The sequence below is a fragment of the Micromonospora sp. DT201 genome (genome assembly GCF_049841575.1).
Lineage (GTDB): Bacteria > Actinomycetota > Actinomycetes > Mycobacteriales > Micromonosporaceae > Micromonospora.
Genome location: NZ_JBNCKP010000035.1, coordinates 1 through 50,060 on the forward strand (window position 1 = coordinate 1; position 50,060 = coordinate 50,060).

A 50,060-nucleotide genomic window follows, 5' to 3' on the forward strand; every position below is an offset into this window, starting at 1 on the left:
ACGAAAAACCCTCGACTGGCATAATCCGGCCGAAGTACTCCACAAACACCTGGTTGCAACCGCCGCTTGAAACCGCCCCGACCGGATAGCCCAATGTCGCCGATCCGGAGTCGATCATCGTTACTGTCCCGACAGGTGGGAGGCGCTGACCGAATGCTGGCTGGTCGGCGCGCTCAGACGGTGAGCAGCACCTTCGTACAGTCGTCTTGCTTCTTCTGGAAGATCTTGTAGCCCTTCGGGGCGTCACGCAGCGGCATTCGGTGGCTGACGACGAAGCTGGGGTCGATCTCGCCGCGCTGGATCCGTTCCAGCAGCGGCCGGGTGTAGCGCTGGACGTGACACTGCCCGGTCCGCATGATCAGCGACCGGTTCATGAAGGCACCCATCGGGAACTTGTCGACGAAACCGCCGTACGCGCCGACGACCGAGATCACCCCTCCCGAACGGCAGGCGAGGATCGCCTGGCGCAGCGCGAACGGCCGTTCCGTCTCGACCCGGGCGGCCTGTTTGGCCCGGTCGTACGCGTACATGGCGGCGTTGCCGTGGTGGCCCTCCAGGCCGACCGCGTCGATGCACGCGTCGGGCCCCCGCCCGGCGGTCATCTCGTTGAGCGTGTCCAGCACGTCAGCCTGGTCATAGTTGATCGTCTCCGCACCGAGGTGCTCCTCGGCCAGCCGCAGCCGGTACGGGAACCGGTCGATGACGATCACCCGCTCCGCGCCGAGCAGCCGGGCGCTGGCCGCGGCGAACAGCCCGACCGGACCGGCGCCCCAGACGGCGATCACCTGCCCGGGTTTGATGTCGCACATCTCGGCGCCCATGTAGCCAGTCGGGAACACATCAGCGAGCATGACCGCCTGGTCGTCGCGGACCTCGTCGGGCACCTTGACCGGGCCGACGTCGGCGAACGGCACCCGGGCGTACTCGGCCTGACCACCCGCGTACCCGCCGAGCAGGTGGGAGTAGCCGTAGATGCCGGCCGGCGAATGGCCCATGATCTTCTCGGCGATGCCGGCGTTGGGGTTGGAGTTCTCGCAGACCGAGTAGAGGCCGCGCTGGCAGGACGAGCAGTGCCCGCAGGCGATCGGGAAGGGCACCACCACCCGGTCACCGGGCTTGAGGTTGCGCACCTGCGGGCCCACCTCCACCACCTCACCCATGAACTCGTGGCCGAGGATGTCGCCCTTGCGCATCGCGGGGATGTAGCCGTGGTAGAGGTGCAGGTCGGAGCCGCAGATCGCGGTCGTGCTGATCCGGACGATCGCGTCCCGCGCGTTCATGATCTTCGGGTCGGGTACGTCGATCACCTTGACGCTGTCGGTGCCCATCCAGGCGGTGGCCTTCATTCTCGGTCCCTTTCGGAAAGCGCGGGCGGTCAGCGTCGGGACGCCGGCAGCGGCTGGGCGGGACGCTGCATGGCCTGTTGACGTACCGAGATGCCGTTCGGGCTGCCCTCGGACCGGACCACCTCACCGGTCTCCAGCACCTGCTTGAAGCGGCGCAGGTCGTCACGGACCTGCTGCTCGGGTTCCTCGCCGAAGAGCTTCGCCACCGCCCGGCCGAGCGCGCCGGCCGGCGGCGCGTACCGCAGCTCCACCCGGACCTCGGTGCCCCGGTCGCCGGGGGCTGGCACGAACCGGACGCGCCCGGCGTTGGGCACCCGGGTCCCCGGCAGCGACCGCCAGGTGATCGCCTTGTTCGGCTGATCGTCGATGATCTCGGCGTCCCACTCGACGCGGTGCCCGGCCGGGGCGCGGGCGATCCAGTGCGAGCGGCGCAGGTCATCGGCGCGTACCGACTCCAGGTGCGCCATGAACCGGGGCAGGTTCTCCACGTCCCGCCAGAACCGGTACGCCTCGGCGGGTGACCTGTTCACGGTCACCCCGACGTCCATCCGGATCATCCGCGCCCGGGCCCGTTGGGCCCGCCCGATCCGGACGGCGGCGAGCACGTCGATGGCGGTGAACCCGGCGATCGCGGCGGTGGTCAGTGTCAGCCGGTGGCGCCGTTCCCCGCCGTGGTTTGCGAAGGCCCGGCCGAGCAGGGTCAGGTCCATGGCGTCGCCGGCCACCCGGCTCCACGCCCAGCCGGCCGGGCGACGGCCGCTGAACAGGCCGGCTGCGCTGCCCAACTCCCGTACGCCGAGGGCCGGGATCACCATGCGCGCGGCTGCGGAGTCATCCACCCCGGTCAGTCGGGCGAGGGGTCCGGGCGCGACCAGGGCGCCGATGCCCAAAGCCAGGCTCAGCAGGCCCAGCGTGCTCGGCAGGGTCGCCGGCACCGGCCCGTCCAACTCCGGCAGGAGCACACTGTCGACATGGTCCATGTCCGGTCCCTTCGGGTGGGCGTGACCGGCGGCGAAGCAGCGCGGCCGCCACCGTGACGCTATGCGGTACGCCCACCCCATGCGCCCGGTTCGCTGCGAAAGGTCCGATGCGCTTATCGCGCCCAACGGATCACGGTGACCAGGCCGACGACGGCCAACGCCACCGCAGTCAGCCCGACCACCGCCGCCACCAGGCAGCCGAGCCCGTCGCGCCACGAGCTGGGCTCCCCGGGGCGGGGGCCGCCCTCGGTCCAGGCGACCGGGGCGGGGCCTTCCCGCTCGGCCTGCTCGACCAGCCGGCGGAGCCGCGCGCCCGCCAGTGGCCCGAGCCGGTCGCTGGGGTCGACGGTCACCTTCAGCACGAGCAGGCGCTGCCAGGCGCCCGGGTAGGACCGCTCGAACGCGGCGGCTTCCTCCGCGCTGGCTTCCTCGCTGAGAAATCCCCACCGCCCGGCCTCGGCCACGTTGCACACCTGCCGGTACAACGCGGCACGCCGGGTCCGCAGCCCCAGGTCATCGGGGTACGCAGCGTTCAGGCTCGCCAACCGCTGCATCGCGGGGTGGACATGCCCACGCCGCAGGTCGGCCTCTACCTTCGCCAGCACGTGCTCCTTCGCCACGGTGAGCATTCTGCGCGGTACGCGCGCCGCCCCGACAGCGGAATATTGCCGGTCGCCCGCCCCGTTCAGGGGGGAGGGTCTGCACGTAGCTGGAGGATGTAGGTCGCCGTGAGCGCAACGGCACGGTCGTCGTCGTCCGACAGGTCGACCAGGGCACGCGCGGCTCTGCTTCCCGGGATGTCCGCCAGCGCCTGTGCCAGCCGTCGGCGGACGGACGATTCGACCGGGCCGTGGACGAGGGTGTCGACGAGCCTTGTCGCGATCTGATCCGCCAACGCGGGATCACCCGCCAACGCACTCAACGCATCCGCTGCATCGACATCATTCGCCCCCTCGACGACCATCTCGACAAGCGTCGGGACCGCGTCGGCCACTCCGCGTGACCCGAGCGTCAGGGCCGCGTACCTGCGGACCACGAAGTCGGGGTTCGCGAGGGCGTCCTGCAACAGAGCGGTCGAGCTCGCGTGCGGGATCTCGGCGATGGCCTTGACGGCACGTTCCCGCACCTCGGCCTCTGGTGAGCCGAGGCCCTCCCCCAGCAGCGCCACGCCGCCGTCGCCCGCTTGCGCCAGAGCCCAGCGAAGGGCCCCGGCGACGTTCGGGTCGGTCTCGCTCAGCGCCGCCTCGACCAACGCCTCCACCGGCACCGGGCCCTCTTCGACCGAGGACAGGGCCGCCAGCTGGCGTCTTCCCGCGCTCTCCGATCCCAATGCCTGTAGGAGTGCGACGATCTGGAGGACGTCCTCCCAGTCGGCGGGTTCCGCCGCACCGATCCGACGGAGTCGCGTGAGCAACTCCATCTCGCTCGCAATCCGTCTTCGCGTCTGGCTGATGAGGTCATCGACGAGCCCCGAGGGTGTGAAGCCGGGATCATCGAGCGCGCGCCGGACATCACGCAGCGACAGCCCCAGTGACCGCAAGCTCTCGACCTGGAAGATCAGCCGGATGTCCTCGCTGGAATACTCTCGATAGCCGGCACCGCTGCGACCACTTGGCCGCACCAGGCCGAGCGAGTCGTAATGCCGGAGCATGCGGGCACTGACCCCGGACCGTCGTGCCACCTCACCGATCAACACTGCCCATCACCCCTGCACACCGGTCCTGCCGAGCGCCACGACGCGTTTCGCCTCCTCGATCGCGAACTCGAAGCCGGCGTCCGGGTCACCCAGCAGCCGTTCCGTGGCGATCGCGTGCGCGCGCACGTGCGGGTCGAGATCCGTCATCGCGGCGCGCAGGGTCGGCATGATCACCTCGCCGAGCGCGATCAGCGCCCGGCTGAGGCTCAGCTGCGTCTCACGACTGCCGCGCCCGAACTGTGTCGACAACACTCCGGCCAGGGTGGGCTCCGCACCTTCGGGCACGAGCACGACTGCCGCTCGCCATGCGCTGCGCGCCACCTCGTCGTCGGGGTCGGTCAGAAGCGCCCTTGTCATCGCCGGCCACGCCTGCCGGTCCCCGATCTTGGACAGCGTATGCAACGCCTGGCTTCGTGCCTGCGTACGCTCCGAACGGAGTTCGTCGATGAGCTGTGGGACCGTCATAGACGATGGATGACGGGTGAGAGCCCAGGTGAGCATTTCGCGCACATAGAATTCCGGCTCGATCGCGCATCGCTCGATGAGCTTGTCGATGAACAGTGGGTCAGGGGTCGTGCCGACTGCCAGCGCTGCGCGCAGCCGCACCGACGAGTCAACGTTCTCCAGCCCTTGGACAGCCTGCGTCGTGTTCGTGCCGTTTCTCGGCTCGGTCATCGGAACCACCTCATCGCCCCACTGAAGACCTTGTCACTGTGTCAAGGTCAAGCGGGCCGCACCCCGAGTTGGCACGGAATCCCAGCCCGGATCGTTAGTCCCGTAGTGCCCGAATCGTGGCACCTGCGCGCACGGGAGTCCGATATGCCGCGACGCTTCACCGTACTGCTGGCCCTGTTGCTGTTGGCCCTGCTCGCCGCGTGTGCGGCCGCGCCCACCGGGCCGACCGCGCCGACCGGGCCGACCGGGCCGACCGGGCCGACCGAACCACAGCCGCCGTCCACGTCGACGACACCGGCACCGCAGCAGTCGTACTGGCCGGGACAAGATGCGCTGATGAGCGCCGCGGAAAAGGCCGAGAGTGTCGCCACTGCCCACTGGCCGCGGGCGTACGCCGGGGTGAGCCTCGACGTACCCGGCGACACGCTGCTGGTGCACCGCGTACCGACGCCCGGCTTCGAGGACGCGATCCGGTCAGTGACGCCGGGCGTGAAGCTGCGATTCGTCGACGCCCTGCACTCCGCGCGGACCCTCGACGCATGGATCGCACGGGTCCGCGCGGACGTCGCCTACTGGCAGAGCCGTGGTGTCACCGTGCACGGCTCCTCCGTGGAGATCGGCACGTGCGTCGCCCTCGAAGTGGCCGAGCCACAGCGCGACAAGGCGCGGCTGACCGCCTCCTACCCAGGCATTCCCCTGTGCATACGGCAAGGTTGGCCCGCCGAGCTGCTGACCGGCCGCTAGCGACTGAACCGCCCGCCCGCGTCGGTTCAGCGGCCATGGACAGGGTGATGTGGGCGTACCAGGCTCGCCAGTCGCGGACCTGGTATTCGTCGAGGCCGGCTTCGTTCTTGGCCTGCTGGAAGCACTCCTCGATCGCCCACCGCGCCCCGGCGATGCGGGCCAGGTCGACCAGGCGTCCGACCACAACTGGCGGCCGATCCCCGACGGGCACAGCCTCCAGGTCACCCGCACCGACAAGGTGGTCGCCATCCAGGACATGTCCTCGGCCAACGGCGCGCAGCTCACCCAGTGGCCTCCGACCGGGACCGCCCACCACCGGTGGCGCTTCATCGACTCGGGCGGCGGCCACTTCCGCAACCAGCGGACCCCACCGACAAGGTGGTCGACGTCAGTGACGTCTCCACCGCCGACGGCGCCCGGGTGACCAAGTGGGACTGGTTCGGCGCAGCGAACCAGCAGTGGCGGCAGTGCTGTCCACGTCGCTGGTGACCTCGCCCGTTGTCGGCTCGGCGAGGCCACTATCCGACACACACTGTGCGCACGCGTCGCGACGCCCTACAACGGACCTATGCCAGACAGTCAGACCGTCGATGCCTTCAAGTTCGTCGCTGTACGTCCGCCGCAATTGGTCGGGCAACGTGAGGCGGCCCTCGGCTTGATCACCGACCAGCGCAGAGCCCCCGGCGGCGGGTCGCTCGCCGGCGACGATGATGGCGAGTCCACGCGGCACCCGGACCTGCGGCTGGCCGGGCTGGCCGAAGCGGCCCGCGCGCTGGCCGACCGCTTCGGCGCGCAGCCCGGCGGCGACCCGCTGGGCGACGCGGACGCGGAGCTGCCTGACGTGCTCGCCTTGGCCGACCGCGACGCCGCCGAGCTGGCCGGGACGGCTTGGGACGCGCTGTACCGGGCGTATCGTCAGGGCCCGGCGGCCGGACCCGACCTGGAGACGCCGACGGCGGCGCTGCGGGCACTGCACTTCGCCGCGCTGTGGCGCGCCGACGCGGCAACCACCGCCGCCGACGCGGTGACCGCGCTGGGCGCCACCCCGGTTGTGCCCGCGGAGCTCGCGGTCGTCGAGGCACCCGAGACCACACGCTGGCGCGGCTCCGCCTCGGTGGCAGGGCACGCCGAGGTGTCCGACGAGCCGGTCCGGGCGCTTCTGCGGGAGGTCGCGGCGACCCGCACACTGCTGGACGCCGTACGGTCGAACGCCGCGCCGATCCGCGAGCGGGTGCTGTCGGAGGAGCCGACTCAGCACGGCGACGTGTTCCGCAACCGGATCACGCTGGGACGCGTGGCGAGCATGGCCCGGATATTCGATGGCAACCTGCCCGACGAAGCGCGGAGCGTCTCGGCCCGTCTACGGATCGGTGAGGCCACCGCGGTGCCGACGGCGACCGCGATCGCTCAAACGCACCTGACCACGCTGCTGCGGAGGGTGGACGCTCTGCGTGACGACCCGGCGCTGCGGCGAGAGTTCCGGGCGCTGTCGGGCACGCTCGATCTGCACGACGTGGGCACCATCGCGCCGGGCCTGGACCTCCTTGGGATCTTCGATGCCGACCCCGACCCGGGCACCAGCCCCGACGTGGATGTCAGCGGCCGGATCCGGCCACTGGGCGTCGGCGACCTGAAGGTGGTCAAGCAGACCCTGCTCGGGTACGCCCCGGGAGAAGTTGCACACATAGAGAACGTGCTCAAGGGCGAGCACCGCGAGCGGGTACACCGCGTGCTGGACCGGGTCGAGACCACTTACTTCGAGTCGTCGGAGGAGGTGAACGAGACCGAGCGTGACCAGCAGTCCACCGACCGGTTCGAGCTGAAGAAGGAGGCGGACCAGACCGTCAAGGAGGACATGAGCGTGCAGGCCGGAGTGACGGTGACCGCCGCCTTCGGGCCGGTCGTCACCACCGCGCACGGCGACTTCGCCTACGCGACATCCAAGCAGGAGTCGAACAGAAGCAGCTCGAATTTCGCCCGCGATGTGGTCGACCGCTCCGTCACAAAGATTCAGAAGAAGGTGAAGACCGAGCGCACCACCAAGACCTTCCACGAGGTCGAGGAGACCAATACCCACGGCATCGACAACGCCCAGGGCGCCGCGCACATCACCGGCGTCTACCGCTGGGTGGACAAGCGCTACCGGGCACAGGTCTACAACTACGGCCGGCGGCTGATGCTGGAGTTCATCGTGCCGCAGCCGGCGGCCTATTGGCTCGCCTCGCAGCTGCGGCCGAAGACCGTGGTGGGCGCTGAGCCGCCGATACCGCTCGTCAACGCTATGGACCAGCCGCTGACCGCCGCTGACCTCGACGAGTCGAACTACCAGACGCTCGCCGGCCGCTACAACGCCCAGGGAATCACCACGCCGCCGCTGGAATGGACGTACGCGGCGACGTCGTTCGAGCAGAGTGGCATCGACAACGGCAAGACCGTATCGAAGATGCTCAAGGACCTGGTCGTGCCTGACGGTTACACCATGATCTACTACACCGCCAATGTGTCGCTGATCTACGTGGTCGGCGGGCCACGGTTCTCGATCCAAATCGGTGATGACGCCGCCGAACTCGTCGTCAGCACCGCGGTCAAGCAGGGCGGAGTGCACACTCTGGGGTGGGCGCAGTCCTCGGAGACCTTCGACAACCCGACAGGGCCCATGGCGGTCAGCTGCATCGGGTACGACATCAACGCGTATTCGGTCAACGTCGGCATCAACTGCTACCGGAACCACGCGCACCTGCAGGACTGGCAGAACAAAACCTTCGAGAAGATCAGCACAGCCTACCTGGCCATGAAGACGGCGTACGACCAGAAGGTGGCCCAGGCCGGCGCGCAGGAGGGGGCCGTGGTGATCCAGGGCCGGAACCCGGCCACCAATCGGGAGATCGAGCGCACCGAGCTAAAGAAGCTGTGTGTCACCATGATGACCGGCAGTCACTTCGGCGACTACGACGCGATGACGGACCCGGCGGACGCCCCGGCGAAGCTGCCCGAGGTCGACGTGTACGAGGCGATGGCAGAGGGCCCGGTCATCCAGTTCTTCGAACAGGCCTTCGACTGGCCGCAGATGACCTACCTGTTCTATCCGTACTTCTGGGGCCGCAAGACTAAGTGGACAGAGGCCAGCAACCGCTCCGACATCGACCCGTTGTTCGCCCAGTTCAAGCAGGCAGGCGCGGCCAGGGTGGTGGTCCCGGTGTCGCCCGCATACAACCTGGCGGTCGCGTACTTCCTGGCTCGCAGGAGCCCTCGGCTGGCCGACCGGGTCTGGCTCGGCGGCGAGCCGCCAACCATCGACGACCCGCTGTACAAGTCGGTCGCCGACGAGGTGCGGGCGCAGACCGACGACCTGGCCGGCGCGTTGCCCGAGGGCAGCCCGTGGGAGTTCACCGTGCCGACCACACTGGTGTGGTTGCAGGAAGGCCCCGAACTCCCCGTCTACCCCGCCTGACTCGGTGGCCATCGACCTGGGCCCCTACCGGCGAATGCTGACCTCGGCTCGTGTCGAGTTCGAGGCCGGCATGACCGGCGGCAGGGCGAGTGCCTTCGAGCTGGCCGTGCTGCGCGGCGGGGTCGCCATCATGGCCGAGGATCTCGCTCGGCGGCCTGACTCCCTTGCCGCATACGAGCATCGCAAGGAGGGCGGTCTCTCCGGCCCAGAGCTGTGGAAGGTCAACGCACGGCGGCAGGCGGCAGCCCCGCTGCGCCGCCGTGAGCTGGCCCCGGAGGCCTTCGCCGCCAAGAACAACGAATACCTGGCGCTGATGCGGATGCTGCGCGAATGCGCCACCATGCCCACGCACCTGGTCGTCGATCGCACCCGCAAGCGCGTACTGCTGGTACAGGAACGCGACCGGGCGTCGGCGGTGCCAGAATCTCCGGTGCCTCGCGAGCCTTCTGTTCCCGACGCCCTCGACGCCATTGCGGCGACCCTGGCCGCGTGGGTGATGGCACACCAGGGCGACGACGACTTTCTCACCCTGCCCGCGGCCGAAGGTATGAGCCGGATGCTGGCACAGCGCCAGGACCTGCTGGTCACGCTGCGGATAGCCCAGCGGCAGCCCAGCGACACCACTTCCTTCCCGCTGCCCGTCGAACACCGTCCGGCGGTGCTGGAGGTCGTCGAGTTCGGCATCGCCCTCATCCCGGTCGTCGGCACCGCGGTTGCGATCTTCGAGGCGACCTTCGGGTACGACATCTTCGGCTACGAGCTGACCGAGGTCGACCGGTGCATCATCGCCGCGGGCGTGCTGCTGCCGTTCGCCTCCCGGTTCGTCAAGGGCGGTCGGGCGCTCTACACCGCGGCGCGGATGGAGCGGCTGTACGGGCGCAGCGGCACACGGTGGAGCCTCGCCCTGGCTGCGGGTGAGAAGGTCAGCGAGGACGTCACTGGGCGCCTCGCCATCTCCGAGGCCCGGACCCTGAGCGTGGCGGGAAAGAAGGTCGATTCGGTGCTGGCGGCGAGGGCCGTCACCGCGCTGGAGAGGATGGGCGTCAAGCGGGGCAGCCCGCGGGGCATGTCCATCGCCACGTACGTCGCCGACTCGCTGAAGAAGCTCGTCAGCGGCACGGCATTGCTCAGCGAGCTGGACCATCTGGCGCTGATGCGGGTCGTTGAGAAGGGCCCGAACATTAACCTGATGAAGGGGCAGCTGCTGGAGGAGTTCCTGGAGGCGCGGATCGCGGCGTGGCTGCGTGATCCCGCCGGGGCGCGCGCCCTGGGCATCCACATCCCCGCGCCCCAGACGCTGGAGTTCATCCCGGGCCACATGATCCGCGATGCGTCGGGACGCCAGCTCACCGACGGCATCCTGGCCCACCGGCAGAACGGTGAGTTGATCATCGTCGCCATCTTCGAGGCCAAGGCAGGCAAGCACGCCGCCCGGGAGTTGAAGATCGCCTCCGGCGGCATCAGTTCCCTGTCCCAGGCTGAGCGCGCCGAACTGCGCGCGTACGCCCGTGACGTGCTGCGCGCCCGCAACAACCGGGCCCGGCTGCGCGGCGAAAAGTTTCCCACCAGGGCAGACGAGGTCGACGCGGCCCTGGACAGCATCGAGCGTGAGGTCGTGCTGAGCGAGCAGGGCGGGCAGGTCCGCCGCGACATCGAGCGGCTGGCGGCCAATGAGGACGGTAAGGCGGCAGTGATCCAGGTCGGTGAGGAGTTCCTGCCGGTGCGGGTCTCCCCGAAGGACACAAAGGTCCTCGGTGTACTTCCCAGGGATGTGCCGGTGGGGAACATGCAGGAGCAGCTCACGGGACTGGGCTACAACTTCGAGGTGCTCGGAATGAATGTGACGCAGAAGGAGCTAATCGACCTGTCCAACAGCCTGCGCATCCACGTGCCGCCGGAGCACCTGCTGGGCCCGGCTCCCCTGCTCCCCCGCGGCGTGCCCGGCCAGGCCGTCCCGGTGCCCGCCACCGGCCGGCCGAAGTAGCAGCCCCGCGCATGTCCGGTGCGGTGCGGCTCGCCGCGACGGCCGAGGACATCTACGGGCGGATCCAGCGTGTGGGGACGGGTGGAGGACATCACCGACGAGGAGTTCGACCGTGTCCTGCGGGGCAACTTCCTCGGGCAGGTGTACGGGGCCCGCGCGGTCCTGCCGGCGCTGCGCCGCTGCCGCGGCGGCCTCATCGGCGGCTCGGCCGTCGGTTCTCCTCAGCCGACGCCTCTGCCTCGCGCTCACCGACGCCTTGCTGTCATCCGCCGCCTGGCTGGCCACCTGCGCAGCGGCCAAGCAGACATTGGCACCGACAACGTCGACTCGCCGGTCGACGAGCCCGGGCAGGTCCACGACAGCCGCCCCGGCGGTGTGCTGCGGCACAGCCTCTTCACCCAGCTGATCGGCCACCGCCCTCTCCCGGGAGAACACACGGACGTGGTGCGGCATCTCATCGCCCACGGCGCGCTTTGGCAGAACCCGCCACCAGGACGACCCCTTGTGACGGCGGCGGTGCCCTATACGAGCGCCGTCCTCGGCTGGCGGCCCTCACCACGCTGCAGGTGCTGCTGAAGGCGGGGGCAACCCGACACCCAGACGAGGAGGAGCTCCTGATTGCAGCTAGCCCTGCGGGCAGCGGCACTCCAACCCCCAGTGCATCATCGGCAGCAGATCCATGAGCAGCGACATGCCGAAGGGTACGAGACATGCCGAAGAGCAAGGGCCGTAAACGTCGGGACGGCTCAGCGGTGGCGTTCCGGGGAGCCGCGAACATGACGACGGCACCGCACCAGATGCGGCCTCATGAAGCGGAAGAGGATGACGACTACCTGTTCAGCTCCGGCGGAACCGCTCACACTCGGTCTGCTCAGCCAGCGGTCAGCATTGGCCGTGACACCTACCGGACCCACCTTGAGAACACGGTGGTGCACTTGACGAATCAAGTTAGAGCTAAGGCGGGCGTGCCCCCACTGAAGCTCAATGAACTGCTTCGCCAGGCAGCGCGCAGCCACAGTACCGACATGGCGCGGCGCGGCTTCTTCTCCCACATCGACCCAGATGGCGGTACGCCCTTCGACCGGATGCGGTCACACGGGTACGCCCAGCCCGGCGCAGAGAATGTCGCCATGGGTCAAAGTCGGCCGCACGAGGTGATTCACGCCTGGCTGAACAGCCCTGGGCATCGGGCAAACATACTCAATCCCGAGTTCTCCGTTATCGGCGTCGGCTTACACCTGGACGGCGGCCCGTGGTGGACGCAGAACTTCGGCTACGCGTGAGAAGCCCCAGACCAGGTCTTTGTCGATCACTCGTGGCGACGGGCGTAGCGGACCGTGCGGCGCGGTCGGGTATCTCAGGCCAGCGTGAGGTGGTAGATCGCTACGACGCCGAGGAAGACGATTGCGGCGAGGGAGACGGCGGTGTGGTGTAGGCGTCCGGGTAGGGTCCACCAACCCTGACGCCATGCCGCCACCGTCCCCACGATTGCGGCTGCGGCGGTGACCATCGCCGCGGTCGACATCGCCAGGACCGTGATCACCAGCGGCGACCTGCCGAGGATGATGGTCTCCAGTAGCCGGTTGCTGTCGGAGAACAGAACGGCGAGGCCGGCGGTGAACGCCGTAGCGAGGGCGGCGGTAACCCAGGCCGCGAGCCGTGCGGTGATGCTCCACCGGGTGCCGGCCGATGGGCTGCGGCGGCGGAGCCTGCGGACAAGCGCGGCGATCGGATAGTAGAACAGCGTGAGGAGCAGTACCGCCAGCGCGCCGACCAGGAGCAGTTGGTGCAGGGTGGGTGACTGCCACCAGGCCAGTCGTTGGTAGGCGATGGTCGGGTTTGTGGTATCGAAAAGCGCGGTGATCTGCCCGTCGTCGTCGACGCGGAAGCCCAGTTGGTCCTGGCCGCCGCGTTCCTGGAACAACCGTGGCCCGATCGGCGTCCAGTGCTGGGTGGCCTTGTCCGGGTTGGCCGAGAGCGGTCCTCGGGTGATGAGGGTGTTGTCGGGGCCGGCCTCGACGGACACCGAGGACATCAGCGCCGCTGCCTTGGTGAGATCCTCCGCGGTACGGGTCACCCGGTAGTCGCCCTCGTACTGGTCGAGGTTGCCGGCCGCTGCCGGGTTCTGGCCGGCGGCACCCGCCGCATTGGCGCTGCCCGGGAAGAACGTGTCCACGAACTCCTCGACGATCTCCTTGTTGGCCCAGGAGGCGGAGCCGTCCACGCCGTCACCGTTGAAGACGACGAAGATGCCGATGCCCTTTTCGGGCAGCAGTGCCGCGTTGCTGTGGAAGCCTGGGACATCGCCGTCCTTGTCGAGGATGTGTTGCCCGTCGCGGGGGTGTTCCTGCCAGCCGAAGGCCATGCCGGGGAGCCGCGGGTCGTGGCTGAACTGTCGCGTCTGCATCTGGCGGAGTGCGGCCGGATCGAGCAGGTGTGGCTTGGTCGAAGTGGTGCTCGTACGGAGTTGGTCGCTGAGGAAGCGGCCCATGTCGGTGGCGGTGGAGACCACACCGCTGCCGGTTGGCACCAGCGGCCCGTACTGGCCCTGCACTCGTACCTGCTTGTCGTCCTGCGGCCGGTAGCCGCGAGCGAGTGTGGCGTTGACGGCGGCGGCGGGTGGTTGGCTGGCGGTGGAGCCGGTCATACCCAGCGGTTGCAGGATGTGCGTGGCCACGTACTTGTCGAATGGCTCCCCCGAGACGACCTGCACCAGGTAGCCGGCGAGGGTGAAGCCGTAGTTGTCGTACGAGGCGAGGGTGCCGGGGCCGCGGACCCGTTCGGGCTGATGCTCCGCCAGGTATTCGGCCAGCAGTTGCGCGTCGGCCGGGTCGCGGACGGCCGCCCCCACGATCTCGTCGACGAACCCTGAGGTGTGGGTGAGCAGGTGCGCAAGGGTCACCGGCTGGCCGGGGTAGGTGTCACGAATCTTGAAGACGGTGAGGTAGTGGTTCACATCCGTATTCAGGTCGAGCTTGCCCTGCTGCACCAGTTGCATGACGGCGGTCGTCGTCCACAGCTTCGCGTTCGAGCCAATGAAAAAGCCGGTCCTGTCCGGCGACACCGGTACGCGGGCGTCCACGTCGGCCAGGCCGTATCCCTGGGCGAACAGTGGGTGCTGGCCGTCGACGACGACGACAGCAGCACCGGGAATCCGATACTTCGCCAACTGCGCCGGCACCAGGTCGTCAAAGAACGCCTGATAGTCCGTGGGCCGTGCTGCCTGAGCTGCGCCCGGCAGTGCCGTGACGGCGACCAGGGCCACCAGTGACGCCAGCAGCGTACGCGTCGTGCGAGTGAACACTTCGTACTCCTTGCTCAGGTCTTCCCTGCCGAGCGCCGGCCGACGATCGAACGTTAGGGCGGGCCAGAGTGCCCTTCGAGCCGGTCCACCCCCGGCCCTGCTGTCGGGTTAGCCCTACCGGCCGCGTGCTCCGCCGGTGAGTCCGGGCTTCGCTGGCTAGGGTGCAGGAATGGCCGATCGGCACCAGGTGATGAGCTTCCGCGTCCGGGCCCAGCAGCTTGACCGGGATCAGGGCAGGCTCGCCGACACCGCCATCCTGGACATCGGGGTGCAGAACACCGGACCGGACGGTGCCCGCTGGGCGCTTTCCTTACGCGGGGTCGACGTGACCGCGTTGCCCGACAAGGATCTGGTCCTGCTGTGGACCGTGCGAGGCGCCCCGCACCTGTACCGCCGTGCCGACATCGGGAAGGTGGTCGCCGCGGTCGAGCCCTTCTCCGATGCCGACGCGGGCAAGCGCATCTACGACGCCTCCAAGCCGTTGAAGGCCGCAGGCATCGACAACATCGCCGCCCTCGACGAGGTGGCCGCTCACCTGCGGGCCATCGTCACCAAGCCAACGGTCAAAGGAGACGTCTCCGGCCGCCTGGCCACAGTGCTGCCCGAGCCGTATCTGCGGTTCTGCCGGGCGTGCAACGCCACTCACATCTACGAGATGCCGTTCCGGTTGGCCGCCGTGCGAGCCGGACTGGAGCTGCAGCTCGACACCTCGCCTCCGGTCTTGCAGCGCAGCACCGGGTTCACGAGGGCAGCCGCTCCGGGCGACAGATTCGATCTCATCCGCGCGTACCTTCGCCTGCTCGGCCCGGCCACTCCAAAACAGGTGGCTGGCTATCTCGACGCCCCGCTGAAGGACGTGAAGGCGCACTGGCCCGACGATGTGATCGAGGTGACTGTCGGCGGCGAGGTGCGCGCGCTGTTGGCCGCCGACGAGCAGGCGCTGGAATCGGCCGACGCCAAGGTGACCCGCCTCCTCGGCCCGTACGACCTGTTCCTCCAGGCCAAGGACCGGGCAACCCTGCTGCCTGACGCCGCCCACGCGAAGGAGTTGTGGCCGGTGCTGGGTCGCCCCGGCGCCGTCCTGGTCGACGGTGAGCTGGTCGGCACCTGGCGCCCCCGCAAGTCCGGTAAGACGTTCACGGTCGCCGTTCAGCCCTGGCACAAGTTGCCGGTTGCCACGCGCAAAGCCATCACCGCACAAGCCGAACGCCTCGCCGCGTACCGCGCCGTCTCCCTCACCAGCGTCGACTTCGCCAACTAGTGGGTGACCAAACGGCAAACACACGATCACAGTACGGGTCAACGACCGGCATCGACTGGTAGGAATTAGGCAACCCCCTAACCCCCGGGAGATCTTCGTGGCACGTGCCCAACTGTCCCGCCGTTCACTGCTGGCCGCCGGTAGCGCCGCCGCCGTCGCACTTGGTGCGACCGTGGCAAGCCCGTCCGCCGCCGCTGCCAAGCCGACCGACGACACGGTCGGTACGCCGGCCGAGGCGCTGCGCCGGCTGCAAGCCGGCAACCGGCGGTTCACCTCCGGCCACGGCCGACACCCGCACCAGGGTCTGGACGACCTGCACCGGCTCGCCGCCGGCCAGCACCCGTTCGCTGTCACCGTCGGCTGCGCGGATTCCCGGGTCGCCCCAGAGGTGCTCTTCGACCAGGGTCTCGGGGATCTGTTCGACAACCGGGTGGCCGGCAACATCGTCGACGACCTGCTACTGGGCAGCGTCGAGTTCTCCGTCGAGGAGTTCGGCAGCCTGCTGATCGTCGTCCTCGGCCACGAACGCTGTGGTGCGATCACCGCCACCATCGACGCCATCCACAGCGGCGGCACCGTGCCGGGCCACATCGGCACCATCGTGGACAGCCTGCGCCCGGTGGTCGAGCCGGTGCTGAGCCAACCCGGTGACCCGGTGGAGAACGCGGTGCGCGCCAACATCGCCGCGCAGGTGCGGGCGCTCAGCGCGCGCAGCACGATCATCGCGGAGAAGGTGCACCAGGGCGCGTTGCGCGTCGTGGGCGCCCGCTACGACCTGGACAACGGGCGAGTTTCGCTGGTGGCCTGACGGTGCCCACAGGATCCGGCAGCGGTCCTGTCAGCGCGGCAGACGGGTGCGGCGGTAGTAGGACCACCCCGCCAGTGGCAGCGCGATCGGTCCGCGCAGCCACGGCACCCACCGGGGGAAGATCACTCCCCAGTCACTGATGAGTCCAAGCGCCAATACTCCACCGAGCGCGGCGAGGACGCACAGGAGGCCCAGATAGAACGCGCCGGCCGGCATACCCAACGCGGCCAACTCTCCGGCGAACGTCGACTTACCCACCCCATCGACCCCATCAACGGCCACCCGTACGCACTGCGGCGCGGGGAACGTCAGAACCATGTCTGCGACATCGTCAAGCAATTGCCCCCGCACGACGCCCACGCCCGTTCCTCCACCCATGACCGGAAGCTCAACACGCCCCACGGATCGAGGAAGCCATTTTGGCAAACGCCTCGCATCTTGACCCACACCTGCCCGATGAGCGGGAAGCTATAAGTCAGCTTTTACCATGCGTCCCCAGACGGGCGGGATGACGTGGACCTAGACGATCGCAAAGAGGCGGTCGGCGGGGTCCACGACGACGGCCAGCAACGCGCCGGGTACGAGGGCCGGGTCGACCGCGCGGATCGTGTCTGCCTCGAACGTGGCGAATCCGGGCCCGCTGATGCGCAGGCGGAGTTCCAGGCCAGGGTCCTCTCCGCCCAGGTGGTTCGCCACCGCGAGAATCTCCGCCGTCGCGGCGACGCCAGCGGCGGTCAACCGGCGCGCGTCACGGCGCGAACGGGCAACCAGCCGCCAACCGAAGACGCCGAACCCGACACCAACGATCGTCGCCAGTACGCCACCGGCGAGGAGACCCCAGAAGTCCTCGGGTGATCGCGGTGTGTCCAGCGTGACCGCGGTGGCCAGCAGGACCGGTCCGGGCAGGAAGATCGCCAGGAACATGAGTCGGCTGAGCAGCGCGCCGATCGGACCGATGCGCGCTTCGGCTTCCCGAGGGGCACTCGTCACTCCCGAACCGTAGTGCAGCGGCCCGGCGCGTCACTTCACCGTCCAGCCGATGGCGAGAGCCCGTCGCGGCGCCCATTGCGCTCTGGATTTCGTCGTCGCCGAGGTCGCCTCGTACGTGGTCAGATCCGACCCGAGCTACGACTGAATGGGGCACAATTGCCGCGCCACGATCCTTGACGGTGCGGGTCGGCGGCACACGAGGAGGAACGACGATGGCGGTCTCTGTCCGACGTCTGGCGACCGTGGTGGCGGCGGCGTCGAGCTTGGTGTGGTTGGCGGGGTGCAGCACCGGCGACGCAGCCGAGGCCCAGAAGACAACCGAGGCTCAGACGACGCCGGGCCCGGAGGTGACGGTCGCTCCGTCGCCGGCCGCTGATCAGGAGTTCCAGCGGCTGGAGCAGATGTTCCATGCGCGGCTGGGGATCTACGCCGTCGACACGGGCACTGGCCGCACGGTGGAGTACCGGACCGACGAGCGGTTCGCGTACGCCTCGACGTGGAAGGCGTTGGGCGCTGCCGAGGTGCTGGACGAGACCACGGACGCCGAGCTGGATCGTGTGGTCCGGTACTCGGCGCAGGACCTGGTGGCACGCTCACCGATCACCGAGAAGCACGTCGCGAAAGGCATGAGCCTGCGCGCCATCGCCGACGCCGCCGTGCGCTACAGCGACAACACGGCCGGCAACCTGCTGCTGCGTCACCTCGGCGGACCGGCGGGCTTCGAGACGAAGCTGCGCGAGATCGGCGACACGGTCACCGACGCCGCCCGCTTCGAGACCGCGCTCAACGAGGCGACGCCCGGCGACAGGCGGGACACCAGCACCGCGCGGGCTCTGGCGGGCGACCTCCGGGCGTACACCGTGGGGGACGCCCTGGATCCCGTGGACCGCGACCTTCTGCGCGGCTGGTTGAAGGGCAACACCACCGGCGCGACACTGGTCCGCGCCGGGGTGCCCGCCGGCTGGGTCGTCGGGGACAAGACCGGAACCGGAGGGTACGGCACCCGCAACGACATCGCCGTGATCTGGCCACCCGACCGCGCCCCGATCGTCGTCGCCGTGCTGACCAGCCGCGACAAGAAGGACGCCACCCCGGACGACGCCCTCATCGCCCAGGCCACCAAGGTGGTCGTCGCTCAGCTGTAACCCCTCGCAACCCCGAGTAACCGCACAAACGCTCCCCGCCCCACCCCCGCCGGCAGATCGGGCAGGGTCGATATTCGATCGGCCGCTGGTGTCCATTACGGCAAGATGGCTGCGTGGATGCTCAGCTACTCGCGGCGGTGCAGGTCGGCGATTCGCAGTTAGTCGAGAAGCTGTTGGGGCCGGTCCCGGCGGATGCGCTCGCGGGTGACGAGGGCAGCAGGCTGCTCCGTGCGGCGGCCTTCGCTGGCAACGCGGATGTCGTCGCCAGCTTGCTCGACGCCGGAGCTGATCCGGCGCGGCCGTGGGAAGACGGCCCCGATCCGGTGTCCTGGGCGGCCGACTTCGTAGCGTGCGCGAGGTCCTGCAAGAGTTGGCGTACAGCGGATCGTCATGGCGCAAGCAGGTGCCGCAGCATGCGAAGCGCGGTGCGCTGGAGATCGCCCGAGCGTGGCTGAACCTCGACCCGGAGGTCGAACTGCGTCGTCGGCTCGGCGCACATCAGGACGAGCCGGCCGTCGTCGAGCGGTTGCACATCTCGACCAGGGACAAGCGGCCATGCCCAGTGCAAGCGACCAGGATCCGCGTGAACCTCTCCGACGGGCGGCAGGCCGAGACGCAGATCGCCCACCGGGCGATCGTCACCGATCTCGAAGATCAGTTCGACATACCTGTCCCCCGGGACGAATTGTTGGCACGTGCCCTTTTCTACGCCGACCCGGAGTCGTGCGACTGGAGCCAAGCCCAGGTCGTCTTGGCCGATGGCCCGACCTCGAAGCACTGCATAGCCGTCGACGTGGCGTTGGGCTTGGCCGGGTCAGGCTTGGCTGCCGGGGGTGACGAGGCCGGTTTCGTAGCCGAAGACTACGGCTTGGACGCGGTCGCGGAGGCCCAGTTTTTGCAGGATTCGGCTCACGTGCGTCTTGGTGGTCTGCTCGGCGATGAACAGCGAGGCGGCGATTTCGGCGTTCGACATGCCGAGTGCCATCATGCGCAGCACTTCTCGCTCGCGGTCGGTGAGCCCGTTGAGCGCTGTGGCGCCGGCCGGCTGCCGTGGCCTCGCGTTGACGAAGTTTTCGATGAGTCGGCGGGTGATGGTGGGTGCCAGTAACGCCTCGCCGCCGGCGACTACGCGAACGGCCCGCAGCAGGTCCTCGGGCTCGTTGTCCTTGAGGAGGAAGCCGCTGGCACCGGCCCGTAGGGCGGCATAGATGTAGTCGTCCAGGTCGAACGTTGTCAGCATGAGCACCCGCGGCGTGTGCCCTTCGGTGCGTTCCGGCCCGAGCAGGGCCTTCGTTGCGGCCAGTCCGTCCAGCACCGGCATGCGGACGTCCATCAGGACGACATCGGGGCGAAGGCTGCGGCACCGTTCGATGCCGAGCCGGCCGTTCTCTGCCTCGCCGACGACCGTGATGTCGTCCTGCGACTCCAGGATCGCGCGGATGCCCACCCGGATCATCGATTGGTCGTCCACGATCAGGGTGTGGATCACTCGTGGCCTCCGATCGGCAGCCGCGCCGCGATCCGGTAGCCACCTTCGTCGCGTGGGCCGGTCTCCAATGATCCTCCTACCAGCCGGATCCGCTCGCGCATCCCCGACAGTCCGTGACTGGCCCGCCCGGGCGCCTCCATGGGCTCGGCTGGCTGCGCCGCCGCGTCGTTCACGACGGACAGAACAAGATCATCACCTTCAAGGCCAAGGCATATCGTCGTGCGTGCGCCGGGTGCATGCCGAATGACATTGCTCAGCGATTCCTGGATGATCCGGTAGGCGGTCAGGGCGACACTCTCCGGTAGTACGGTCGCCCGTAGGGCGTCGAAGTCGTGCACCTCGACAGGCACACCCGCGCGCCCTGCCGACTCGACCAGTTCCGCCAGCCGGCCCAGGTCAGGCACCGGTGTCAGCTCGGCGTCCGCGCTCTCGTCGCGCAGCACCGCCAGCACGTGCCGCATCTCGCGCATCGCCGACCGCGCGCCGGCGGCGATCCGCGCGAACTCGTCCTTCGTGTCTGGGTCCAGGGTCTTGATTCGGTACGACGCCGAGGTGGCTTGCATGTGGATCACGGACATGCTGTGCGCGACGACGTCGTGTAGTTCGCGCGCGATTCGGGTGCGCTCCTCGGCGACCGCCCGCTGGCTCTGCTCGAACTCGACATCGTGCCGCGCCTCGGCGAGTTCCCGGCGGATCTCCCTCCACCGGAGGAACATCAGCACGACACCGAGCACGATCGCGGACAACGACGGGTAGAGGATCATCATCGTCAGCCCGTCGGTGAGGGACCGGCCACGCGGATCGAACAGCACCACCAGTGTGAGCAGCAGCGTGCTCGCCCACCATGTCGTGAGCGCCGCCCGCCGCGTTGTATGGGCGGCGATCAGGCCGATGTGCGCGATCAGGGTGAACATGCCCGGCACCGTCAGCGGCCAGGTCGACTGCGAGTCGGGCGGGATGGCCACCGCGAACACAGCGACGGCCAGGAACTGAAGCTCGGTCGCCGCTCTCGGTCGGACCAGGATCAGGATCAGAGCGGTGCTCTGCCCGATGCCCGCCACGAAGGCGACCAGCGGCGGCACGTCGAACTTCACGGCGCCAAGCGCCACGTTGAGGGGAAGCGCCGCAAGTGCGAGCAGGCCCGTGACCAGCCACCACAGCAGCCACGAGCGGGCCGGCCGATGACGCGTGTGGATTACACCCACGGGCACCGGCGGGCCATGCTGCTGGTCTGAACCCGAGCGCACCATCACGCGGCGACCGTACCTAAATCAGCCATGTGCGGCATCCAACGGGAGAGGTATACGACCCCGTACCCGGGGGTGACCCGCAACGGCACCGCAGACCGACGCTCTAGCCGGTGCCCCGCAGCCACGCTTCAACGCATGGACTTGATGACTCTGGTCGGCCCGGTGATGACGTCGCCGCTGCTCTACCCGCTGCTGGCGGGCCTGAGCAGCCTGGACGGCGTGGTCCCGATGATCCCGTCCGAGGCGGCGGTTCTGGCCGCCGGCGTCTTCGCCCACACTGGCGCGCCGAGCCTGTCGCTGGTCGTAGCGGCCACCGCCCTGGGCGTCTTCATCGGCGACCACCTCGCGTATGGCCTCAGCCGCAGCGTCGTCGGCTCCCGGCTGATCAACCGCTCAAAGCGCATCAACCACGCCATCGCCGCAGGCGGCCAACAACTCACTTCCCGAGCCGGCCTACTGATCGTGGCCTCCCGATTCATACCGGGCGGCCGCGTGACGATGAACGCGGCCTGCGGCACGGCCCGGTTACCGCTGTCGCGGTTCAGCCCTGCCTCGGCGATCGCGGCGCTGGCCTGGGCCGTATACACCGCAGGGCTGGGCTTCCTGGGCGGCGAAGCGTTCGTCGAGAACCCCCTGCTCGGCCTCGCTGTTGGCCTCGGGCTGTCGTTCGCGTTCGGGGGCGTCATCAAACTGACCCGCCGGCGGTCCACCCGCCGCACGGTCCGACCGAGAGTTCGGCCGCTCCCACACGCCGCATGAAGAAGATGCGCAGCGAGCGGTTAACCCGACCACGGTCGAAGGGAGAAACAGGGCTTTTCGAATTCGTCGTACTACCTCAACGAACTAGTCATTGACGAACTGCACACAGGGAGATCGGATGAAGCAAGTGCTTCAGGCACTGGTGACCGCGACAACAGCCTTGGCGGTGATGGCGGCGCCAACCGCGGCCACTGCCGCGTCAAAGGAAGCGGATCGGGTCGAGTTGCAAAGACGATTGGACGACGTCGTGGCCGCCGGCGCGGTAGGCGCGCTGGTGGAGGTGCGCGACGAGCATGGCGTGTGGCGAGGCACCAGCGGTCTCGCCGAACTGAACACGACTCGGGCAGTCCCGGTCCACAGCCGATTCCGGGCGGGCAGCATCACGAAAACATTCACCGCTACCGTCGTCCTTCAACTCGTTGCCGAGGGTCGGCTGCGCCTCGACGACCCGGTCGAGGCGTGGCTACCCGGAGCCGTCCCAGACGGTCACCGCATCACGGTGCGCCACCTGCTCAATCACACCAGCGGACTGTACGACTACCTGCGCACACTGCCAATGCCACCTAGCCCGGAGTTCCTGACCAACCGGTGGCGGACCTGGACCCCAGACGAACTCGTTGCGCGAGCCGTGGCCAACCCCCCGACCTCCGATCCGCCGGGCTCGACCTTCGCGTACTCGAACACCGGCTATCTGTTGCTCGGGCAAATCGTCGAACAGGTAACTGGCCGGTCGTACGGCGAGGAAATCGAGCGCCGGATCATCCGGCCGCTGCGGATGCACAGCACATCGCTGCCAGGGACCTCGCCCCGAATTCCCGGACCGCACCCGCACGGCTACGTACCGATAACGCAGGACGGCGACCTCCTCGACTACACGCAGATGAACCCAACCGTCATGGGCGCTGGGGGCGAGATAATCTCCACCACGACGGACCTCAACCGGTTCTTCGCCGCACTGCTCAATGAACGCCTGCTGCCGGGTCACCTGCTCGACGAAATGACGACACCAGCTGTCCAGGGCAAGACCTACGGGCTCGGTCTAGCCTGGCGCGACACCACCTGCGGGACCCGGATATACGGACACGACGGCGATGCCCTGACCTACCAGTCCTGGTCGTTCTCCACCCAGGACACACACCACCAGGTCACGGTCGCGCTCACCCCCGACTTCCGCAGTGACCTCGACGACGCCGTCGACACGCTCCTGGACAAGGCCTTCTGCGGCTGACCGGCCGACACCTCATAGCGGCGAAACCCCCCGAGACAAAGCCGCTGTCATCCCTGCCGGATATGTCGCCCGCCGACACCTGGCTTCATGATCGGCAGGAGGGGCCTAGCCCTGTTTGCCCCGGTCGACCGGGGACCGTCCGGCGACCTCACCGCCACCGGGGGCCTTGGTGATGCAGCCGTCCACCGCGATGTCATCCAGAAGCAGGCCGACGAGCCGGTCGTAGGCGTCTACCGCGATCTGTTTGAGCTGGGCGAACAGCACGATGCTGATCCACTCGTCACGACGGTCACGGATCGTGGTGGCCGAGCAGGTGGCATCGGCCACAGCGGCTCGATCAGCCATGCTGGGATGGCAGGCACAGAACCTCCCGTGATCACGAGGCGTAAGCACCTTCATGATCACCGGTTCTGTGCCTGCACCCGTTCAGGCGCGCCGATCAACCCCACCATTTCGTGCGACCTCTTAGCCGAGGGCCTCGCCATCGACCAGTGGAGACAGTCGAGCCGCCAGGGCGGCTTCCGTGGGATAGCTTTTCACCACGCTGTGATCGGGTCGCTCGTCGAGGTCCATGTGGTAGGGCGCGCAGGCCAGGACGGGCGAGACATCGCTGTTCCCGGAAATCTCGAACGACGTCACCTCGCGACCGGTGCGCACCTCGTAGATCTCGACCCGGTAGTGGCCCTGGTATTCGATCTCGGTGGACCCGTCCTTCCAGGTGCACGAGCGGAGCGCCTCCGACGATCGACCGATTTGGTTCGGGCAGGCGACGAGCTGCACGACGTCCGAGGTCAGCCGATCGGCCTGGACCTGAAGGTCGTGAGAGGTCCAGAGGCGCACGGCCACCGGGTGCGGGCCTGGGCCGCGATAGGGCGGGGCGCCGCTGAACGCCTGACCCCCATCGCAGATCCGGAACAGGTCCTCGATGTCACCAGGCCGCTCGCCTCGAAGGATGTCGAGCGCGAGCGGCACGGCCGCGAACTGGACGACGAGCACCGTCGCGATCCCGGCGGACGCCATGCTGGCGAGTCGACCCACCGACCACGAGGGACCAACCGCCTGGTCTTGGATCGATTGGAGCAGGGCTTTCCGGCGAGACACTGCCGGCACGACAAGCTCGTGTGCCTGCCCGTCTTCGTGCCAGGCCAATGAGCCGTTCTGGGCGCGGAGTGCCTGCCCTGGAATGGCCCATAGCGCCGTGTTCGACTTCCTCGACCAGATGAGCAGACCACGCTCGGTGACCACGAACCAGCGTCGCCCGTCGGGATCTGGGATCGGCCCCCAGCGCCGCCAGGCGGCAGCCCCCCACCAGAGGGCCGCGTAGCCAACCACCACCGGTCGCCAATGCGGCGAGCCGGCGACAAGGAACGCGCCTACCGCGATCACCGCCGGAAACGCCGCGAGGATCAGCCAGCCGGCGATGGATTCCGCGTTCCGGTGTTGCCGGTGCAGCCGGACGACCCGTCCGAGCCCGGCCCGCTCCGCGTGCTCGGCGACCAAGCGCCGAAGCCGTCTGCCGCCCAAGCTCACCTCCGTCTGCGCCGGGGCGCCCGCATGACGTGCCGCATCGAAGAAATGCACTATCAGGTCCCGGCGAAGCATATAGCGATGCTGCCCGAGCTTTCGTGCGTCGGGTTGTTGCTGAGCCTGGCCAAGGTGGTGCCGGAAGAGGCTGGGATCGGCGCGCCGGCTCGATGCCTTCGGGGCGTCGGCGATGCTGTGCGCATGGAGTACGTGTCCAGAGTGCCGCGACCGCCGCTGGACGGCCTGATCGACGACCTCTACTACCTGGAGGGTGCACCGCCGTACGCCCGACTGACGCTGCCGGCAAGTCCGGCGGCGTTGCTCATCGTCAACCTCGGGGCGCCGTTCCGCATCCGCGCCGGCACCGACATCGAGACGGCCGAGTACGCCGACGGCTGCGTGGTCACCATGCCCACCCGCGCGTGGGAGTTCGGCTACCCATCCCGGACCCGGTCCGTCGGCGTGCACTTCAAGCCGTGGGGGCTGGCGCCGTTCCTGCCGATGCCCGCGGCCGAGCTGTGTGACCGTCCGGTGACGGTAGAGCAGGTCTGGGGCCGGCCCGCCATTGCTGGGCTGCGCGACCGGCTGGCCACGGCGGACGGGCCGCGCGAGATGCTGACGCTGCTCGAGGATGAGCTGACGCGACGGCTGTGCGAAACCGCCGGCCTGGGGCTGGTGCGCCATACGAGCAGTGTCATCGCGGCGACCAGCGGGGCGGTGGCAATCGACGACCTGAGGGTGGCAGCCGGTGTCAGCAGCACTCATCTGGCACAGCGGTTCAAGGAGCTCATCGGCGTCACGCCGAAGCGGCTGGCCCGCAGTTGGCGCTTCACCGCCACCGTGTTGGCGATCAACCCCGCCGGACCGATCGACTGGGGTGACCTCGCCGCTGGCGCGGGCTACTTTGACCAGGCCCACTTCGGCCACGAGTTCCGGGCGTTCACCGGGCTCACGCCGACCCGGTACGTCGAAGTCCGGCGGCGGTTCCTGCGCGAACATCCCGGCCATGCGCTGGACGGCTGGCCGCTGCCGGCCGATTGATTTCTTACAAGAGTGACAGCTCACGACACGTTAATTTGGCGGCACCCCAAAGCAGAGGAGAGCCCCGTGGGCAAGGTGGTCATGTACAGCTCGGTGTCGGTGGACGGCTTCATCGCGGACGAAGACGACCAGCCCGGCCCCCTGTTCGACTGGTTGTCCAGCGGTGACGTCCCGTTGGACGAGGGCGGATTTCTCAAGGTGTCGCAGACGTCCTACGACTACACCCGGCCGTACTGGGACCAGATCGGGGTGACAATCGCCGGCCGCCACGTCTTCGACATGACGGACGGCTGGGACGGGAAGCCTCCGAGCGGGATCGACCATGTGGTCGTCGTGACGCACCGGCCAAAGCCCGAGGGCTGGGACCCCGAGTCACCGTTCTACTTCGTCGACGGCGTCAAGGCAGCCTTGGCCAAGGCGCAGGAGCTTGCGGGTGACCGCGTGGTCGAGGTCGCCGCTGGCGACGTCGGTGGCCAGGTGCTTGCCGCGGGCCTGGTTGACGAGGTACGCATGGACGTCGTACCCGTCGTGTTCGGGTCCGGCAAGCGCTACTTCGGGTCGGTCGACGCGCAGCACCTGTTGGAGGATCCTGACGTGGTGATTCAGGGCAACCGGGTGCTTCACCTGCGCTATCGGGTGCGCCGTTGAGCTTCGGGGTGGGAGGTCTGGGTGACGAGGCCCGACGCGGCTCGACGCGTGCCGCGTCCCGGTCAGCCGGCTGACGAGAAGATTCCGCCGGCCACCGCGAAGCCGGCCAGGATCACGCCGGCCAGCGGCACCGCCACGGCGGCGGCGAGCGCCCGCTGACGGTGCGATCCGCCTATCAGCACCACGATCAGCAGTCCCAGCGCGAGGTCGATGGCGACGTTCCACCACAACTCGGAGGAGTAGTTGGGGTCGGTCGACTTGCCGGCGAACCGGCCCGCTTCCTCGAAGAACACGGCAGCCGGCAGCGCGGCCCCGACGACCTGCCGCCACCGGCCGCCACGGGCCCACGTCCCCGCCGTGCCGAAGACCACCCCGGCGAGCACGCCGAAGGCCATCCAGACCAGCGACGACGGCGCCCAGAGCACCGCGAGGTCGTCGCCCTGCAGGAGTGCCGCCGCCAGGTAGTAGCTGGGCACCGCGACGACGAGCAGGCCGGCGGCACCGAGCGCGCAGCGCAGCCGCCCGGACCGCACCCAGTATCCGAAGAAGAAGGCGGCAGCCGCCCAGGTCGCGGTGGAGTTGCCGAGTTCGGCGACGGGAAACGGCAGCCATTTGATCCAGCAGAGGTCGAGGAAGCCGAGCAGGAAGCCGCCCGCCACGGAGGCGAGCGCCACCGTCCGATCGCCAGGTCGCATGACGGCAGAGCATACCGAGTATTCCTGGGCCGACTCGTTCGGCCCGCACACCGGCGTGACCGGTCCGACGACGGGCAGGATCCCGATCACGGTACGCGCCGAGACGGGGCTGCGGGCGCAGCGAAGGGCGCTCGCCATCCGTTTTGACTGCCTGCCATGTCGATGTGCTGTTGAGCGGTATATCTCAGAGGTATGAATATGACTCTGAGGTATACCGCTCATTACCGCATCCGCCCCTGACGGAGGTGACCGACGGTGACCGCCGACCGCCGGCTGGGCCACAGCCGGAGCCAGGGTTAGGACCTACTTACTCGTCTAGGGCGTGCGGTGCCGAGGGCGCCATAAGCCATCCGGCCCCGCCGCGGGTCTGATCTGGTTGATCAAACCCGGGCGGGGCCGGATGTGCGGTGCGCTGGTGGCGACTGCCGTCAGGCTCCGACTGTCTGGTGGCTGAGGGTCAGCCGAAGCAGTTGGGGACGGGTTGGTCGCTGCCGGTGCAGTTGGTGGGTCGGTTCTTGATGATGAGTGTCTTCTGATCCACCGTGACCTGGTTGTTCTCGGTGAAGATCCCGCCGGGCGGCAGGGCGGAGTCGTTCTGGACGACCTTGGACTCCGTGAGGCTGAGCGTGCCACGGTTGTAGATTCCACCGGCCTGCGAGTCCGGGCCCACGGCCTTGTTCCGGTCGACGTGACTCCGCGACAGCACGACAGTGCCGCTGCCGACGTAGATGCCGCCGCCGCCCTCGTTGCGGACGGTGTTCTCGCTGATCTTGCTGTCCTCGACGACGAACTGGCCAATCTGGTTGAAGATGCCGCCGCCACGTTGGAAGACCGAGTTGCGATCGACCTTGCTGTGCTTCAGGTGGAAGTCGCCGTCGCTGAAGATGCCGCCACCCTCGCTGCTGGCCGTGTTGTCGCTGATATCAGCGTCCGTGACCGTGGTGGTGGAGTTGAGTCCGCCTTGGACGCCGCCGCCGCGGAAGTCCGCGATGTTGTGGTCGAAGCGAACATCGTTGATGACGGCAACGCGGCTGTTCGACAGCCCGCCGCCGCTACCGGTTATCACCGTGCCGCCGGTTCCGCGTATGACGTTGGCGCTCACTCTGGCGTTTTCCAGGGTGAGGTAGCCGTTGTTGTGGATGCCTCCGCCATTGAACGTGCCGGTGTTGTTGCTGATCCGGGTCTCGTCGCCCTCGTACCCGCCCTTGTCCTTGTCGTCCCAGTTCCTACCCGTGCCGGCGTTCTCCGCGGACAGTTCCGCCGCGGCTCCCTGACCTTCTGGGGACTGCCCCGTCGGCCCGTTGCTGGGCGCCTCGGTGTTGGGCGCACCGTTCTTGGGGGTGCCGCTGGTGGCCGAGTCCTTGCCGTGGTCGGACTTGCCAGTGATCTTGGTGATGCCGAAGTTGGCGATCCCGCCGCCGGAGCCAGCGGACCGGTTGTCGACCACGTTCAGGTGTTCGAGGGTGGCCTCGCCGCCGGCGTCGACCCGGATCCCACCACCACCGGCGATGCTGGCTGAACCTCCCTTGATGGTGACGTCGCGGAGCTTCAGGTTTCCGCCGACCCCGACCTCCAGGATCCGGAACGCCTCGGCGTTCGCCGCCCGCACGATGGTCGCGCCTTCACCCTTGATGGTGACGGGTTTGATGATGACCGGAAGGCCGTTGGGGCCGTAGGCCGTGGGCGGCGTAGCGACCGGCGCGAACGCGGTGAGGGTGTACGTGCATCGCTCGGCGAGTTTGAGAGTCGCCCCGTTTCCGGCGTTGGCGAGCACGAGCGCGCCGATCAGTTCGTCGGCGTCGCAGGGCACCACCCACTCGTCCCCCTTGTAGCCCTTGCCGTCGTCGCCGCCTGGAGCCTGCCCGCCTGGAGCCTGCCCGTCTGGGGCCTGCCCGCCTGGAGCCTGGCCGCCTGGAGCCTGCCCGCCTGGGTCCTGGCCGCCGTTGTCGTCGCCGGTTGCTCGGCCGCCTTCGACGATGAACTGCTGCGCAGCCTTTTCGAGGCGGTCGTTCACGCCGTCAAGGCCGGACGCTCCTGCCACGCCAGCGGCGCCGCCGACGGCGGCCAACCCGGCCACTCCGGTCAGCCCGGCCACAAGCAGGCGTCCCCACCGGCGCCGTCGCGGCGGTCCGGGCCGAGCTGCTGCTGCCTGGCTGACATTTTGGTGTTGCGGTAGGTGGTCGGACATTAGCGCTACCTCACCCTCTCCGTACACAACAGGTCTGCACCGCACCTTCGGTGCCGATAGCGACCAAATAGGGTCTTAGCTACCAGAACGGAACGTAGCAGAGGTTTTCTCGCATCGGACACAGATGCGAAAAGCAGACATGTTTGGGTACGCCTGTCACAGGCACCCCGCGAGCAGCAGCTGTCCCAAGGTTTTCCATCTCGGTCTGCCCGAGCCGTCGCGGCGCTGAGTCTGCGGGCGCTCACGGGGCTACTCTCCCGATCGAGACGACCAACTCACCGGGAGTAGGGCATGGGCCTCATTCACATCGAACTGTTCGCGACCCTCGACCTCGTCGGGCAGGCGCCCGGCGGCCCCGACGAGGACCCGGCGGGTTTCTCGTTCGGCGGCTGGCAGGCACCCCTGCTGGACGAGGTCGCCGGGGCGCAGGTCCTCGCCGCGTACGAGGACACGGACGCCCTCCTGCTCGGCCGGCGCACGTACGACATCTTCGCCGCCCACTGGCCACACCAGGAGGGCGGCGAGGACAACGAGATCGCCACGCTCTTCAACCGCATCCCGAAGTACGTGGCCTCCAGCGGCAGCCCCGACCTGTCGTGGGCCGGCTCCACCCAGCTCGGCCCGGATCTGGCCAGCGCCGTACGCGAGATCCGTGACCGACACGAGCACATCAAGGTCGTCGGGAGCCTCAACCTGGTGCAGACCCTCCTGCGCGAGAAGCTCTTCGACCGTCTCGACCTGTGGGTGCACCCGATCGTGCTCGGCGTCGGCAAGAAGGTGTTCGACGGTGGCGCGGTGCCCACGAACCTCACACTCCTCGAACCGCCAGCGGTCAGCACGAAGGGCACCGTCTACCTGCGCTACGGGCTCGCCGACGGCACACCCGCGACGGGCGACATGACCGCACCCGATCGCGGTGCCGGGCGCGACGACTGAAGCTGGCCCCGTGTGGGCTCATCGGGGCGGCGTGAGCCCGCTTTCATAGGCGGTCACGATCGCGTCCAGGAGGCCGGGAAAGCGGGTTTCAAGGTCTTCGCCACGCAGAGCGGTCCACCGGCGGTTGCCGTCCTCCCGTTGGCGGATGACTCCGGCCTCGCGTAGTACCCGGAAGTGGTGGGTGAGCGTGGAGGGCGCGACGTCCACGGGGAAGGTGCCGCAGGCGCGCTCGGGTGCGGCGCGCAATGTCTGCACGATCGTCATCCGGGTTGGGTCGGACAGCGCGTGCAGGATGTCCAGCACGTCGAACTCGTTCGGCTCCGGATGGACGAGCGTCGGGCGGCGGCGCTGTGATCTTGGCATCTCACACCTTTCATTCGACAATCATCGTACAACGAGGTACGGTCTTCGTCATACGACGAACGTCGAAGGAGTTGCTATGCACGCGTTGATGATGATGGGGCCGTCGCAAGGGGTGGACCGCACGGAGGTGCGCGAGGTCGAGGAACCCCGGCCGGGGCCGGGTGAGGTGACGATCGACGTGATGTACGCCGGGATCAACTTCCTCGACGTGATGGCCCGCCGCGGTGACGCCGGCTATGTCGGTGCCTGGCCGTACGCGCCGGGCCTGGAGGTGTCCGGAGCGGTCCGGGAGATCGGCCCCGATGTCACGGGCCTGGCGGTGGGCCAGCGGGTGGCCGCGTTCACCGCAGGCGGCGGCCTCAGCGACGTGGTGCTAGTGCGGGCCGAGTTCGTGGTGCCGGTGCCCAACCAGGTCCCGTCACCGGTCGCGGCGGCGGCCCCGCTCATGCTCACGACCGCGCTGCTCCTCCTGGAGGACGCCGCCCGGTTCCGTCCGGGCGAAACCGTGCTGATGCATTCGGCCAGCGGAGGCGTCGGAAGCGCCGTCGCCCAACTGGTGCCGGCGCTCGGCGGAGGGCTGCGCATCGGCACCGTGGGCCGCCCCGACAAGGTCACCTCGGCACTCAAGAGCGGATATGACGTGGCGGTGCCGCGCAGTGAGGACCTGACCAAGGCGGTGCAGGCAGCGACCGGTGGCGCCGGGGTGGACATCGTGCTCGATCCGTTGGGTACCACCATGCTCGAGACTGATCTGGGAGTCACCGCTCCCGGCGGCCGGATTGTCCTGTTCGGCAACGCGGGCGGCGGAGACCAGGCTGCGCTGCCACCGGCCGGACGGCTGATCGGCGGCAATCTCGCCATCAGCGGCTTCAGCATCAGCCGCCTGTGGGCCACAGCGCCGCACCGCGCCGCCGCCGGCCTACGCAGGGTCCTTGATCTGATCGCCGAAGGCCGACTGGACATCGCGATCACCGAAGTCGGCTCGCTCGCGGACGTGCCCGCGATCCACCAGATGCTCGCCGAGGGCCGCGGCGACGGCAAGTACGTCGCTCAGCTCCAGGGATGACGGTCACCTCGTCGCCGGCCGTCGATCCGGAGTTCCAGCGGTTGGAGAAGGCATTCGATGCGCGGCTGGGTATCTACGCCGTCGTCACGGGCACTGGCCAGGCAGGCTCCGATACTCGGTCGGCCGCTGGCGTCCATTACGGCAGGATGGCGGCGTGGACGCTCAGCTACTGACCGCGGTGCAGGCCGGCGATTCGAATTTGGTCGACAAGCTGTTGCGGCCGGTCCCGGCGGACGCGCTCGCGGGTGACGAAGGCACCGGGTTGCTCCGTGCGGCGGCCTTCGCTGGCAACGCGGATGTCGTCGCCAGTTTGCTCGATGCCGGAGCTGATCCGGCCCGGCCGTGGGAGGACGGCACCGATCCGGTGTCCTGGGCGGCCGACTTTGGAGCGTGCGAGGTCCTGCAAGAGCTGGTGTACAGCGGATCGTCATGGCGCAAGCAGGTGCCGCAGCATGTGAAGCGCGGTGCGCTGGAGATCGCCCGAGCGTGGCTGAGCCTCGACCCGGAGGTCGAACTGCGTCGTCGGCTCGGCGCACATCAGGACGAGCCGGCCGTCGTCGAGCGGTTGCACATCTCGACCAGGGACAAGTGGCCATGGCCAGTGCAAGCGACCAGGCTCCGTTTGACCCTCTCCGACGGGCGGCAGGCCGAGACGCAGATCGCCCATCGGGCGATCGTCACCGATCTCGAAGATCAGTTCGACATACCTGTTTCCCGGGACGAGTTGTTGGCACGTGCCCTTTTTTACGCGCCCCCAGAGTCGTGCGACTGGAGCCAAGCCCAGGTCGTCCTGGCCCATGGCCCGGACTCGGAGGAAACCTTTGGCTGGGCCGCTGACCTGGTAGCGCACCCTTCGGTGGACACGAGAAGGTTCGCGACCGAACTATTGCACCATTTGAGCTTCTACGAGCGTCCTTTCAAGGCGCAGGCGCTGGAGGTGCTCAGGCCACGATTGCGCGCCGAAGACGATCCGATCGCCCTGGACAGCGTGATCGGCGCATTCGCCGAGTTCACCAGCCGCGGGGACCTGACGGATGTCCTACCCCTCGCTGGTCACCCCGACCCGGGGATCCGTGCCCGAGTGGCTGGCGAACTCGTCGTGGCCATCGGTGAACCTCCACAGGCGAGGCCCAATCCCGACCCGCCCCTGATTCCGTTCGACACCCCGCTGGATGTGGTAGCGACGCTGCTTCGACTCGCCTCGGACGTCGACGGCCCAGTTCGCGTCGGCGCCCTGCGCACCTTGGCGGAGTCGGGCATCGACACCCCCGCAGTTCGCGAGCTTCTGACCACGTACCTGACCGACGACCACCTGTACGCGAGGCTCAACGCTGCCGCTGGCCTGGCTCTGCGCGAGGATCAGAGCGGCCTTGAGGTGCTACGCCAGGTAGGTTCCGAACGGAGCCCCACAGACGCAGCTCGATGGCAGGTCTATGAGGTAGAGAGGATTCTGGAACATCGGGCCGCCGCCGCACCGAAGGTGACGGCTCAGATCCCCACGCTCTTGCCGAGAGAGTGACCGGCGGCGGTGTAGCCGTGCCGATGGTAGAAGCGCACCGCATCGACGTTGCGGTGGTGGATGCCGGCCGACAGGTACAGGATCCCGCGGCTGGTCGCCCACCGTTCGGCCGCCTGCAACAACGCTGCTCCCACCCCACGTCCCCTGGCGTCGGGCAGCACCACCGTGGGCACCTGGGCCGAAGGCTCAGGACGCAGGATCTGATGCTCCGGCGGATCCGGGTGCCATAACACCTCGATCATCCCGACCACCCGGCCGCCATCGCTCTCAGCGACGAGAACACCATCTCGGCCCGCGTCCTCGGCCAGCATGTCCGCGAAGTGGCGGATCACCGCCTCGCGCTGCGGAACGCGGTAGGTGTCGGCATCAAGAGCGATATGCGCCTCGGCATTGGCCAGGCGCAACTCCACCATGCAAGGGACATCCGCCAAACTCGCTGGCCGAACCGTCAGCCGTGCCTCCCGCATCGTCCCGATATTAAGGTCAGACGCCGAACCAATCAACATCGCGGGCGCCCAGCCCCGAGCGTCTAGCTCGCCAGGAGGCGGCGCAAACCGTCCGGCACCTCGATAACCTCGGCGGCGCCGGGCTTGTCGATCCTGACGGGCTTGCCGAAGTTGGAGAACCTGGCCGTGCTCGCAAAAGTCGGCAGCGTGACCGTCAGCGCAGTCAGATAGCCCTGAGCGTCCACCGACGCCTCGTACGGCACGGACTGCGACACACCACCGTGGTGCTGCAACTGCTCGGCCGTCGCTGGCAGGAGTCCTCGGGACACCCTCGCTGGTGCCACGGTGAAGTCGAGCGTGCCGGTGTAGGTGCCCTCACCCGTACGCGTGGCGGCCGTCATCGCCGCGGAGAAGCCCTTGATCCCCGCGGGGTCGAACGTGTCCCCCAGATGTACCAGGGACGCCTTGGCGAACTCCGACCTCGGGAACCAGATGAACTTCGTCGGGTCGAGGTTCGGCAGGTAGGTCGAGCCCAACGTCATCCACGCGTCGTCGCCAACCACCCGCACCTTGGAGTCGACGGTCTCGGCGCCGGTGCCCGTGGTGACCGTCAGGGTCAGCGCCTTGCCCGCCGGGTCGGTGTCGCCGACGACCTCGACGTTGGGCACGCTCAACGTCACGTGCGCCGACCCCCCGGCGGTCTTGGCGGCCGCGGCACGCACCTGGGCGAGCGGGTCGGTGGGGGCCGGTTCCGGCGAGGCGTTACCGCCCGAGTCACAGCCCGCCACCAGCGCCAGCAGGCCGACGAGCATCAATCTGCGAACCATGGCCGAACTCCCCGTTGATCGACGACCGCGGCAGCCTACCGAATCCGGCGAAGGCAGAGTGTCCGCGTGAACGTGGGCGACCGAATCCTCTCTGGCCTGCTGGCCACCGTGCCGGCGCGACAGGTGTGGACGGACAGCCGCAACCTCGGTGAGGTCTGGGCGCCGGAGCTCACCCCCGCAGCGGTGGTTCGTCTGGTCGGGGTGGGCCGGTGACACCAACGTCGAACAGAACATCTACCTCAGCCGTATGAGCGACCCGCTCACCCCGACCGCCAACCGGTACGTCATTTCCCAGCCACGGGAGAGCTGGCCGGCTGGGATCCGACCCTGCACGTGAACGGGCCTGGCCACCACAGCTTCGTGCTGCTCAACGGCGACATCGCCACGAGCCCACCCGCCGGGCCGAGGTTCCCGCTGATGTTCCACGCCGTGCCCAAGGGCACTCCGTACTCCTGGGAGAACCGGTACTGGTACACCGCCGCGCGAACGTGCCCGGCCCGACGACCGACACCGGGTTCAGCATCAAGTTCTTCGAATGATCCAGAGCCTCAGACACCTGGAGCCGCCCCGCTGGTAGGGGCACAGACGTTGTCCACCGGTGGCATCATCGCCTCATGAACGTTCGTCGATTGGCGGCCGTCGACATGTACGGCACGCAAGGAACCCGCCGCCGGCGGCTCATCATCCTGACCGAGTTCCTCGTCGGCGTGGTTGCCATGGTGACGTTGGGCAGCTGGCTGCTGGCGTCATCGAGCGGCCTCGGCGGCCGGGCATTCGGCCTGTGGTTCATCGGCGCGGGCCTCAACTACGCTCCGCTGTCCGCGTACGCGATCATGCTGATGCGGCCCGGCGCCCTCGACGCCGAGTTGGCTGGCGTCGACATTGGCCGGGAACTGCGCCGCTACACCGTGCTCCAACTGTGGGTCATCGTGCCGCTCTCGCTCGTCGTCTTCGACCTTCGCGACGCGCTCAGCCGACGTCGGGCACGGACGACACCTCGTTGACCACCTACCCGCGGACGGTCGCCGCCCGTCGACCTGCAGCGCGCGAGCCGTACGCCGGGCCGAACACCACCAGCAGCGCCAGGTCCTCGGTCACCTCGACGAACCGGTGTTCCTCGCCGGCCGGCACGAAGATCACCGAACCCGGGCCCACCTCGGCCGCGCCGTCCGGGGTCACGATCCGGGCCCGCCCCGCGGTGACCACGTAGATCTCATCCTCGGTGTGCGGGCTCTGCGCTGATCGGCCCCGCCGCGGGCCTGATCTGGTTGATCAAACCCGGGCGGGGCCGGATGTGCGGTGCTTCTGGCGGCTGCCGTCAGGCTCCCGCTATCAGTGGTTGGGAGTCAGCCGAAGCAGTTGGGAACGGGTTGGTCGCTGCCGGTGCAGTTGGTGGGTCGGTTCTTGATGATGAGTGAGTTCTGATCCACCGTGACCAGGTTGTTGGTGGTGAAGATTCCGCCGGGCGGCAGGGTGGAATCGTTCTGGACGACCTTGGACTCCGTGAGGCTGAGCGTGCCGCGGTTGTAGATTCCACCGCCCTGCGAGTTCGGGCCTACGGCCTTGTTCCGTTCGACCTGGCTCCGCAGCAGCACGACAGTGCCGGTGCCAACGTAGATGCCGCCGCCGTGCTCGTATCGGACGATGTTCTCGCTGATTTTGCTGTCCTCGATGACGATCTGGCCAATCTGGTTGTAGATGCCGCCACCGCGTTGGAAGACCGAGTTGCGGTCAACCTTGCTGTGCTTCAGGTGGAAGTCGCCGTCGCTGAAGATGCCGCCACCCTCGTTGCTGGCCGTGTTGTCGCTGATATCAGCGTTCGTGACCTTGGTGGTGGAGTTGAGTCCACCTACGACACCGCCACCGCGGAAGTCCGCGAGGTTGTGGTCGAGGCGCACATCGTTGAGCACGGCGACGCGGCTGTTCGACACCCCGCCGCCGTTACCGGTGATCCCAATGTCGCCGGAGTTGCGTACGACGTTGTAGCTCAGTCGGGCGTTTTCCATGGTGAGGTAGCCGTTGTTGTGGATGCCTCCGCCACTGATCACGGCGGCGTTGTTGCTGATCGTGGTCTCGTTGCCCTCGTGCCCGCCCTTGTCCTTGTCGTCCCAGTTCTTACCCGTGCCGGCGTTCTCCGCAGACGGTTCCGCCGCAGCGCCCTGACCATCCGGGGCCTGCACCGCCGGCCCGTTGCTGGGCGCTTCGGTGTTGGGCGCTTCGGTGTTGGACGCACCGTTCTTGGAGGTGCCGCTGGTGGCCGAGTCCTTGCCGTAGTCGGTCTTGCCGCTGATCTTGGTGATGCCGTAGTTGGCGATCCCACCACCGGCGCCGGCGGCCCGGTTGTTGACCACGTTGATGTGTTCGAGGGTGGCCTCGCCGCCGGTGCTGACCCGGATCCCGCCACCACCGGAGACGGTCGCTGAACCGCCCTTGATGGTGACATCGCGGAGCCTCAGGTTTCCGCCGACCCCGACCTCCAGGATCCGGAACGGTTCGGCGTTCGCCGCCCGGACGATGGTGGCACCTTCGCCCTTGATGGTGATGGGTTTGGTGATGACCGGAAGGCCGTTGGGGCCGCTGGTCCCGGGCGGTGTGACGATCGGAGCGAACGCGGTGAGGGTGTACGTGCATCGCTCGGCGAGTTTGAGGGTCGCCCCGTTTCCGGCGTTGGCGTGCACGAGCGCGGCGATCAGCTCATCGGGATCACAGGGCACCGCCCGCTCGTCGCCGTTGTGATCCGTGCCGTTGTTACCGCCCGGGGCCTGTCCGCCGGGGTCCTGTCCGCCATTGTCGTCGCCGGTTACTCGACCGCGTTCGACGATGAACTGCTGCGCGGCCTTTTCGAGGCGGTCGTTGACGCCGGCAAACGCGGACGCTCCGGTGACGCCGACGGCGCCGCTGACGGCGGCCAGCCCGGTCACTCCGGTCAGCCCGACCACAAGCCAGCGTGCCCGCCGGCGCCGTCCCGGCGGCCCTGGTTGAGCTGCTGCTTGGCTGACAGTTCGGCCTTGCGGTAGATGATCGGACATTAGCGGAACCTCACCCTTCTCCGTGCACAACAGGTCCGCACCGCCGTTACGGTGCCGATAGCGACCAAATAGGGCCATAGCTATCAGAACGGAACGTAGCAGAGGGCTCCTCACATCGGACAAAGACGCGAGAAGCAGACATGTTTGGGGCCAACGATGACATCAAGGCCAATGAGAGACCTCACGGCCCAAACCCGTTGACGATCGGCTCAATCCCCCAGGGCCCGCCAACCTCATGAGCACGGGGGTGCGGCGGGCGGCGGGAGCGGGCGGGAGTCGTCCACGCTGCGCGGCGAGCCTGCCGCGGCGCTGCGCGGCCTCCGTCACGACGAGCACGATCTTAAGAAAGTTAAGATCAACCTCTTGGAAGTTAAAGATCCTTGAGTTAAAAATTTAGGTATGACAGATCAGGCGATGGACTGGCAGGAACTCACCAGCCTGACGCGAGGGCAGCCGTTCATCGTCGAGCGGGTGCGCCTGGCGAGCAACGGCGTCGCGATCGAGGGCGAGTTCGAGCTACCGCAACTGGCGCAGCTCAACGTCGAGGATCAGGTCTTCGTCACGGCGTTCGTGCGCTGCCACGGTTCGATCAAGGAAATGGAACGCATCTTCGGGGTGAGCTACCCGACGATCAAGTCACGACTCAACCGGATCACGCAGATGCTCGACTTCGTCGAGACCGACCCGGCACCCTCACGAGCCGACGTCATCGACCGGTTGCGCCGCGGTGAGATCACCGCACAGCAGGCGTTGGCCGAGCTGGACGGCCGCGCATGATGCCGCAGTTGGTGACCGTCAAGGTCCACCGCCCGGACCATCGGCCCATCCGCGTCTGGGTTCCGGTGCTCCCCGTGGCGCTCGTGCTCTTTCCGGTCGTGGTCCTGGTCGTGCTGGCAGCGATCGTGGCCTGCGTCGTGTTCCGCATCGGTGTGGTGCGGGCACTCGGCGCCGGTTGGCGCGTCATCTCCGCGCTGCCCGGCGCCCGTTTCGACATCGAGCAGGGCCGCTCGGCCGTGCTCGTGGCTATCCGATAGGAGAGGTTCACATGACCGAACAACGCAAGGACATCCTCGACATGCTGGCCGCCGGCAAGATCACCGCGGAGGAAGCGGAGCAGCTCATCGCCGCACTCGAACGCGACCAGGCACCGCTGGCGGCAAGTCACGACGCCCGGCTCAAGGGCAAGGTGAAGTACCTGCGGGTGATGGTGGACGCCACCGACAACGGCGAACCGTCGCGGGTCAACGTGCGGGTGCCACTGCAACTGCTGCGGGCCGGCGTACGGCTGGCGGCGCTGGTCCCGCCGCAGGCCCTGGTCAAGGCCAACGCCTCACTCAGCGACTCGGGCGTGCCGATCGACCTGACGCAGCTCAAGCCCGAGCAGTTGGAGGCGCTCGTGGAGCACCTCGACGAGGTGACCGTGGAGGTGGACTCCCCCGATGCCACCGTGCGGGTCTTCTGCGAGTAGGCGCCGTCTGATGGGACGGCCCCTCGAGAGGGTGCGGGAACACCCTCCCGAGGCTGCGCCCACCGCAGCAGAGCACAGGTGAACTGCCAACCTGAAGTTTAGCCACTCACCAGCAGACCAGCGGAGGGACCACTCGCACGGGTGGTCCCTCCGCGCCGTCCCGCCGCCTGCACCAGACCTCAGCTGGCGCGACACGGTCCGCGTCCACCACGGCCGCGGACGCCGATCGCCCAGAGCCGCATCTGCCGTACTGAGGCACCGGCGGACGAGACGGTCCCGCCGCGTTGGGGCACGGCACATCGATGCCTGCCCGAATTCCCCTAAGATCGGCGGCGACACATGTCGTCTGTGGACACACGGGGGTTTCGATGAGGATTCGACCAGGCATAGCCGAGGTGATGGCTCTGGCGTCGGTGGTGGCCGGCGTGACCGCTCTGCCGTCGGCCGCCTCGGCGACGGGCGTGGCGCAGTCGGCCACGCGGACGGCCGAGGTGGGGCCGCCCTGCGTCCGTGAGGACCTGCGGCTGCCCGCCGGGGCGTGGCAGCGAATCACTGTCAGCCACGCCGACCCCAGCGGTCGGTTCCAGATCGCGTACGGGACGGACACCTCGTGGCGCGACCACGTCATCCGGTGGGACAAGGGTGTGCCGACCAACCTCGGCTCGCCGGCTGGCATGCTGGAGGAGGTCAACGAGCAGGGCGACTTCGTTGGCAACGCCTTCTCCGAGGACGGGCTCTACCGCAGCATCGCGTGGCGATACTCTGCCGGCCAGGTGACCACGTTGCCGGGCCTACCAGGCAGCGTGCAGACCAGCGCGAGCGCCATCGCCGCGGACGGCACCGTGGCCGGGTGGGTTCGGTCCGCCGACGGGCAGTCGACGGCGGTGACCTGGGCGGCGGACAACACCGTTCGTGCCCTGCCCGGTTCCGGCGACAGCCGGGCGATCGACGTCGACGCCGACGGCACCGTCATCGGTTACCTGGCCGAGAAGCCGGTGCGTTGGGCGCCCAACGCCCAGCCAGAGTTGCTGCCCGGCTACGCGGCCGGTCCGGACACCGTCTGGGAGTTGACCGGGATCAGCGCGGGAGTGGTGGTGGGCCAGGAACACACCGGGTCCAGCCAGTTCGTTCTCTCGTGGGTGCCCGGAGCGGCCCCGACCCTGCTGGCCGAGGGGGCGGTGGCGCACGCGGTCAACGCGCGTGGCTCGGTCGCCTACGAGCAGACGTACGAGAACCAGCAGTGGCTCCGGCAGGACGGCATCGACCGGGCGCTGCCGTTCGGTCCGTCTCCGTACTCGATCGCCGACATCACCGGGCTGACCGACGGCGACATCGCGTACGGCAACCACTACTCGACCCCGGTCCGGTGGGTCTGCGGCTGACCCGGTCGGCACTCGTCACAGCGGTGGCCCAGGTCGGACGTCCGGCCTGGGCCACCGTCGCGCACGACCCGATCCCGCGCGGCCTCGATCGACGCTCACGAGGCGCGCGCCCACAGCGCAACCGCATGCACCTCGACATAGCCGTCCCGCACGATCAGGCAGAGGCTCGCATCGCCGCCGCCCTGGCCGCCGGCGGCACCCTGGTCTCCGACGCGCACGCACCCAGGTGGTGGGTCCTGGCCGACGCCGAGGGCAACGAGGCGTGCGTCGCCACCTGGGTCGGCCGCGAATAGCAGGACGGCGAGCTTTCACCTGGTGAGGCCGACCAGCGTCGCCAGTCGCGCCACGCCGGCCGGCACCGAACCTCCGCCGGCGCGGCGCTGTCCGCGTCCACAAGAGCGAGATCTTGTCCCCAGCGTGGCCCCCGAGCGCTGGGTGGATCCGTCGCGGTCCTCCAGCCTGACGGCCGAATGATCGAGTCTGAACGTTCTTGAACGTCTAGGTCCGTTTCCTGGCAACTCTAGATCCGGATGGCATAAATATGATTCGATGCGATCAGACGATGACGTGCCGCCTCTGGACACCGCAGGCCGGCGAGCCCGAGGCGTCGCCTGCCACACCTTGACCGGTTGACTGGAGATCTCATGACCAGCCCTCGATCCGTTCCGCCTCGGCAGACTCCGGGAGTAGCCCGCCCCCGCCGTGCCCGCGTCAGGCCCACCGCGCTGAGCATGCTGTCGGTCGCAGCGCTTGTCCTGACGTACGTGGTAGCCATGCCGGTCGCATCCACGCCAGTGGGCCTGACCATGGAAGTAGCCGCCGCCTACGTCAAACTGGGCAACCGGACCACCGGCAAGTTCATCGACGGCATGGGCCGGACCACCAACGGCGCCGCAGTCGGCCAGTATTCCTCGTCGTCCAGCGACAACCAGCAGTGGACGATCGATGCCGTCGGCGACTACGTCCGGATCAGGAATCGGGCCACCGGCCTGTACCTGGACGGGATGGGCCGCACGACGGGCGGATCCATCTGCGGCCAGTGGAGTGACAGCGGCAGCACCAACCAGCAGTGGACCCGGGAGGACTCCGGCGGCTACGCCAAGTTCAGGAACCGGGCCAACGGGCTGTACCTGGATGGCGGGGGCAGCACGTCCGACGGCGCCAACCTCGTCCAGTCCGCGAACAGCGGCAGCACCAACCAGCAGTGGATCGTCACTGACGTGTCGACTCCGGGATCGGGCACGATCACGGTGGACGGCAACAACATCCGCGCCGGCAACGTCAACGGCCTGACGTTCAAGGGCTTCGGTGCGCTCAGCGCCAACAGCACCAGCGAGTTGCTGATGGATTACAAGGCCCAGAGCCCGACCGCGTACGCGCAGCTGCTGCGGGTCCTCTTCGGCGGGGAGAGTCCGGTCTTCACCAACGTGAAGATCGAGATGGGCAACGACCGCAACAACTCCACCGGACCGGACCCCTCGACCATGCGTTGGGAGTCCGAGACCCCCAACGTCAAGCGTGCTCAGGGCTTCCAACTCGCGGCCGACGCGAAGAAGGTCAACCCCAACGTCAAGGTGTCCCTGCTGCGCTGGAACTCCCCCGGCTGGGTGAACAGCAACGACAAGGTCTACACCTGGTTCAAGAGGACCATCCTGAGCGCGTACCGGACCTACGGGTTCATGGTCGACTACGTCAACCCGGGTCTCAACGAGCGCGGGGCGGACCTGAACTGGACCAAGACCTATGCCAACCGGGTCAGGACCGACAGTGCCGACTTCGCCAACTCGACAGAGCAATCCCGGTACAACCAGCTCAAGGTCGTCATCTCCGACGAGGTCGGTGTCGGGTCGTTCGGCGGCAGCATGATCAGCGACGCCGGCCTGCGCGACGTGGTGGCGGCGGCCGGCTACCACTACAGCCCCGACGACGACAGCGCCGGCAACTTCAAGCGCCTGGCGATGGACTACGACAAGGAGATCTGGAACAGCGAAGCACAGGCGACCTTCGGCAACTCCGCCTTGCGCCCCAACAACAACATGCGGTCCCCGTCGGTGGTCGGAACCGGCATCGGCGGCACCAACAGCGCGCTGGAGATGGGAAACACCATCATCAAGGGATTCGTCAACTCGCGCCGGACCAACTTCATCTACCAACCGGCGATCGGGTCCTTCTACGAGGGTGGGCAGTACTCCTACAAGGAGGTCGTCAGCGCCCGTGATCCCTGGTCGGGCTGGCTGCACTACGACGCCGCCATCGACGTGCTGCGGCACTTCAGCTGGTTCGCCAAGACCGGCTGGGAGAACTCCAGCAACACGGCCGGTATCTGGCGCGCCGTCCCCGAATCCAGCTATACCGGAGCGACCGGGACGAACCCGGTGGTCGGACGCAACGGCACGCCCAGCTATCTCACGCTCGCCGCGCCCGACAGGCGCAACTTCTCCACGGTCTTCATGAACGACAGCGAGTACACCCAGTCGTACCGCCTCCAGCCGGTGAACATGGCCTACTCCGGCACTCCGGCCCTGCAGCTGTGGGAAACCCGCGCGGCCGACCCCGGCCAGGCGTTCAACGCCAACTACCTGAAGCACCTCGGCAGCGTCCCGGCCGGTGACGGCGGGGTGTACTCCGTGACGGTCAGGCCGAACTCGGTCGTCACCGTGACGACGCTGGCCAACCACACCAAGCCCGAGTACCTGGAACCCCTGCCGGTGGAGGGCCAGCGCACCGTGCTGGACGCCGACATCTCCGGCGACGTGCAGAGCACCAGCGACAACATCCTCTACGCCGACGGCTTCGACTACTCCGGCAAGACGGTCCCGGTGATCGGCAGTGGCGGCACCATCACCGGCACCGAGGACTTCATCACGTCGCGTGGCGGCGCCAGGAGCGTCATCCCGCGCTACGCCAGCGACCGCAACGGCGCCTTCGAGGCGTACCAGCCGGACGGATCGACCAATTACGTGCTGCGCCAGCAATTGGACGGCCCGAGCCAGGGCTTGGGCGGTGCGTGGAACGGGGGGGACGCGGTCACCAGGATCGGTGACAGCCGGTGGCTCAACTACAAGGCCAGTGTCGACGTCTCCTTCGAGAACAGCAGCACCCAGAACGGCGCCAACCACGCCCGGCTGGGCATCCGCGAGCAGCACGGTGACAACGGTCCGCCGTACTCGGTGAAGTTCACCTTCGACGGGGGCTGGCAGTTGCTGGTCAACAACAACGCGGTCGCCAGCGGCAACGTGGTCAGCGGCGCCGGCGGCGTGCGGATCAGTGGGTTCAACACCGCTCACAACGCGTGGCACAACATCGCGCTGAAAGGCGTCGGAAGCACGGTGACCGCCTACCTCGACGGCGTCACACTGGCCACCTACACCGACCCGAATCCCAAGCTGTCTGGCCGGATCACGCTGGGCAGCGGCTACTACTTCACCCGGTTTGACAACCTCAAGGTGGAGACGGTCGACGGGAGCCCGCCGTACTACTCCGAGGTGCTGGACAACCTGGAGATGTCCGACCTGGCCAACCCGCCCGCCAGGAAGCTGGTGTACGGCGGGTCCTGGGCGCACGAAAACGGTAAGGGCATGTACAACGTTCAGCGAAGCCTGTCGACCAGCCAGGGAAGCGGCTCGACGCTGACCTACACGTTCGCCGGCACCGGACTGGACATCATCGGGCCGAACAACGGCTCGGCCGTCCTGCAGGTCACGGTGGACGGCACGGTGGTCAACTCCGCAGCGAGCACGCTCGCCTCTCCCGAGTTCTCTCAGACGTACGCCCTGCGCAACCTCGACGCCGGCACGCACACCGTGCAGATCATGGTGCGCAGCGGCAGTCTCGTCGTGGATGCCGTCGGGGCCGTCCGGCCGTGATGCCGGTCGCGCCGGACGACCAATAGGACCTGCATCGTCCCGTCCCCGTCCCCCAACAGAAAGGACGACGCATATGCGACCTGCCATGTTCAGCCGCCCCCTGTCGCGAATGGGTAGGCTCGTGGCCACCAGTGCGGTGATGGCGACCACGGCTGCCGCGGCGGCAATCGCCATCACCGCTACCGCCGGCCCAGCCGCTGCCGCCACCAGCCAGTTCAGAGGCATGAACTGGGCTCAGCTGGGTGACAACTTCAGCACCAGCCCGCTCGTCGTGCAGGGCCTGAGCCAATCCGACAGCTACGCGACAGTGCAGGCCAAGGCCAACGCCCTCTACGACGACATGGCCTCCACCATGGGGATCAACACGGTCCGGCTGCCCATCAACACTCAGACAGTGGCCAACACCACCTGGTGGAACGCCTACCGGGGTGCCATTGACGCCGCCACTGCCCGTGGATTCAAGGTCATCCTCACCTTCTGGACGGACCATAACTCCGGCGCGAGGATCGCGAACCTCGCCGCGTGGAACACGATGTGGTCCAGCGTGACCAGCGCCTACGGCTCGAACACCAACGTGTACTTCGAGCCAATGAACGAGCCGGGCGGTTACAGCTCGGCACAGTGGCGCGACATCGCAGCCACCTGGCTCAGCACCCACTACTCGGCCGTGCCCAGCCGGGTGCTCATCGGCGGTACTGGCGCAAGCCAGGACCTGCGCGACATCTGCAACGACAGCCGCTTCAACGGCACGCTGCTGTCCTTCCACCACTACGCTTTCTTCTACGGCTCGATGACCTACGACGCCTGGCGAAGTCACATACAGACGCGTCTGGGCAACTGTGCCTCCCGGGCGGTCGCGACCGAGTTCGGCGGGCCCATGGACAACGGCCTCAACTACGCCGACGCGAACAGCACCGACAACTTCGTGCGCCACATCCGCGCCATGGCTCAGGTCATGCGTGACAACCAGATGGGCGGCACCTACTGGCCCGCCCTCGGCGGCAAGAACTCCGGCTCCGGTCACGACTGGTATTCGATGTTCGCCCTCAGTGGCAGCGGCACCAATCTCAACTTGACCATCCGCAACACTTCTGGCGCCGACCGGATCCGCTATGCCTATGGCGACACCATCGGCGGCGGCCCCACGACGCCCCCGCCCTCGGGAACCCATTACCGGATCAACAACGTCAACAGCGGCAAGGCGATGGACGTGATCGGGCAGTCCACGGCCGACAGCGCCGAGATCAAGCAATGGAGCTACGCGGGCGGCAGCAACCAGAAATGGCGCTTCGAGGACGCCGGTAGCGGCTACTTCCGCATTGTCAACCAGAACAGCGGCAAGTGCCTCGACGTCGCCTCCGCCTCCACCGCAGACGGCGCGAACATCGTCCAGTGGACGTGCGGCAGCGGCCAAAACCAGCAGTGGCAATGGCAGTCCCAGGGCAGTAACTTCCGGCTCGTAGCCCGGCACAGCGGCAAGTGTCTGGACGTGTACCAGTCAGGAACCGCAGACGGCGTGGACATCCAGCAGTGGACCTGCGGAAGCGCCAACAACCAGCGCTGGACAAGAACCGCGGTCTGACCGGGGCTCACCGAGGCGGGGTGGCAGAGCGTGCGGCGCACGGTCTGCCACCCCGATTGTTTACTCCAACGTCACTTGGCTGCGGCGTTTGGCGTGGCGTGGGCATGAGGACCGGTGGCGGGTCGTCCTGGACGAGGCGGTGACGCGTGGCGTTCGCTGTGAGTCGAAACGACGGGCTGACGACGACTCGTCACGGGTCCAGTTGGACGACGTCCGGTCAACGGGTGAGGCCGACAAGCGTCGCCAGTCGCGCCACGCCGGCCGGCGCCGGCTGCGCGCGGGCAACATCGGCGATCACGGTACGTGCCAACGGCCGGCACCGAACCTCAGCCGGCGCGACACTGTCCGCGTCCACAAGCGCCCGTGCAGCCCCGCGCAGGTCACCCACCTGGAGGTACGCCCGCGCGACGTCCACCAGGTACGCGCCCCGATACTCGACCGGCAACCGCCGCCACGCCTCCCGCCGCACCGCGAGCACCTGCGGTCGGACCGTCCGAGACAGCTCAATGACCCGACCGGACTCGCCCTGCTCGGCCGCAATGGGCATCTCCCACATCCCGACATTGGGTTGGTCCAAACCCACAGCCGTTGAAGCCCGCGCCGTCGGCCGGATCCCCGAGTGTCGCCGCCTCGGGAGCCGCCTCGACAAGGTGATCGCGAGCTACACCGAAACGACCGCTGACTGTCGACGTCAACGCGGCCGAAAGATGGAGCTGTCCGAGCATCTGTCGCACCCGCTCGTCGGCGGCATCAGCTTGCAACTCGGTCAGTGACCGGTCGGCGGCACGGGCGGCGACCGATGCGGACTCGATCGGCAGGCTTTGCGCATAGGCGAAACGGGAGGCTGCGATCCACGCCGAATCGCGACAGCGGCCACCCCGGCGGACCCCCGTTCAGAGCACTAGAGAGGGGGGTTGTCGTAGGTGCCCTGCTGCGGCTCGTAGGCCAGCTCCGCGGGCTCCGTCCGAGGAAGGTCGTGCTCACCCCAGTAACGCAGGTTGAGCACCGCGGTTTCGGTGTGACGCCAGTGCGGGTCGGCGGCGATGACGGCTCGGACGCGGGCGGACAGGGCGACGCGGTGCGGGGTGAGTTCGGGTGCGGAGGCCAAGTTCACGGCGGCGATGAGGGCGGCGTCGCGCACGTTCTCGTCGGGATCGTCGAGGCAGGCGGTGACCACGGCGTAGAGTCGCGGCCGCATCGGGCGGAGCGGGCCGCCGATGTTCTCGCCGCCGGCGGCGTCATCGCCGAACCACTCCCGCCACTGGACACCCATCGCGTATCCGAGCCGGGACAGCCAGACCAGCAGTGCGGCACGCAGCGGTCCGTCACCGTATTCGCGGGTGGGGCCGGGCTGGGCCCGGACCCGCGGGTCGGCCAGCGCCACGGCGACGAACCGGGCCGCCGCGGGTGTCGCCTCGTAGATGGTGCCCTGGTGAAACAACTCCTCCCACAGATGGGAGAGAGCCCGCCGCGCGTCGTCACGGTCACCGGTCAGTAACCCCGCCAGGAGTCGCGGCGTCTCCGGCCAGGCTGGCCCGTGGCTGTGTGCCAGTGCCCGCCAGTTGGTCTGTTCGAGAACGCTTTCCGGACGCATCAGCGGATGCCTAGCACCGTGACCAACACCGTCAACGTTTCTAGCCAGGGCACTAGATGTGGTGCCCGCACGGTTTCCGGATCTAGCCGAGATGAGTGCGCCCCGGTGGGAGCGGGCTGCACATCGTCGCTATGGTCGGTGTCCTGGAGACACTGGGCCGAGGGGCGCAGCAGCAACACGCCCTTCGCCGGGGTCGTCATCACGCCGATGCTTCACGTGCCGGCCGAGGCCCGGACCATCGAGGTCGGCGACGGCACTCGGATCGCGTTGCTCGCGCTAATCCCTCTGCACCCGGAGGAGGTGGCGGTCAAGGTCGATCGGGGCACCAATGCACTGATCGAGGTGCTCGACCGTGGCCGTGTCACCGAACTGCTGGACCCGGACCGGCCCTCGTACGCCTGACAACTGTTCATGCGACTCACGACCGAAGCGGAGACTGGCTAACGCCTGAGTGTCATCGCGTACATCCTCTGCGCGTCTACGACGTACGCAACACAAGATCAGATGCATGGAGCCGCTGACAGCGCGGTTGGCCGCCTGGCTCGCCATATGTGTTCCGTGCCGCATGTGATGATCGGTTCGTGAGCCTTCGTGAGTGGCAGCGCCTGACGCATATCGAGCGGGCTTTCTTCATCAACTCGTTCGAGATGGACCTCCTGCCCGGCGTGTTCGGTGACCTGGACCCCGCCCAGCCGGAGCCGTCGTTGTCCGAGCTGGCCTCCGTCCTGCTGAACTTGGTGGACTGCGGCTGGATGGAAATGCGCCGCTACGTGCGGCGGGTTGCCAATGACGGCCGGGAGGGCTTGGCGCACGGCGATCCTGTGCCGGGGGACCAGCTGCCGATGCTGCTGGCAGACCCCGCCAGTTGGGAGTACCCGGATGATCCGAGTTGGATTGGTGCGTTGACGCTGGTGGTGACCGAAGCCGGCAGGACGATCAGCCGGATGTCCGCCGACGAGATTGCCACACACGACAACGCCTAGGCGAGCGGCTCGGAGTCCTGTAACGGCATCCGCATCTGCCGCGAAGCGCGCTACGCAGTGTCCCGCCGAGCTGGCCTGAGTGCCGTCCGGACGTGCCGAGAACAGTGCGCCCTCCCAGGTTGGCTAATTTTCGGTTCGGGCGCGTAGGCGGCTCTGTAGCGCCTGCTCGATCTCACTCGGTAACCGGAACCACCCGGCCGCCGTGAGCAGTTGGTGGCGTGGATTGTGCTGGTAGGAGCCAGCTACCGGCTTGCCGTTACTGACCTCAATCGCACCGAGGATGTCCGCCGGGTTGACTCGTCCTCCGGGATCTGGCGAACGTTCGTCCAATAGATAGACGTACCCGTTGCCCTGGATTTCCGCCTCCCGTCGAAGGGAGTCGCATTTGTCGATGCTCTCGAAGATGACCCTCGACAGCAGCCGAAGGAATGGGCCGATCTCCTGGACGTCGGCGGGCGCTAGGACGTTTGGGTCGGCGCCCTCCCGCACGACCGCCAGGACCGCATCTGGGTGCAGTCCGTGCTGAAACACCCAGTCGGGCTCGAGTAACGACACGACGTCTCGCTCGCCACCACCAAAGTCCACCTGGTATCGAAACACCTGACGATCGTTCCGCGCCACGGTCGACAAGATTACCCATCAATCCCACCCGCCAGGAGCAGGCGTTCGCTCATCTGCCACGATCTGCCCCGTCACACAACGTGACGGCATTACGGCGCCGCAGGCGCCCGCAACTGTCGATGTCAGTGCGCTCGCGTCGGCTTAGCAAGCCGGGGTCATCCAGTGCTGGCTTATCCTCGATGGCCCGATGCTGTGCCGCCTACTGCTTGGGGAGGAAGGCGAACCTCCGACGTGACAGGGGGTGGATCTGACCGTCAGGTTCGCGCGGCAGCGGTTCCCGGAGCGCCGAAAATCTGATCCACGCCGTTGCTGTCGTCGTAGAGGTGAACGAAGCCAACTCGCTCGTAGAGCCAGCGCGCCGTGCTACCCCGGTCGATGGCAAGCCGGAAAGGCCTCGCGTCGCGGTGGGCGTCCATGACGTGCCGGAGTACCTGACTGCCTATGCCCTGACCCTGAATCGCAGGATCAAGATAGAAGTGCTCTATCCACTGCGCACCGACCTCGGGCCGCACGGCGATGACACCCACCGGCTTCTCGTCGACCTCAATGATGTCGGTGTTGGCAGGAACGTAGGTGTCCAGGAACCGGCGGCGAGCCCACTCCTCATCCCACAGTCCCAGGCGTTCCAGGTCTGGGCGCATGGCGCGCGCCTTGAGGTCAGCAAGCCATTCCGCATCCGCAGACAGCGCCGGACGAAGCCTCCATGCTTTATCCATGGAGCAAGTATTTCGCGCCCGTGCCCTCATCTGCCGCGGTTCGCGCGTCGCTGGAGGTCGTGGTCGGCGGAGGCGTGGGCCTGGTGAGCGGATGCAGCTCGGGTCGGGCGGCAACGGTCAGGGGGCCCGTTTATCCACCCAAACGGGTTAGAGCAACTCGAGGATGATGCCGTCCTCGGATTCGCTGCCGCCTGGGCCGTGGTCGTGGATGATCTCTACGATCATGTCAAACAACGTCTGCCCTTGGCCACGCTGCGCGTTCCTGACCCTGGCCTCGATGTTTGTGCGGTGCGATGGGTGGCAGGTGAGGAGGACCTGCTCCAGCCATCGGACCGTCGCGTCATAACCGAGCGCGACACGGGACGAGTCAGAGTTGACCTGGGCCTGCCCCGTTTTGACGGACATCCGAGATCAGGGGACCTGGGGTCTCCGGGAGGATGTCCATCATCATGGAGA

At 67.9% G+C, this 50,060-nt stretch carries 52 protein-coding genes and 3 pseudogenes; 29 read left to right on the forward strand and 26 right to left on the reverse strand.

Going from position 1 to position 50,060, the window contains the following annotated elements; genetic code table 11:
* Positions 1-173: 173 nt before the first annotated feature.
* From ACLQ28_RS32700 to ACLQ28_RS32720, 5 genes are all read right to left on the reverse strand, one after another.
* Positions 174-1,346, reverse strand: a complete 1,173-nt coding sequence (locus ACLQ28_RS32700; protein WP_425690116.1) for a zinc-dependent alcohol dehydrogenase — start codon at positions 1,344-1,346, stop codon at positions 174-176.
* 29 nt (positions 1,347-1,375) lie between these two features.
* Entirely contained in the window at positions 1,376-2,326 is a 951-nt protein-coding gene (locus ACLQ28_RS32705; RefSeq protein WP_425690117.1) for an SRPBCC family protein, read from the reverse strand.
* A 113-nt stretch (positions 2,327-2,439) separates the two neighbouring features.
* Positions 2,440-2,946, reverse strand: a complete 507-nt coding sequence (locus ACLQ28_RS32710) for a DUF6584 family protein (RefSeq protein WP_425690118.1) — start codon at positions 2,944-2,946, stop codon at positions 2,440-2,442.
* 65 nt (positions 2,947-3,011) lie between these two features.
* Positions 3,012-4,022, reverse strand: a complete 1,011-nt coding sequence (locus ACLQ28_RS32715) for a HEAT repeat domain-containing protein (RefSeq protein WP_425690119.1) — start codon at positions 4,020-4,022, stop codon at positions 3,012-3,014.
* 6 nt (positions 4,023-4,028) lie between these two features.
* The gene (locus ACLQ28_RS32720; protein ID WP_425690120.1) at positions 4,029-4,697 is read right to left on the reverse strand and encodes a HEAT repeat domain-containing protein; all 669 of its coding nucleotides are present in this window, start codon (positions 4,695-4,697) and stop codon (positions 4,029-4,031) included.
* 144 nt (positions 4,698-4,841) lie between these two features.
* Between ACLQ28_RS32720 and ACLQ28_RS32725 the strand changes: the two genes are divergently transcribed.
* The gene (locus ACLQ28_RS32725; RefSeq protein WP_425690121.1) at positions 4,842-5,441 is read left to right on the forward strand and encodes a hypothetical protein; all 600 of its coding nucleotides are present in this window, start codon (positions 4,842-4,844) and stop codon (positions 5,439-5,441) included.
* A 10-nt stretch (positions 5,442-5,451) separates the two neighbouring features.
* Here the strand turns inward: ACLQ28_RS32725 and ACLQ28_RS32730 are convergent.
* A pseudogene (locus ACLQ28_RS32730) lies at positions 5,452-5,613 on the reverse strand (IS701 family transposase); the annotation flags it as partial.
* Between the two features lie 84 nt (positions 5,614-5,697).
* Between ACLQ28_RS32730 and ACLQ28_RS32735 the strand changes: the two are divergent.
* The 5 genes from ACLQ28_RS32735 to ACLQ28_RS32755 all read left to right on the forward strand — a co-directional run bounded on the left by ACLQ28_RS32735 (position 5,698) and on the right by ACLQ28_RS32755 (position 12,159).
* Positions 5,698-5,865, forward strand: coding sequence for an RICIN domain-containing protein (locus ACLQ28_RS32735; RefSeq protein WP_425690122.1), 168 nt, complete (start codon positions 5,698-5,700; stop codon positions 5,863-5,865).
* A gap of 144 nt (positions 5,866-6,009) precedes the next feature.
* Positions 6,010-8,892 (forward strand): hypothetical protein, encoded by a 2,883-nt coding sequence (locus ACLQ28_RS32740; RefSeq protein WP_425690123.1) that lies wholly within the window; start codon positions 6,010-6,012, stop codon positions 8,890-8,892.
* A 4-nt stretch (positions 8,893-8,896) separates the two neighbouring features.
* Positions 8,897-10,876 carry a pre-toxin TG domain-containing protein gene (locus ACLQ28_RS32745; protein ID WP_425690124.1) on the forward strand — a complete coding sequence of 660 codons (1,980 nt, stop codon included), beginning with the start codon at positions 8,897-8,899 and terminating at the stop codon, positions 10,874-10,876.
* Positions 10,877-10,945: 69 nt separating this feature from the next.
* Positions 10,946-11,452, forward strand: coding sequence for a hypothetical protein (locus ACLQ28_RS32750; protein ID WP_425690125.1), 507 nt, complete (start codon positions 10,946-10,948; stop codon positions 11,450-11,452).
* Between the two features lie 134 nt (positions 11,453-11,586).
* Positions 11,587-12,159, forward strand: a complete 573-nt coding sequence (locus ACLQ28_RS32755) for a CAP domain-containing protein (protein WP_425690126.1) — start codon at positions 11,587-11,589, stop codon at positions 12,157-12,159.
* A 74-nt stretch (positions 12,160-12,233) separates the two neighbouring features.
* Here ACLQ28_RS32755 and ACLQ28_RS32760 read toward each other — a convergent pair whose 3' ends face one another.
* Complete coding sequence (locus tag ACLQ28_RS32760) at positions 12,234-14,180, reverse strand: serine hydrolase domain-containing protein (RefSeq protein ID WP_425690127.1); 1,947 nt, start codon at positions 14,178-14,180, stop codon at positions 12,234-12,236.
* A gap of 169 nt (positions 14,181-14,349) precedes the next feature.
* Between ACLQ28_RS32760 and ACLQ28_RS32765 the strand changes: the two genes are divergently transcribed.
* A complete protein-coding gene (locus ACLQ28_RS32765; RefSeq protein WP_425690128.1) occupies positions 14,350-15,441 on the forward strand; it encodes a winged helix DNA-binding domain-containing protein in 1,092 nt (363 codons plus the stop codon).
* A 97-nt stretch (positions 15,442-15,538) separates the two neighbouring features.
* A complete protein-coding gene (locus ACLQ28_RS32770; RefSeq protein ID WP_425690129.1) occupies positions 15,539-16,249 on the forward strand; it encodes a carbonic anhydrase in 711 nt (236 codons plus the stop codon).
* Positions 16,250-16,279: 30 nt separating this feature from the next.
* Here ACLQ28_RS32770 and ACLQ28_RS32775 read toward each other — a convergent pair whose 3' ends face one another.
* Together ACLQ28_RS32775 and ACLQ28_RS32780 are read right to left on the reverse strand one after the other, a co-directional pair.
* Positions 16,280-16,567, reverse strand: a complete 288-nt coding sequence (locus tag ACLQ28_RS32775; protein WP_425690130.1) for a hypothetical protein — start codon at positions 16,565-16,567, stop codon at positions 16,280-16,282.
* 201 nt (positions 16,568-16,768) lie between these two features.
* Complete coding sequence (locus tag ACLQ28_RS32780; protein WP_425690131.1) at positions 16,769-17,239, reverse strand: hypothetical protein; 471 nt, start codon at positions 17,237-17,239, stop codon at positions 16,769-16,771.
* 212 nt (positions 17,240-17,451) lie between these two features.
* Between ACLQ28_RS32780 and bla the strand changes: the two genes are divergently transcribed.
* The gene (bla, locus tag ACLQ28_RS32785; protein ID WP_425690132.1) at positions 17,452-18,384 is read left to right on the forward strand and encodes a class A beta-lactamase; all 933 of its coding nucleotides are present in this window, start codon (positions 17,452-17,454) and stop codon (positions 18,382-18,384) included.
* A gap of 388 nt (positions 18,385-18,772) precedes the next feature.
* On the opposite strand, the gene ACLQ28_RS32790 is transcribed toward bla, so the two are convergent.
* From ACLQ28_RS32790 to ACLQ28_RS32800, 3 genes are all read right to left on the reverse strand, one after another.
* Positions 18,773-19,012, reverse strand: coding sequence for a hypothetical protein (locus tag ACLQ28_RS32790; RefSeq protein ID WP_425690133.1), 240 nt, complete (start codon positions 19,010-19,012; stop codon positions 18,773-18,775).
* Positions 19,013-19,198: 186 nt separating this feature from the next.
* Positions 19,199-19,873 (reverse strand): response regulator, encoded by a 675-nt coding sequence (locus tag ACLQ28_RS32795; RefSeq protein ID WP_425690134.1) that lies wholly within the window; start codon positions 19,871-19,873, stop codon positions 19,199-19,201.
* Positions 19,870-21,084 carry a sensor histidine kinase gene (locus ACLQ28_RS32800; RefSeq protein WP_425690135.1) on the reverse strand — a complete coding sequence of 405 codons (1,215 nt, stop codon included), beginning with the start codon at positions 21,082-21,084 and terminating at the stop codon, positions 19,870-19,872. Before ACLQ28_RS32800 ends, ACLQ28_RS32795 begins: the two co-directional genes overlap by 4 nt.
* 174 nt (positions 21,085-21,258) lie before the next feature.
* On the opposite strand from ACLQ28_RS32800, the gene ACLQ28_RS32805 reads away from it, so the two are divergent.
* Positions 21,259-21,882 (forward strand): DedA family protein, encoded by a 624-nt coding sequence (locus tag ACLQ28_RS32805; RefSeq protein WP_425690136.1) that lies wholly within the window; start codon positions 21,259-21,261, stop codon positions 21,880-21,882.
* A 118-nt stretch (positions 21,883-22,000) separates the two neighbouring features.
* Complete coding sequence (locus ACLQ28_RS32810; protein ID WP_425690137.1) at positions 22,001-23,110, forward strand: serine hydrolase domain-containing protein; 1,110 nt, start codon at positions 22,001-22,003, stop codon at positions 23,108-23,110.
* A 108-nt stretch (positions 23,111-23,218) separates the two neighbouring features.
* On the opposite strand, the pseudogene ACLQ28_RS32815 reads toward ACLQ28_RS32810, so the two are convergent.
* Together ACLQ28_RS32815 and ACLQ28_RS32820 are read right to left on the reverse strand one after the other, a co-directional pair.
* Positions 23,219-23,437: pseudogene (locus ACLQ28_RS32815) on the reverse strand (IS5/IS1182 family transposase); the annotation flags it as partial.
* A gap of 138 nt (positions 23,438-23,575) precedes the next feature.
* Complete coding sequence (locus tag ACLQ28_RS32820; protein ID WP_425690138.1) at positions 23,576-24,130, reverse strand: hypothetical protein; 555 nt, start codon at positions 24,128-24,130, stop codon at positions 23,576-23,578.
* 324 nt (positions 24,131-24,454) lie between these two features.
* On the opposite strand from ACLQ28_RS32820, the gene ACLQ28_RS32825 reads away from it, so the two are divergent.
* Together ACLQ28_RS32825 and ACLQ28_RS32830 are read left to right on the forward strand one after the other, a co-directional pair.
* Positions 24,455-25,675 (forward strand): helix-turn-helix domain-containing protein, encoded by a 1,221-nt coding sequence (locus ACLQ28_RS32825; protein WP_425690139.1) that lies wholly within the window; start codon positions 24,455-24,457, stop codon positions 25,673-25,675.
* A gap of 66 nt (positions 25,676-25,741) precedes the next feature.
* The gene (locus ACLQ28_RS32830) at positions 25,742-26,323 is read left to right on the forward strand and encodes a dihydrofolate reductase family protein (protein WP_425690140.1); all 582 of its coding nucleotides are present in this window, start codon (positions 25,742-25,744) and stop codon (positions 26,321-26,323) included.
* A 62-nt stretch (positions 26,324-26,385) separates the two neighbouring features.
* Here ACLQ28_RS32830 and ACLQ28_RS32835 read toward each other — a convergent pair whose 3' ends face one another.
* On the reverse strand, positions 26,386-27,018 hold the full coding sequence (locus tag ACLQ28_RS32835) for a DUF6518 family protein (protein ID WP_425690141.1): 633 nt from the start codon (positions 27,016-27,018) through the stop codon (positions 26,386-26,388).
* A gap of 457 nt (positions 27,019-27,475) precedes the next feature.
* The gene (locus tag ACLQ28_RS32840) at positions 27,476-29,113 is read right to left on the reverse strand and encodes a hypothetical protein (RefSeq protein ID WP_425690142.1); all 1,638 of its coding nucleotides are present in this window, start codon (positions 29,111-29,113) and stop codon (positions 27,476-27,478) included.
* Between the two features lie 384 nt (positions 29,114-29,497).
* Between ACLQ28_RS32840 and ACLQ28_RS32845 the strand changes: the two genes are divergently transcribed.
* Complete coding sequence (locus ACLQ28_RS32845; RefSeq protein ID WP_425690143.1) at positions 29,498-30,142, forward strand: dihydrofolate reductase family protein; 645 nt, start codon at positions 29,498-29,500, stop codon at positions 30,140-30,142.
* An 18-nt stretch (positions 30,143-30,160) separates the two neighbouring features.
* On the opposite strand, the gene ACLQ28_RS32850 is transcribed toward ACLQ28_RS32845, so the two are convergent.
* Entirely contained in the window at positions 30,161-30,505 is a 345-nt protein-coding gene (locus tag ACLQ28_RS32850; protein WP_425690144.1) for an ArsR/SmtB family transcription factor, read from the reverse strand.
* Positions 30,506-30,581: 76 nt separating this feature from the next.
* Here ACLQ28_RS32850 and ACLQ28_RS32855 point away from each other — a divergent pair, with 76 nt between their 5' ends.
* From ACLQ28_RS32855 to ACLQ28_RS32865, 3 genes are read left to right on the forward strand one after another with little or no spacing between them, the layout of a single operon-like run.
* On the forward strand, positions 30,582-31,571 hold the full coding sequence (locus ACLQ28_RS32855) for a quinone oxidoreductase family protein (protein ID WP_425690145.1): 990 nt from the start codon (positions 30,582-30,584) through the stop codon (positions 31,569-31,571).
* Positions 31,568-31,744 carry a hypothetical protein gene (locus tag ACLQ28_RS32860; protein ID WP_425690146.1) on the forward strand — a complete coding sequence of 59 codons (177 nt, stop codon included), beginning with the start codon at positions 31,568-31,570 and terminating at the stop codon, positions 31,742-31,744. The genes ACLQ28_RS32855 and ACLQ28_RS32860 overlap by 4 nt, the downstream gene beginning before the upstream one ends.
* A 5-nt stretch (positions 31,745-31,749) precedes the next feature.
* On the forward strand, positions 31,750-33,090 hold the full coding sequence (locus ACLQ28_RS32865; RefSeq protein WP_425690147.1) for a hypothetical protein: 1,341 nt from the start codon (positions 31,750-31,752) through the stop codon (positions 33,088-33,090).
* Here ACLQ28_RS32865 and ACLQ28_RS32870 read toward each other — a convergent pair.
* Positions 33,060-33,596 carry a GNAT family N-acetyltransferase gene (locus ACLQ28_RS32870; protein ID WP_425690148.1) on the reverse strand — a complete coding sequence of 179 codons (537 nt, stop codon included), beginning with the start codon at positions 33,594-33,596 and terminating at the stop codon, positions 33,060-33,062. The genes ACLQ28_RS32865 and ACLQ28_RS32870 overlap by 31 nt on opposite strands.
* Before the next feature lie 23 nt (positions 33,597-33,619).
* Positions 33,620-34,363: a hypothetical protein gene (locus ACLQ28_RS32875; RefSeq protein WP_425690149.1), complete on the reverse strand. Its 744-nt coding sequence runs from the start codon at positions 34,361-34,363 to the stop codon at positions 33,620-33,622.
* A 66-nt stretch (positions 34,364-34,429) separates the two neighbouring features.
* Between ACLQ28_RS32875 and ACLQ28_RS32880 the strand changes: the two genes are divergently transcribed.
* Both ACLQ28_RS32880 and ACLQ28_RS32885 read left to right on the forward strand, forming a co-directional pair.
* On the forward strand, positions 34,430-34,576 hold the full coding sequence (locus ACLQ28_RS32880) for a hypothetical protein (protein WP_425690150.1): 147 nt from the start codon (positions 34,430-34,432) through the stop codon (positions 34,574-34,576).
* Between the two features lie 401 nt (positions 34,577-34,977).
* Positions 34,978-35,367 carry a hypothetical protein gene (locus ACLQ28_RS32885; protein ID WP_425690151.1) on the forward strand — a complete coding sequence of 130 codons (390 nt, stop codon included), beginning with the start codon at positions 34,978-34,980 and terminating at the stop codon, positions 35,365-35,367.
* A 4-nt stretch (positions 35,368-35,371) separates the two neighbouring features.
* Here ACLQ28_RS32885 and ACLQ28_RS32890 read toward each other — a convergent pair.
* Together ACLQ28_RS32890 and ACLQ28_RS32895 are read right to left on the reverse strand one after the other, a co-directional pair.
* Positions 35,372-35,593, reverse strand: a pseudogene (locus ACLQ28_RS32890) (cupin domain-containing protein); the annotation flags it as partial.
* Positions 35,594-35,709: 116 nt separating this feature from the next.
* On the reverse strand, positions 35,710-37,284 hold the full coding sequence (locus ACLQ28_RS32895; RefSeq protein ID WP_425690152.1) for a hypothetical protein: 1,575 nt from the start codon (positions 37,282-37,284) through the stop codon (positions 35,710-35,712).
* A 507-nt stretch (positions 37,285-37,791) separates the two neighbouring features.
* Here ACLQ28_RS32895 and ACLQ28_RS32900 point away from each other — a divergent pair.
* From ACLQ28_RS32900 to ACLQ28_RS32930, 7 genes are all read left to right on the forward strand, one after another.
* Positions 37,792-38,169 carry a DUF2089 domain-containing protein gene (locus tag ACLQ28_RS32900; RefSeq protein ID WP_425690153.1) on the forward strand — a complete coding sequence of 126 codons (378 nt, stop codon included), beginning with the start codon at positions 37,792-37,794 and terminating at the stop codon, positions 38,167-38,169.
* 11 nt (positions 38,170-38,180) lie between these two features.
* Positions 38,181-38,426, forward strand: coding sequence for a hypothetical protein (locus tag ACLQ28_RS32905; protein ID WP_425690154.1), 246 nt, complete (start codon positions 38,181-38,183; stop codon positions 38,424-38,426).
* Positions 38,427-38,437: 11 nt separating this feature from the next.
* Entirely contained in the window at positions 38,438-38,860 is a 423-nt protein-coding gene (locus ACLQ28_RS32910) for an SHOCT-like domain-containing protein (RefSeq protein WP_425690155.1), read from the forward strand.
* Between the two features lie 368 nt (positions 38,861-39,228).
* Entirely contained in the window at positions 39,229-40,242 is a 1,014-nt protein-coding gene (locus ACLQ28_RS32915; RefSeq protein ID WP_425690156.1) for a hypothetical protein, read from the forward strand.
* A gap of 23 nt (positions 40,243-40,265) precedes the next feature.
* A complete protein-coding gene (locus ACLQ28_RS32920) occupies positions 40,266-40,535 on the forward strand; it encodes a VOC family protein (protein WP_425690166.1) in 270 nt (89 codons plus the stop codon).
* A gap of 438 nt (positions 40,536-40,973) precedes the next feature.
* A complete protein-coding gene (locus ACLQ28_RS32925; RefSeq protein ID WP_425690157.1) occupies positions 40,974-44,108 on the forward strand; it encodes an RICIN domain-containing protein in 3,135 nt (1,044 codons plus the stop codon).
* Positions 44,109-44,247: 139 nt separating this feature from the next.
* Positions 44,248-45,690, forward strand: a complete 1,443-nt coding sequence (locus ACLQ28_RS32930) for an RICIN domain-containing protein (RefSeq protein ID WP_425690167.1) — start codon at positions 44,248-44,250, stop codon at positions 45,688-45,690.
* A gap of 217 nt (positions 45,691-45,907) precedes the next feature.
* On the opposite strand, the gene ACLQ28_RS32935 is transcribed toward ACLQ28_RS32930, so the two are convergent.
* Positions 45,908-46,237 (reverse strand): hypothetical protein, encoded by a 330-nt coding sequence (locus tag ACLQ28_RS32935; RefSeq protein WP_425690158.1) that lies wholly within the window; start codon positions 46,235-46,237, stop codon positions 45,908-45,910.
* Between ACLQ28_RS32935 and ACLQ28_RS32940 the strand changes: the two genes are divergently transcribed.
* The gene (locus ACLQ28_RS32940) at positions 46,230-46,463 is read left to right on the forward strand and encodes a hypothetical protein (RefSeq protein WP_425690159.1); all 234 of its coding nucleotides are present in this window, start codon (positions 46,230-46,232) and stop codon (positions 46,461-46,463) included. The two genes, ACLQ28_RS32935 and ACLQ28_RS32940, sit on opposite strands and share 8 nt — an antisense overlap.
* A 128-nt stretch (positions 46,464-46,591) precedes the next feature.
* Here ACLQ28_RS32940 and ACLQ28_RS32945 read toward each other — a convergent pair whose 3' ends face one another.
* On the reverse strand, positions 46,592-47,284 hold the full coding sequence (locus ACLQ28_RS32945; RefSeq protein WP_425690160.1) for a hypothetical protein: 693 nt from the start codon (positions 47,282-47,284) through the stop codon (positions 46,592-46,594).
* 138 nt (positions 47,285-47,422) lie between these two features.
* Between ACLQ28_RS32945 and ACLQ28_RS32950 the strand changes: the two genes are divergently transcribed.
* Complete coding sequence (locus ACLQ28_RS32950) at positions 47,423-47,686, forward strand: suppressor of fused domain protein (protein WP_425690161.1); 264 nt, start codon at positions 47,423-47,425, stop codon at positions 47,684-47,686.
* Between the two features lie 179 nt (positions 47,687-47,865).
* The gene (locus ACLQ28_RS32955; protein WP_425690162.1) at positions 47,866-48,267 is read left to right on the forward strand and encodes a hypothetical protein; all 402 of its coding nucleotides are present in this window, start codon (positions 47,866-47,868) and stop codon (positions 48,265-48,267) included.
* A 123-nt stretch (positions 48,268-48,390) separates the two neighbouring features.
* On the opposite strand, the gene ACLQ28_RS32960 is transcribed toward ACLQ28_RS32955, so the two are convergent.
* The 3 genes from ACLQ28_RS32960 to ACLQ28_RS32970 all read right to left on the reverse strand — a co-directional run bounded on the left by ACLQ28_RS32960 (position 48,391) and on the right by ACLQ28_RS32970 (position 50,009).
* Positions 48,391-48,888, reverse strand: coding sequence for a hypothetical protein (locus ACLQ28_RS32960; RefSeq protein WP_425690163.1), 498 nt, complete (start codon positions 48,886-48,888; stop codon positions 48,391-48,393).
* Between the two features lie 254 nt (positions 48,889-49,142).
* On the reverse strand, positions 49,143-49,604 hold the full coding sequence (locus ACLQ28_RS32965; RefSeq protein ID WP_425690164.1) for a GNAT family N-acetyltransferase: 462 nt from the start codon (positions 49,602-49,604) through the stop codon (positions 49,143-49,145).
* Positions 49,605-49,751: 147 nt separating this feature from the next.
* Positions 49,752-50,009, reverse strand: a complete 258-nt coding sequence (locus ACLQ28_RS32970; protein ID WP_425690165.1) for a hypothetical protein — start codon at positions 50,007-50,009, stop codon at positions 49,752-49,754.
* Positions 50,010-50,060: the final 51 nt, after the last annotated feature.

What these genes read in the sequence shown, in the direction of transcription:
- ACLQ28_RS32700 (WP_425690116.1), bottom strand. Translation starts at nt 1,346, where the DNA reads ATGAAGGCCACCGCCTGGATGGGCACCGACAGCGTCAAGGTGATCGAC.
- ACLQ28_RS32705 (WP_425690117.1), bottom strand. Translation starts at nt 2,326, where the DNA reads ATGGACCATGTCGACAGTGTGCTCCTGCCGGAGTTGGACGGGCCGGTG.
- ACLQ28_RS32720 (WP_425690120.1), bottom strand. Translation starts at nt 4,697, where the DNA reads ATGACCGAGCCGAGAAACGGCACGAACACGACGCAGGCTGTCCAAGGG.
- ACLQ28_RS32725 (WP_425690121.1), top strand. Translation starts at nt 4,842, where the DNA reads ATGCCGCGACGCTTCACCGTACTGCTGGCCCTGTTGCTGTTGGCCCTG.
- ACLQ28_RS32735 (WP_425690122.1), top strand. Translation starts at nt 5,698, where the DNA reads ATGTCCTCGGCCAACGGCGCGCAGCTCACCCAGTGGCCTCCGACCGGG.
- ACLQ28_RS32740 (WP_425690123.1), top strand. Translation starts at nt 6,010, where the DNA reads ATGCCAGACAGTCAGACCGTCGATGCCTTCAAGTTCGTCGCTGTACGT.
- ACLQ28_RS32755 (WP_425690126.1), top strand. Translation starts at nt 11,587, where the DNA reads ATGCCGAAGAGCAAGGGCCGTAAACGTCGGGACGGCTCAGCGGTGGCG.
- ACLQ28_RS32765 (WP_425690128.1), top strand. Translation starts at nt 14,350, where the DNA reads ATGGCCGATCGGCACCAGGTGATGAGCTTCCGCGTCCGGGCCCAGCAG.
- ACLQ28_RS32775 (WP_425690130.1), bottom strand. Translation starts at nt 16,567, where the DNA reads ATGGTTCTGACGTTCCCCGCGCCGCAGTGCGTACGGGTGGCCGTTGAT.
- bla (WP_425690132.1), top strand. Translation starts at nt 17,452, where the DNA reads ATGGCGGTCTCTGTCCGACGTCTGGCGACCGTGGTGGCGGCGGCGTCG.
- ACLQ28_RS32805 (WP_425690136.1), top strand. Translation starts at nt 21,259, where the DNA reads ATGGACTTGATGACTCTGGTCGGCCCGGTGATGACGTCGCCGCTGCTC.
- ACLQ28_RS32810 (WP_425690137.1), top strand. Translation starts at nt 22,001, where the DNA reads ATGAAGCAAGTGCTTCAGGCACTGGTGACCGCGACAACAGCCTTGGCG.
- ACLQ28_RS32820 (WP_425690138.1), bottom strand. Translation starts at nt 24,130, where the DNA reads ATGGCGTCCGCCGGGATCGCGACGGTGCTCGTCGTCCAGTTCGCGGCC.
- ACLQ28_RS32825 (WP_425690139.1), top strand. Translation starts at nt 24,455, where the DNA reads ATGCGGCGAGCCGGCGACAAGGAACGCGCCTACCGCGATCACCGCCGG.
- ACLQ28_RS32835 (WP_425690141.1), bottom strand. Translation starts at nt 27,018, where the DNA reads ATGCGACCTGGCGATCGGACGGTGGCGCTCGCCTCCGTGGCGGGCGGC.
- ACLQ28_RS32845 (WP_425690143.1), top strand. Translation starts at nt 29,498, where the DNA reads ATGGGCCTCATTCACATCGAACTGTTCGCGACCCTCGACCTCGTCGGG.
- ACLQ28_RS32850 (WP_425690144.1), bottom strand. Translation starts at nt 30,505, where the DNA reads ATGCCAAGATCACAGCGCCGCCGCCCGACGCTCGTCCATCCGGAGCCG.
- ACLQ28_RS32855 (WP_425690145.1), top strand. Translation starts at nt 30,582, where the DNA reads ATGCACGCGTTGATGATGATGGGGCCGTCGCAAGGGGTGGACCGCACG.
- ACLQ28_RS32860 (WP_425690146.1), top strand. Translation starts at nt 31,568, where the DNA reads ATGACGGTCACCTCGTCGCCGGCCGTCGATCCGGAGTTCCAGCGGTTG.
- ACLQ28_RS32870 (WP_425690148.1), bottom strand. Translation starts at nt 33,596, where the DNA reads ATGTTGATTGGTTCGGCGTCTGACCTTAATATCGGGACGATGCGGGAG.
- ACLQ28_RS32875 (WP_425690149.1), bottom strand. Translation starts at nt 34,363, where the DNA reads ATGGTTCGCAGATTGATGCTCGTCGGCCTGCTGGCGCTGGTGGCGGGC.
- ACLQ28_RS32885 (WP_425690151.1), top strand. Translation starts at nt 34,978, where the DNA reads ATGAACGTTCGTCGATTGGCGGCCGTCGACATGTACGGCACGCAAGGA.
- ACLQ28_RS32900 (WP_425690153.1), top strand. Translation starts at nt 37,792, where the DNA reads ATGACAGATCAGGCGATGGACTGGCAGGAACTCACCAGCCTGACGCGA.
- ACLQ28_RS32910 (WP_425690155.1), top strand. Translation starts at nt 38,438, where the DNA reads ATGACCGAACAACGCAAGGACATCCTCGACATGCTGGCCGCCGGCAAG.
- ACLQ28_RS32915 (WP_425690156.1), top strand. Translation starts at nt 39,229, where the DNA reads ATGAGGATTCGACCAGGCATAGCCGAGGTGATGGCTCTGGCGTCGGTG.
- ACLQ28_RS32925 (WP_425690157.1), top strand. Translation starts at nt 40,974, where the DNA reads ATGCTGTCGGTCGCAGCGCTTGTCCTGACGTACGTGGTAGCCATGCCG.
- ACLQ28_RS32930 (WP_425690167.1), top strand. Translation starts at nt 44,248, where the DNA reads ATGGCGACCACGGCTGCCGCGGCGGCAATCGCCATCACCGCTACCGCC.
- ACLQ28_RS32940 (WP_425690159.1), top strand. Translation starts at nt 46,230, where the DNA reads ATGGGCATCTCCCACATCCCGACATTGGGTTGGTCCAAACCCACAGCC.
- ACLQ28_RS32935 (WP_425690158.1), bottom strand. Translation starts at nt 46,237, where the DNA reads ATGCCCATTGCGGCCGAGCAGGGCGAGTCCGGTCGGGTCATTGAGCTG.
- ACLQ28_RS32945 (WP_425690160.1), bottom strand. Translation starts at nt 47,284, where the DNA reads ATGCGTCCGGAAAGCGTTCTCGAACAGACCAACTGGCGGGCACTGGCA.
- ACLQ28_RS32965 (WP_425690164.1), bottom strand. Translation starts at nt 49,604, where the DNA reads ATGGATAAAGCATGGAGGCTTCGTCCGGCGCTGTCTGCGGATGCGGAA.
- ACLQ28_RS32970 (WP_425690165.1), bottom strand. Translation starts at nt 50,009, where the DNA reads ATGTCCGTCAAAACGGGGCAGGCCCAGGTCAACTCTGACTCGTCCCGT.